At 34.9% G+C, this 57,671-nt stretch carries 44 protein-coding genes (2 of these 44 running past the window's edge); 30 read left to right on the top strand and 14 right to left on the bottom strand.

Features of this window, described 5'->3' with window-relative positions; genetic code table 11:
- The 4 genes from H611_RS0112595 to H611_RS0112580 all read left to right on the top strand — a co-directional run.
- Positions 1-700, top strand: partial view of a 3-hydroxyacyl-CoA dehydrogenase/enoyl-CoA hydratase family protein gene (locus tag H611_RS0112595; RefSeq protein ID WP_027138716.1) — the 3' portion only. The gene continues 1,694 nt to the left of window position 1, outside the view; 700 of the gene's 2,394 nt are visible here — the last part of the coding sequence; its start codon lies beyond the left edge, outside the window; its stop codon occupies positions 698-700.
- A 60-nt stretch (positions 701-760) separates the two neighbouring features.
- Positions 761-1,951 carry an acetyl-CoA C-acyltransferase gene (locus H611_RS0112590; RefSeq protein WP_027138715.1) on the top strand — a complete coding sequence of 397 codons (1,191 nt, stop codon included), beginning with the start codon at positions 761-763 and terminating at the stop codon, positions 1,949-1,951.
- A 24-nt stretch (positions 1,952-1,975) separates the two neighbouring features.
- A complete protein-coding gene (locus H611_RS0112585) occupies positions 1,976-3,787 on the top strand; it encodes an acyl-CoA dehydrogenase family protein (RefSeq protein WP_027138714.1) in 1,812 nt (603 codons plus the stop codon).
- Between the two features lie 205 nt (positions 3,788-3,992).
- Complete coding sequence (locus H611_RS0112580; protein WP_027138713.1) at positions 3,993-5,324, top strand: M28 family peptidase; 1,332 nt, start codon at positions 3,993-3,995, stop codon at positions 5,322-5,324.
- 302 nt (positions 5,325-5,626) lie between these two features.
- On the opposite strand, the gene H611_RS14930 is transcribed toward H611_RS0112580, so the two are convergent.
- Positions 5,627-10,954 carry a fibronectin type III domain-containing protein gene (locus H611_RS14930; RefSeq protein WP_051238803.1) on the bottom strand — a complete coding sequence of 1,776 codons (5,328 nt, stop codon included), beginning with the start codon at positions 10,952-10,954 and terminating at the stop codon, positions 5,627-5,629.
- A 514-nt stretch (positions 10,955-11,468) separates the two neighbouring features.
- Here H611_RS14930 and H611_RS0112565 point away from each other — a divergent pair.
- Both H611_RS0112565 and H611_RS0112560 read left to right on the top strand, forming a co-directional pair.
- Positions 11,469-13,115, top strand: coding sequence for a M1 family metallopeptidase (locus H611_RS0112565; protein ID WP_027138712.1), 1,647 nt, complete (start codon positions 11,469-11,471; stop codon positions 13,113-13,115).
- On the top strand, positions 13,115-13,693 hold the full coding sequence (locus H611_RS0112560; RefSeq protein WP_027138711.1) for a YdeI/OmpD-associated family protein: 579 nt from the start codon (positions 13,115-13,117) through the stop codon (positions 13,691-13,693). The genes H611_RS0112565 and H611_RS0112560 overlap by 1 nt, the downstream gene beginning before the upstream one ends.
- A 4-nt stretch (positions 13,694-13,697) precedes the next feature.
- Here H611_RS0112560 and H611_RS0112555 read toward each other — a convergent pair whose 3' ends face one another.
- The 4 genes from H611_RS0112555 to H611_RS0112540 all read right to left on the bottom strand — a co-directional run bounded on the left by H611_RS0112555 (position 13,698) and on the right by H611_RS0112540 (position 19,903).
- The gene (locus tag H611_RS0112555) at positions 13,698-14,981 is read right to left on the bottom strand and encodes a glycosyltransferase (RefSeq protein WP_051238802.1); all 1,284 of its coding nucleotides are present in this window, start codon (positions 14,979-14,981) and stop codon (positions 13,698-13,700) included.
- 17 nt (positions 14,982-14,998) lie between these two features.
- On the bottom strand, positions 14,999-17,080 hold the full coding sequence (locus tag H611_RS0112550) for an HAD-IIB family hydrolase (RefSeq protein ID WP_027138709.1): 2,082 nt from the start codon (positions 17,078-17,080) through the stop codon (positions 14,999-15,001).
- Positions 17,081-17,306: 226 nt separating this feature from the next.
- Positions 17,307-18,773, bottom strand: coding sequence for a MoxR family ATPase (locus tag H611_RS0112545; RefSeq protein WP_027138708.1), 1,467 nt, complete (start codon positions 18,771-18,773; stop codon positions 17,307-17,309).
- Between the two features lie 2 nt (positions 18,774-18,775).
- Entirely contained in the window at positions 18,776-19,903 is a 1,128-nt protein-coding gene (locus tag H611_RS0112540; protein ID WP_027138707.1) for a vWA domain-containing protein, read from the bottom strand.
- A 261-nt stretch (positions 19,904-20,164) separates the two neighbouring features.
- Here H611_RS0112540 and H611_RS0112535 point away from each other — a divergent pair, with 261 nt between their 5' ends.
- The 5 genes from H611_RS0112535 to H611_RS0112515 all read left to right on the top strand — a co-directional run bounded on the left by H611_RS0112535 (position 20,165) and on the right by H611_RS0112515 (position 26,389).
- Positions 20,165-21,484: a TolC family protein gene (locus H611_RS0112535; protein ID WP_027138706.1), complete on the top strand. Its 1,320-nt coding sequence runs from the start codon at positions 20,165-20,167 to the stop codon at positions 21,482-21,484.
- Positions 21,485-21,537: 53 nt separating this feature from the next.
- Positions 21,538-22,617 (top strand): efflux RND transporter periplasmic adaptor subunit, encoded by a 1,080-nt coding sequence (locus tag H611_RS0112530; protein WP_027138705.1) that lies wholly within the window; start codon positions 21,538-21,540, stop codon positions 22,615-22,617.
- Between the two features lie 70 nt (positions 22,618-22,687).
- Positions 22,688-25,882: an efflux RND transporter permease subunit gene (locus H611_RS0112525; protein WP_027138704.1), complete on the top strand. Its 3,195-nt coding sequence runs from the start codon at positions 22,688-22,690 to the stop codon at positions 25,880-25,882.
- Positions 25,882-26,187, top strand: coding sequence for a hypothetical protein (locus H611_RS0112520; protein ID WP_027138703.1), 306 nt, complete (start codon positions 25,882-25,884; stop codon positions 26,185-26,187). Before H611_RS0112525 ends, H611_RS0112520 begins: the two co-directional genes overlap by 1 nt.
- Before the next feature lie 16 nt (positions 26,188-26,203).
- The gene (locus H611_RS0112515) at positions 26,204-26,389 is read left to right on the top strand and encodes a YgaP family membrane protein (RefSeq protein WP_027138702.1); all 186 of its coding nucleotides are present in this window, start codon (positions 26,204-26,206) and stop codon (positions 26,387-26,389) included.
- A gap of 63 nt (positions 26,390-26,452) precedes the next feature.
- Here H611_RS0112515 and H611_RS0112510 read toward each other — a convergent pair whose 3' ends face one another.
- A complete protein-coding gene (locus H611_RS0112510; RefSeq protein WP_027138701.1) occupies positions 26,453-27,130 on the bottom strand; it encodes a Crp/Fnr family transcriptional regulator in 678 nt (225 codons plus the stop codon).
- A 106-nt stretch (positions 27,131-27,236) separates the two neighbouring features.
- Between H611_RS0112510 and H611_RS0112505 the strand changes: the two genes are divergently transcribed.
- The 11 genes from H611_RS0112505 (at position 27,237) to H611_RS0112455 (ending at position 40,572) form a co-directional block, all read left to right on the top strand.
- Positions 27,237-29,612 carry a heavy metal translocating P-type ATPase gene (locus H611_RS0112505; protein WP_027138700.1) on the top strand — a complete coding sequence of 792 codons (2,376 nt, stop codon included), beginning with the start codon at positions 27,237-27,239 and terminating at the stop codon, positions 29,610-29,612.
- A gap of 66 nt (positions 29,613-29,678) precedes the next feature.
- A complete protein-coding gene (gene ccoS / locus H611_RS0112500) occupies positions 29,679-29,864 on the top strand; it encodes a cbb3-type cytochrome oxidase assembly protein CcoS (protein ID WP_027138699.1) in 186 nt (61 codons plus the stop codon).
- 11 nt (positions 29,865-29,875) lie between these two features.
- Complete coding sequence (gene ccoN, locus H611_RS0112495) at positions 29,876-32,068, top strand: cytochrome-c oxidase, cbb3-type subunit I (RefSeq protein WP_027138698.1); 2,193 nt, start codon at positions 29,876-29,878, stop codon at positions 32,066-32,068.
- A gap of 18 nt (positions 32,069-32,086) precedes the next feature.
- Positions 32,087-32,272, top strand: a complete 186-nt coding sequence (locus H611_RS0112490; protein ID WP_027138697.1) for a cytochrome c oxidase subunit IV — start codon at positions 32,087-32,089, stop codon at positions 32,270-32,272.
- A complete protein-coding gene (locus tag H611_RS0112485) occupies positions 32,269-33,192 on the top strand; it encodes a cbb3-type cytochrome c oxidase N-terminal domain-containing protein (RefSeq protein WP_027138696.1) in 924 nt (307 codons plus the stop codon). The genes H611_RS0112490 and H611_RS0112485 overlap by 4 nt, the downstream gene beginning before the upstream one ends.
- Before the next feature lie 82 nt (positions 33,193-33,274).
- The gene (gene ccoG, locus H611_RS0112480) at positions 33,275-34,699 is read left to right on the top strand and encodes a cytochrome c oxidase accessory protein CcoG (protein ID WP_027138695.1); all 1,425 of its coding nucleotides are present in this window, start codon (positions 33,275-33,277) and stop codon (positions 34,697-34,699) included.
- Positions 34,700-34,805: 106 nt separating this feature from the next.
- A complete protein-coding gene (locus H611_RS0112475) occupies positions 34,806-35,252 on the top strand; it encodes a FixH family protein (protein WP_027138694.1) in 447 nt (148 codons plus the stop codon).
- A 1-nt stretch (position 35,253) separates the two neighbouring features.
- Positions 35,254-35,955: a sulfite exporter TauE/SafE family protein gene (locus H611_RS0112470; RefSeq protein WP_027138693.1), complete on the top strand. Its 702-nt coding sequence runs from the start codon at positions 35,254-35,256 to the stop codon at positions 35,953-35,955.
- Between the two features lie 203 nt (positions 35,956-36,158).
- A complete protein-coding gene (locus tag H611_RS0112465; RefSeq protein WP_027138692.1) occupies positions 36,159-37,829 on the top strand; it encodes a peptidase domain-containing ABC transporter in 1,671 nt (556 codons plus the stop codon).
- Positions 37,822-39,168 (top strand): HlyD family secretion protein, encoded by a 1,347-nt coding sequence (locus tag H611_RS0112460; RefSeq protein ID WP_027138691.1) that lies wholly within the window; start codon positions 37,822-37,824, stop codon positions 39,166-39,168. Before H611_RS0112465 ends, H611_RS0112460 begins: the two co-directional genes overlap by 8 nt.
- 6 nt (positions 39,169-39,174) lie before the next feature.
- Positions 39,175-40,572, top strand: a complete 1,398-nt coding sequence (locus tag H611_RS0112455) for a TolC family protein (RefSeq protein ID WP_027138690.1) — start codon at positions 39,175-39,177, stop codon at positions 40,570-40,572.
- A gap of 69 nt (positions 40,573-40,641) precedes the next feature.
- On the opposite strand, the gene H611_RS0112450 is transcribed toward H611_RS0112455, so the two are convergent.
- Together H611_RS0112450 and hemN are read right to left on the bottom strand one after the other, a co-directional pair.
- Entirely contained in the window at positions 40,642-41,475 is an 834-nt protein-coding gene (locus tag H611_RS0112450; RefSeq protein WP_027138689.1) for a universal stress protein, read from the bottom strand.
- Between the two features lie 18 nt (positions 41,476-41,493).
- Positions 41,494-42,858, bottom strand: a complete 1,365-nt coding sequence (gene hemN, locus H611_RS0112445) for an oxygen-independent coproporphyrinogen III oxidase (RefSeq protein WP_027138688.1) — start codon at positions 42,856-42,858, stop codon at positions 41,494-41,496.
- Positions 42,859-42,981: 123 nt separating this feature from the next.
- On the opposite strand from hemN, the gene H611_RS0112440 reads away from it, so the two are divergent.
- The 3 genes from H611_RS0112440 to H611_RS0112430 all read left to right on the top strand — a co-directional run bounded on the left by H611_RS0112440 (position 42,982) and on the right by H611_RS0112430 (position 45,018).
- Positions 42,982-43,596, top strand: a complete 615-nt coding sequence (locus tag H611_RS0112440) for a YceI family protein (protein WP_035483837.1) — start codon at positions 42,982-42,984, stop codon at positions 43,594-43,596.
- Positions 43,597-43,692: 96 nt separating this feature from the next.
- Positions 43,693-44,223 (top strand): RNA polymerase sigma factor, encoded by a 531-nt coding sequence (locus H611_RS0112435; protein WP_027138686.1) that lies wholly within the window; start codon positions 43,693-43,695, stop codon positions 44,221-44,223.
- Positions 44,224-45,018 carry an anti-sigma factor gene (locus H611_RS0112430; protein WP_027138685.1) on the top strand — a complete coding sequence of 265 codons (795 nt, stop codon included), beginning with the start codon at positions 44,224-44,226 and terminating at the stop codon, positions 45,016-45,018.
- Between the two features lie 85 nt (positions 45,019-45,103).
- Here the strand turns inward: H611_RS0112430 and H611_RS0112425 are convergent, their stop codons facing one another.
- Positions 45,104-46,339 (bottom strand): ABC transporter permease, encoded by a 1,236-nt coding sequence (locus H611_RS0112425; RefSeq protein ID WP_027138684.1) that lies wholly within the window; start codon positions 46,337-46,339, stop codon positions 45,104-45,106.
- An 8-nt stretch (positions 46,340-46,347) separates the two neighbouring features.
- Between H611_RS0112425 and H611_RS0112420 the strand changes: the two genes are divergently transcribed.
- On the top strand, positions 46,348-47,568 hold the full coding sequence (locus tag H611_RS0112420; protein ID WP_027138683.1) for an exo-beta-N-acetylmuramidase NamZ family protein: 1,221 nt from the start codon (positions 46,348-46,350) through the stop codon (positions 47,566-47,568).
- A 5-nt stretch (positions 47,569-47,573) separates the two neighbouring features.
- On the opposite strand, the gene H611_RS0112415 is transcribed toward H611_RS0112420, so the two are convergent.
- Positions 47,574-48,068 (bottom strand): YkgJ family cysteine cluster protein, encoded by a 495-nt coding sequence (locus H611_RS0112415; RefSeq protein WP_027138682.1) that lies wholly within the window; start codon positions 48,066-48,068, stop codon positions 47,574-47,576.
- Positions 48,069-48,094: 26 nt separating this feature from the next.
- Here H611_RS0112415 and H611_RS0112410 point away from each other — a divergent pair, with 26 nt between their 5' ends.
- A complete protein-coding gene (locus H611_RS0112410; RefSeq protein ID WP_027138681.1) occupies positions 48,095-48,790 on the top strand; it encodes a class I SAM-dependent methyltransferase in 696 nt (231 codons plus the stop codon).
- Between the two features lie 62 nt (positions 48,791-48,852).
- Here H611_RS0112410 and H611_RS0112405 read toward each other — a convergent pair whose 3' ends face one another.
- Together H611_RS0112405 and H611_RS0112400 are read right to left on the bottom strand one after the other, a co-directional pair.
- Positions 48,853-50,574 carry a TonB-dependent receptor gene (locus H611_RS0112405; RefSeq protein ID WP_027138680.1) on the bottom strand — a complete coding sequence of 574 codons (1,722 nt, stop codon included), beginning with the start codon at positions 50,572-50,574 and terminating at the stop codon, positions 48,853-48,855.
- Positions 50,575-50,616: 42 nt separating this feature from the next.
- A complete protein-coding gene (locus H611_RS0112400) occupies positions 50,617-53,640 on the bottom strand; it encodes a tetratricopeptide repeat protein (protein WP_027138679.1) in 3,024 nt (1,007 codons plus the stop codon).
- Positions 53,641-53,837: 197 nt separating this feature from the next.
- On the opposite strand from H611_RS0112400, the gene H611_RS0112395 reads away from it, so the two are divergent.
- The 3 genes from H611_RS0112395 to H611_RS14320 are packed head-to-tail and all read left to right on the top strand — an operon-like array spanning position 53,838 to position 56,357.
- A complete protein-coding gene (locus H611_RS0112395) occupies positions 53,838-54,521 on the top strand; it encodes a cell division ATP-binding protein FtsE (RefSeq protein ID WP_027138678.1) in 684 nt (227 codons plus the stop codon).
- A 17-nt stretch (positions 54,522-54,538) separates the two neighbouring features.
- The gene (locus H611_RS0112390) at positions 54,539-55,429 is read left to right on the top strand and encodes a glycosyltransferase family 2 protein (RefSeq protein ID WP_027138677.1); all 891 of its coding nucleotides are present in this window, start codon (positions 54,539-54,541) and stop codon (positions 55,427-55,429) included.
- A gap of 4 nt (positions 55,430-55,433) precedes the next feature.
- Positions 55,434-56,357, top strand: a complete 924-nt coding sequence (locus H611_RS14320; RefSeq protein WP_035483834.1) for a glycosyltransferase family 2 protein — start codon at positions 55,434-55,436, stop codon at positions 56,355-56,357.
- On the opposite strand, the gene H611_RS0112380 is transcribed toward H611_RS14320, so the two are convergent.
- Positions 56,321-57,400 carry a glycosyltransferase gene (locus tag H611_RS0112380; RefSeq protein WP_027138676.1) on the bottom strand — a complete coding sequence of 360 codons (1,080 nt, stop codon included), beginning with the start codon at positions 57,398-57,400 and terminating at the stop codon, positions 56,321-56,323. The two genes, H611_RS14320 and H611_RS0112380, sit on opposite strands and share 37 nt — an antisense overlap.
- Positions 57,401-57,406: 6 nt before the next feature.
- Positions 57,407-57,671, bottom strand: the 3' portion of a protein-coding gene (locus H611_RS0112375; protein WP_027138675.1) for a sulfatase-like hydrolase/transferase. It continues 1,211 nt past the right edge of the window; the window shows 265 of its 1,476 coding nt (coding positions 1,212-1,476); its start codon lies off the right edge, out of view; its stop codon occupies positions 57,407-57,409.

Here is a 57,671-nt window from a genome sequence, read left to right as displayed (position 1 = left end):
AGATACCATGATGCGCATGCGCTATTCGGCCATCCCAACCATTTCCGCACCGCATGGTATGACTTTAGGTGGCGGTTGTGAATTATCTATGCATGTAGATAAAGTTGTAGCTGCAGCCGAAACATATATTGGTTTAGTTGAATTCGGTGTTGGAGTGATTCCAGGTGGCGGGGGTTCTAAAGAAATGGCTCTTCGTGCCTCAGATTCTTTTAGAAAAGGAGATGTTGAACTAAATACGCTTCAAGAATACTTTTTAACCATAGGTATGGCAAAAGTATCCACCTCGGCTTACGAAGCTTTTGATCTTGGTGTACTTCAAAAAGGAAAAGATATTGTTGTAGTTAACAAAGACCGACAATTAGCCATTGCTAAAGAACATGCTAAGCTATTAGCTAAACAAGGGTATACAAAACCTGTTAAACGTAAAGATGTAAAAGTACTAGGCAAACAAGCCTTAGGTATGTTCTTGGTTGGTACCGATGCTATGGAAGCTTCCAACTACATTAGTGAACACGACCATAAAATAGCCAACAAATTAGCTTATGTTATGGCTGGAGGTGACCTTTCTGAACCTACTCTAGTAAGTGAGCAGTACTTATTGGATCTGGAACGCGAGGCTTTTTTAAGTTTATGTACAGAAAGAAAGACTTTAGAACGTATTCAACATATGTTAAAAACAGGAAAGCCACTGCGTAATTAATTCAAGATTTGTTGAGTTAGCGTTATTACCACTAAACTGAAAATTTAAAGACTTTAAAAAATGAAACAAGCATATATAGTTAAAGCATACAGAACGGCAGTCGGCAAAGCTCCTAAAGGCGTCTTTCGTTTTAAACGAGCCGATGAATTAGGTGCTGAAACCATTCAATACATGATGCGAGAACTACCTGATCTGGATGTAAAACAAATAGACGATGTTATTGTCGGCAATGCCATGCCAGAAGGTGCACAGGGACTCAATATGGCACGATTTATCTCTTTAATTGGGTTAAATAGTGTTGATGTTCCAGGTGTAACGGTAAACAGATTTTGCTCTTCTGGAATTGAAACGATTGGTATAGCCACCGCTAAAATACAAACTGGTATGGCCAATTGTATTATTGCAGGTGGCGCTGAAAGTATGAGTTCGGTACCTATGACAGGATTTAAACCTGAACTGAACTATAATACCGTAAAAGCAGGACACGAAGACTATTATTGGGGCATGGGTAATACTGCCGAAGCGGTAGCTAAACAATTTAATGTATCTCGTGAAGACCAAGATGAATTTGCATACCATTCCCACATGAAAGCCTTAAAAGCCCAGGCTGAAAATAGATTTAAAGATCAAATAGCACCTATTGAAGTAGAGCAAACCTATATTGATGAAAATGGCAAAAAAGCCACTAAAACTTATACGGTTACAAAAGATGAAGGCCCAAGAGCTGGCACCAATTTAGAAGCCCTTGCGAAATTAAGACCAGTGTTCGCTCAAGGTGGTAGTGTTACTGCAGGAAATTCATCTCAAATGAGTGATGGCGCCGCATTTGTAATGGTTATGAGTGAGGATATGGTAAAAGAATTAAACCTAGAACCTATTGCCCGATTAGTGAGCTATGCGGCTGCAGGCGTGGAACCCCGAATTATGGGTATTGGTCCTGTAAAGGCCATTCCAAAAGCACTTTCCCTAGCTGGGTTAAAACAAAACGATTTAGAATTAATAGAACTTAATGAAGCCTTTGCTTCACAATCCATTGCCGTAATTAGAGAATTAGGACTAAACCCCGACCTTGTAAATGTAAATGGAGGTGCTATTGCCCTAGGGCACCCATTAGGCTGTACAGGAGCCAAATTATCGGTACAGTTATTCGATGAAATGCGTAAACGAGAAATGAAAAACAAATATGGTGCTGTTACCATGTGCGTTGGCACCGGACAAGGAGCTTGTGGCATTTTCGAATTTTTAAATTAAAAAAGATTTAAACTTATTATTATCATGGAAACAACAGATAAAGACATTATTCGCGGCGGACAATTTTTAGTAAAAGAAACCAGTTGCGAGGACATTTTTACCCCGGAAGATTTTTCGGAAGAACAACTTATGATGAAAGAGGCTGTTACCGAATTTGTCGATCGAGAACTTTGGCCTAACAAACCCCGCTTTGAGGCTAAAGATTATGCCTTTACAGAGGAATGCATGAAAAAAGCAGCCGAAATGGGCTTTTTAAGTGTTTCGGTCCCTGAAGCCTATGGGGGTATGGGTATGGGTTTTGTAGACAGTATGCTAGTATGTGATTTCATATCAGGCGCGACAGGTTCCTTTAGTACGGCCTTTGGAGCTCATACTGGTATAGGCACCTTGCCCATTACTTTATATGGTACGGAAGAACAAAAACAAAAATATGTTCCCAAACTGGCTTCTGGTGAATGGTTTGGTTCCTACTGCCTAACAGAACCAAGCGCCGGTAGTGATGCCAATTCAGGAAAAACCAAGGCTGTTTTATCTGAAGATGGAAAAAACTACCTCATTAATGGTCAAAAAATGTGGATTTCTAATGCGGGATTTTGCAGTTTAATGATTGTTTTTGCCCGTATTGAAGGCGACAAATACATTACTGGTTTTATTGTTGAATACGACCCGGAAAACCCTAATGGGATTACAATGGGCGAAGAAGAGCATAAATTGGGGATCCGAGCCTCATCAACGCGCCAGGTCTTTTTTAACGATACAGTTGTTCCTGTCGAAAATATGCTTTCTACACGTGGCAATGGATTTAAAATAGCAATGAATGCCCTAAACGTAGGACGTATTAAATTGGCTGCAGCGTGTTTAGATGCCCAAAGACGCACCATCACAGAATCAGTAAAATATGCCAATGAACGTGTTCAATTTAAAACCCCTATTTCAAGCTTTGGAGCCATTCGTCAGAAAATTGCCGAGATGGCTACGAATTCATGGGTAGGTGAGAGTGCTTGCTATCGTGCAGCTAAAAATATTGAAGACCGTATTGAACTAAGAAAAAACAACGGTAAAGACACCGAACAAGAAGCCGAACTTAAAGGTGTTGAGGAATATGCCATTGAGTGTTCCATCTTAAAAGTAGCGGTCTCTGAATTCATTCAAAAATGTACCGATGAAGGTATTCAAATTTTTGGAGGTATGGGCTTTTCAGAAGACACCCCTTTAGAATCAGCTTGGCGTGATGCTCGTATTTCAAGAATTTACGAAGGCACTAATGAAATTAACCGTATGCTCTGCATAGGAATGCTTATTAAAAAAGCCATGAAAGGTCATGTCGATGTCTTAACACCTGCTATGGCTGTTAAAGAGGAGCTTATGAGTATTCCTTCATTTGATACACCAGACTATTCAGAATTATTTTCCGAAGAAAAAGGCATTATTAACAACCTTAAAAAGTTGTTTTTAATGGTTGCTGGAGCTACACTTCAAAAATATGGCGAAGCCATAGAACAACAACAACAGTTGATGTTAGCGGCATCCGATATTTTGATACAAATATATTTAGCTGAATCTGCCATTTTAAGAGCTGAAAAATTGGCCAAGAAACAAGGAGAAGATCAGGTTAAAGAACAAATTGCTATGGCAAAACTAAATCTGTTCCACGCCATTGATGTTATTGAAACTGCTGGAAAACATTCCATTATTTCATTCTCTTCTGGCGACGAACAACGCATGATGCTTATGGGATTAAAACGCTATATTAAATATGTGAATATGCCAAATATTATTGAGCTTAGAAACACCATAGCTGATAAGGTTATTAAAGAAAACAAATACTGCTTTTAAAAGCAAACCAGATGACTAATTCAAACAATAAAAGCGTTTCAATACATTATTGAAACGCTTTTATCTTATAAGCTGTTTGGTAATCACTTCTATCTTTATACAGAGTCCTCTGTTCTATTATGGCTAATTAAATTAAATAATGTGAGAAGAAAATGACCAGCTAAAACTCTGTATAATTTAGTATTTTAGTAGAAACTCTTACCCTATGAAACTAGTCTCTACGCTTATTTTATTATTTTTTACGCTTCTAATTTCTGCCCAAACGCATCAAAAAATTTATGATATGATTGATGCAGTGTCTGCCGAACGCATCAAAAACGATATTGAAACTTTAGTCAATTTTGGAACTCGAAACACCTTCAGCGATACCCTTTCAAACACTAGAGGTATTGGTGCGGCACGACGTTGGATAAAATTACAATTTGAAACGATTTCTAACAATTGTAATGATTGCATAGAGGTATTTTATCAAAAAGATTTCGTGACTAAAGAAGGAAATCATCGAGTTCCTCATGATGCCTGGATAGTGAATGTTATAGCCATTCAAAAAGGAACCAAATACCCCAACAGCTATATTATAATAAGTGGTGATATTGATTCTCGTGCTAGTAATACTATGGACTTTAAAACAGACGCCCCCGGTGCCAACGATAATGCTTCGGGTATGGCTGGAACCATTGAAGCTGCCAGAGTTTTATCTAACTATAAATTTGAACACAATATTGTTTATGTTGGACTTTCTGGTGAAGAACAAGGTCTTTTTGGAGGGCAAGGTTTGGCTCATTATGCCAAAAATCACAATTGGACTATCCTAGGTGTTCTTAATAATGATATGATTGGGAACATTCAGGGTGTAGATGGCGTCATTGATAACCGCTCCTTTAGAATTTTCTCGGAACCAGTTCCTGCTAACGAACCTGAAGAAACCAGAAAACTACGAAGGTTTTACGGCGGAGAAGTTGATGGTAATTCTCGTCAATTGGCCAGATATATACATAAAACCACCAACACTTATATGCCGGAAATGAATCCCAAGATGATTTATCGATTAGATCGATTTGGTCGTGGCGGCCATCATCGTCCATTTAACGATTTGGGGTATCCTGCCGTTCGGATTATGGAAACACACGAAAATTACATCCGACAACATCAGGATGTTAGAGAAGAACATGGCGTGAAGTATGGTGATGTTTTAGAACACGTTAATTTTGAATATACAAAAAAACTAACTGCTGTCAATACTATAAGTCTGGTAAGTTTGGCCTCGGCTCCGCCTCCTCCCGAAAATGTAGCTATTGGAGGCATTGTTGAGCCTTCAGTAAAATTACAATGGGACCAAGTTGATGGTGCTAAAGGATATAAAATTTACTGGCGAGATACCACTTCTGCTACCTGGGATTACAGTCGTTACGTTGGCGATGTTTCAAAGTTTACTCTTGAAGGTATTGTAATTGACAATTATTTCTTTGGCGTTTCATCAGTCAGCGAGGATGGTTTTGAGAGCATGGTGGTATTCCCCAACAGCATTATTCGCTAATAACATTACTTTTAATGCACAACATATAACTAATTCAAATTAAAAAACGTTTTATAGTTAAATAAGGGCCTCTTTTCATATTAACCTATCGTTAGAATCGTTTTAACTGATTGGTTAATTAAGACAAAAAAACGCTTAAAATAAATACTGGCTTAAAATAAATACTGAAAGAAAAGCCTTCGGTCTTCTTCCTAGCTTAGCATTTTAAATATCCTTTAAATTTGTAAAACACAAGTAAGAAAAAGCCCCAAAGTAATAGCATACTTTGGGGCTCTTTTAAAAGCAAAACTAATTATATTCTATCAATGACTAACTAAAACCTTTTTTGTTAACCTTACTGAAGTTGTTAAATAATGTATTTCTACAATATATAAACCATTTGGAAATGATGACACATCAATTTCATGAGCATTTCTTTTATTATAAATAGTATTACCATAGACATCAAGAATTCTTACATTGTAATCACTTAAGCTACTTGAAGGCTTTATGTTTAATTCTGTTGAAGCTGGATTTGGATAAACAAAAGAGTCATTCCCAAACGTAGGAGACTCAGGTAACGCATTTATGATAACGGTATAGTCTTCAACTTCTCCAGCATAATTTCCACAAGGATCGACGGCTGAACTCGAATAGATGTTTCTCACTCTAAGTCGAACACTACCTGCATTTGCCCCTGATGGCACTGTGAACGTGGCATCTGCAACTTTAGCCTTATAACCTGAGAAAGTTATCAATTCATTACTTTCAAAAGACTTATTATCATTGTAATCAATCCAGGCCATCGCATTGTCCTGTCCACTTGCCTGTTCCAATTTAATTGACATGGTATATGTGGCTCCTGGTGTTAGATCCGTAGATAGATTGGTAAAGTCTGAATAGGTGCTTGAAGATGATGAATTATCAATGGTATTAATCTGAACCCTATTTATAAAATGGTTTCCTGTACCACTCGTTCCAGATGCCGTACAATAGGTCGCTGGAGGCTGATTAGTAGTTGTAAAGGTTACTGTATTACTAGCAGGGGAAACATTTCCAGCAGCATCTTTAGCCTTAACGGTATAGTTATACTGTGTTGCTGCCATTAATCCTGTTAAGTTCATACTTGTTCCTGCAACAGATCCAACACTTGTAATCCCATCTTCAAATACTTCATAGGTTGTTACCCCTACATTATCGGTAGAAGCTGTCCAAGTTAAGGTAGCCGTTGTATCGGTAATATTTGATGCAGCAAGGTTTGTTGGTGCTGTAGGTGCTTCGGTATCGATAGTTGTAAAGGTTACTGTATTACTAGCAGGGGAAACATTTCCAGCAGCATCTTTAGCCTTAACGGTATAATTATATTGTGTTGCTGTTGTTAACCCCGTTAAGTTCATACTTGTTCCTGTAACAGAACCAACACTTGTAATCCCATCTTCAAATACTTCATAGGATGTAACACCCACGTTATCGGTAGAGGCTGTCCAAGTTAAGGTAGCCGTTGTATCGGTAATGTTTGATGCGACAAGGTTTGTTGGTGCCGTAGGAGCTTGAGTATCGATAGTTGTAAAAGTTACTGTATTACTAGCAGTGGAAACATTTCCAGCAGCATCTTTAGCCTTAACGGTATAGTTATACTGTGTTGCTGTCGTTAACCCTGTTAAGTTCATACTTGTTCCTGCAACAGATCCAACACTTGTAATCCCATCTTCAAATACTTCATAGGATGTCACACCCACGTTATCAGTAGAAGCTGTCCAAGTTAAGGTAGCCGTTGTATCGGTAATATTTGATGCAGCAAGGTTTGTTGGTGCTGTAGGTGCTTCGGTATCGGGTACAGGTGCTGCTGTTATTCTCACCCCATAGTCCTCAACCTCTCCATAATAGTTACCACATGGATCGACAGCCGTTCCATAAATATTCCTAGCCCTAAAACCGACCAAACCAATTTGAGCATTTTGCGGAATAGTAACCTGTGCCGTTGCCGTATTACTAGAAAATGCGGAAAACGTAATAAGTTCGGTAGTGTTATCAAAAATACCATTGGCATCAAAATCAATCCAGGCCATAGCGACATCACTTGCAAAAGCTTGGTTAAGCACCATGGTAACATCATAGGTTTGACCAACCGCTAGATCGGTTATCAGGTTTGTATAATCTGAATACTGTGTTTGTCCAGAAGTATTGTTAATAGTATTTAATTGTACTCTTGTAATATAATCCGATCCTGTTCCGGCAGTTCCCTGTGCAGAACAATATGTTGGTAATGTTTCGGTACCAGTAGTAAAAGTTAATGTATTACTCGCAGGAGACACATTTCCAGCATCATCTTTCGCTTTAACAATATAACTATACTGGGTAGTTGCCACTAAGCCCGTTAAGTTCATACTTGTTCCTGTAACAGTGCCAACACTTGTAATCCCATCTTCAAATACTTCATAGGATGTCACACCTACATTATCGGTAGAAGCTGTCCAGGTTAAGGTAGCAGTTTTATCAGTAATGTTTGATGCTGCAAGATTTGTTGGTGCCGTAGGAGCTTGAGTATCGATAGTTGTAAAGGTTACTGTATTACTAGCGGTAGATATGTTTCCTGCCTCATCTTTAGCCTTAACAGTATAGTTATACTGTGTTGCTACTGTTAATCCCGTTAGGTTCATACTTGTTCCTGTAACAGAGCCAATACTTGTAATCCCATCTTCAAATACTTCATAAGATGTTACCCCTACATTATCGGTAGAGGCTGTCCAAGTTAAGGTAGCCGTTGTATCGGTAATGTTTGATGCGGCAAGGTTTGTTGGCGCTGTAGGAGCTTCGGTGTCTGGCGCTGCTATGATTCGCACTGCATAATCTTCAACCTCTCCATAGTAATTACCACATGGATCGACAGCCGTTCCGTAAATATTCCTAGCTCTAAAACCGGTTACACCAATTTGAGCATTTTGTGGAATAGTAACCTGTGCCGTTGCCGTTTTATTAGTATATGCGGAAAACGTAATAAGTTCAGTAGTATTATCAAAAATACCATTAGCATCAAAATCAATCCAAGCCATAGCCACGTCACCTGTAAAATATGCGGCTAACGAAATAGTAACATTATAGGTTTGGCCAATTTCAAGATCGGTAATCTGATTTCTATAATCTGAATACGTCGATTTCTCGGAAGCATTATCAATAGTATTTAATTGTACTCTTGAAATATAATCCGATCCTGTTCCAGCACTACCTTGCGCAGAACAATAAGTAGGCGTTACATAAGTACCATTTCCACAACCACAATCGTCCAAATACACTTCATTTATGGTCGTTGGATCCCCATCGTCACAAGGCGTTCCAATAAGACTATTATCTAAATTAGGACAAGAGTCCAATAAATCACATATACCATCACCATCTGTGTCCGGAGAACTCGCATTACAAACGCTTACATTAATGTTTGCCTCAAAAATACCCCTACCATGTGTACCAACTCTTACTTTTTGAGCAGTGTAGTTAATCTCAATATCCCTTACATCGGTGTGCGGAAGTTGTCCATACTCCAACCAATCTGTAGCGCTATCATCAGTATAATAAACACCACTAAAAGTTCCTATAAACAACCCTCCAGGAACCGATTCATATGTTTGAATAGCATTAACAGGTACATTAGGAAGTGTCCCTGATATATTAGTCCAATTAGCACCGCCATCAATAGATTTATATACTTTATTACCGGCACTATACCCAGCTAATGTAATATAAATAGTATTTTCATTTGTAGGATCCACTTTTAGATCTGTAATCGAACCTGTAGGTATTGTATGGGTGGTCCAATTGTTGCTAGCTGCATCTTTTTCATAAACAACACCTGCCCTAGCTGCATATATTTTTTGCGGGTTAGACTTGGAAATAGCAATTTCCGTAAGATTAGATCCAGAAATATTATCCCCAATAATCGTCCAGCTATTACCTTTATTTGTACTTTCATACACACTTTTATAGCCTACTACCAAACGATTTGGGTTTGTTTTATCAAGCTCATAAGGTGTTTCCCAAGCACCACTACCACCTTGACCAGCTGGAGATATATTTGTGTTGGATCCTCCACTCCATCTTCTCATATCACCATATTGATATTCCCAATACATGGTGTTTACATCTGTAGGATCAATTTCTGTTACCATACCATCCCCTGTAGTAGCAAAGTATTGCCAGGTTCCTGATGCATTTTTAAAAACCGAACCATTATCTTGCGATCCTCCACTAACAACAATATTATTGGATTGTGCAGTAGCTATATCATAAAACTGAGTAATAACAAGTCCTCCTGAAAGATTTTCAAAATTGTTATTATCAACATTTAACCTATCTATACCCCCATCGTGACAAATATAAACCTTGTTACTTTCTAAGGGGTTTACAACTATAGTTCTAACATCTACATGCATTTCGTATAATCCACCGGCGCCTACCCAGTCAGCAATTTGAGTATGGGTTGAACCTGCATTATCTGATCTCCAAAATTCAAAATTTCCGGTCAGCAGGGTTTCGGTATTATTAGGAGAAAACTTAATACGTCCATTTTCTGGCAAAGCTTTTTCATTATTCACCGCAAAAGTTTCTCCTTGATCATACGATCTATAAAGTACTTTTGCTTTAGACAGAAATACGCGTTGAGGGTCTAAAGGGGTTACCGCTAAAGTAAACTGACCGCTCCCAAAATCCTTTTTAAGTGTCCAGGTTGCACCGGCATCTGTACTTTTATAAAACTGTCCCGCATCTACACATAAATATACGATATTGCTGCTACCAGGAGCAAATGCTATTTTGTGACTTGAGGTCGTTTTATAGGTATTTACCTGACTAACCGTATTGAAACCATCTGTAGTCTTATAAGTTCCCTTTGTTGTAGTAACTAACATAATATCAGGGTTAGCTGGGTCTGCAACAATATCACTTAATTGCTTTTTTTCTGACATATTAAATGTTAATGCTGTTGGAGCCCAAGTTAAACCTCCATCGATCGATTTATAAACTCCTATCCCTGGGTGTCCATACCATACGTGATCACTTACCGATATATATATTGTGTTTGGATTATTAGCATTAACCAAGATACTACTCACCGATAATAACGGAAGATCATCTCCAAGCGGAATATACGTCTGACCACCATCTGTTGTTTTCCAAATTCCACCGTTCGCTGTCCCAACATAGAATGTTAATGCATCGGTTGGATGAAAGCCTATACAGGTCGTCCTACCCGTTCCAATTTGACCTCCCATATAATTGGAATAACTAATATTACTCCATGGTTCCTGTGCATAAGGACTAGATGAGGTAGCACTAAGTTTTGATGTAGAACCCGATTTTGAAAGTGTCTTGTTTTGGTAAAATGCCGAGATGTCAGCGAGATTTCCATCTGGTGTAAGATGTCTGCTCCAAAAATTCTTCCAGCGTTCAAATTTTACAAACTCACCATCCCTATAAGCACCTTCTGTTAATTGCTTTTTAGTTAATCCTGGATGCTTTCTTTTAAAATACAACTCACCTTCTTCTGTAATTGCTTTATACGTTTTACCGCTTCGAATAATACCCTTAAGCCCCTGTTCTGCTTGAGAATGTATTTGAATGGTTAAAAGAAGGCATGCAAATGGAATAAGCCATTTCATTGTTTTTTTAAGCTTGTAATAATGCAAGCAAAGAAACTTTTGTTTCTCCTTGAAATAATTGAAATACATAAATTTAGTTTAATTAGATTTAGTTAGTTAGTTTTCAGTCAGTTGCAATATCAAATTTTTATTAAATAATTTAAGGGGATATATTACGCTAAATAGGCAGACAAATTAATCAGGGTAAGATGCAATAAATTAACAAACAACTCGTTAAGCGTGATTACACCTCTAAAAAACGCCTTTATGACTGTCTGTGTATGAATTAAAAAACATTACAAAAAATAACCTCCTAACATTGATATGATGATATTAAACGTGAATACTTCTATTAACTTTTCTTCATAATAAATAACAATATTGGCAATAGCCTGCTTTATCCTTATAAATGGGGTCATTATTTAATTTTCATAATACGACATTCAAAATAGGGCAAGGCAATTCGTATTTAATTGCGAAATATTAACAAGGCGTTAAGAACCTTTTTCCTTAATTTTAAACAAAATTTTTCACCATGATTAGCCGTTATAGCTTATTCCTATTTTTAACAATAATACTATCCGTATCAGGAAACTCACAAAGTTTATTACAAGAGAAAAATCATTTTACTAGACAAGACACCCTTAGAGGCAGCATTACACCTGAACGTGTCTGGTGGGATTTAACCTATTACCATTTAGATATTAAGGTAGACCCTGCGAACAAATTTATATCAGGAAAAAACACCATACAATATAAGGTTTTAGACAAACACTCTGTTATGCAGATTGATTTACAAGAACCTATGCAAATCACGAAAGTGATTCAAAAAGGAAAACAATTAGCTGTTGTTCGTGAAGGGAATGCCCATTTCGTAACCCTCGAAGACTCACAAAATATAGGTGAAGTAAATAGTATAGATGTCTACTATGAAGGGCACCCAAGAGAAGCGGTTCGTGCCCCTTGGGATGGTGGATTTTCATGGAAGAAAGACTCTAATGGTAACGATTTTATTGCCACTTCCTGCCAAGGTTTAGGAGCCAGTTCTTGGTGGCCGTGTAAAGATCATATGTACGACGAGGTTGACAGCATGCAAATAAGTGTTAATGTACCGAGCAAATTAATGGACATTTCTAACGGGCGTTTAAGAAGTATTGAACAATATGGAGATACCAAAACATATCGCTGGTTTGTGGGAAGCCCTATAAATAATTACGGAGTAAATCTCAATATTGGTGATTATGCCCACTTTTCAGAAGTATACAATGGTGAAGGAGGTAATTTAGATATGGACTATTACGTTTTAAAAGACAATCTTGAAAAAGCAAAAGTTCATTTTAAAGATGCCACAAGAACCATGGAAGCCCTAGAACACTGGTTTGGCCAATATCCATTTTATAAAGATGGCTACAAACTTGTAGAAGTACCTTATCTGGGCATGGAACATCAAAGTTCTGTTACTTATGGAAATGATTACAAACAAGGGTATCTAGGGCGCGATTTGTCGGGTACTGGCTGGGGACTAAAATTCGATTTTATCATTGTGCACGAATCAGGACATGAATGGTTTGCCAATAACATCACCAATAAGGATATTGCCGACATGTGGATTCATGAGAGTTTCACTAACTATTCTGAAAGTTTATTTTTAGATTATTTCTACGGAAAACAGGCTGCTTCGGAATACGTTATTGGATTAAGACAATTAATCTTAAACGATCGTCCAATAATTGGTTATTACGATGTAAATAAAGAAGGTTCTGGAGACATGTATTATAAAGGTTCCAATATGCTACATACCTTAAGACAGCTTATTGAGGATGATGATAAATGGCGCTCAATTTTACGTGGGATGAATAGAACATTCTATCATCAAACAGTAACTACCGAGCAAATAGAAAATTATTTAAGTCAGGAAACCGAGATAGATTTAACCGAATTCTTTAACCAGTACCTGCGTACCACCAAAATCCCAAACCTGGAATATGCTATTAACAATCAGACTGTAAAATACCGATGGACAAACGTTGTTGATAAGTTTGATATGCCTATTAAAGTTACTATTGATTCTAAAGAGCAATGGATTTTCCCGAATACTGATTGGAAAAGTATGGAACTGAATGTGAACCATTCAGATTTCAAAATCGATCCCAATTTTTATGTAGAATCCAGAAAAATATAATGCCTTTGAAATTTCCTGAGCTTTATTTTAAAACGGATTCTGAATGGCGCAACTGGCTTGACAAAAACCATAAATCGGCAGAAGGGGTTTATTTAATATTCTATAAAGTCGAACACGAAAATGAAAGTATGCGCTGGGAAGAAGCTGTAAAAGTTGCGCTTTGTTATGGTTGGATCGATAGTACTGTAAAGAGTTTAGGTAATGGTAAACGGCGCCAATACTTCTCACCAAGAAATCCAAAAAGCGCATGGAGCGCGCTTAACAAAAAGTACATTGAAGTCTTAATTACCGAAAACCTAATACATGAAACTGGTTTAAGAACTATTGAAATCGCCAAAGCAAACGGAAGCTGGGCTGCTTTAGATGATGTTGAAAATGGCATAATCCCTGACGATTTACAAATTGCCTTTGGTAACAATACTGAAGCTTACAACAACTACCTCAACTTTGCGCCTTCATACAGAAAAAGCTATCTATACTGGCTTCATCAGGCCAAACGAGAATCTACAAGACAAAAGCGCATAACTGAGATTATTCAATTATGCGCTAATAATATTAAAACAAAAGGCAATTATTAATACCTTATTGGGTATAAATACTGGATTCCATAGATCGTTGGTTAATCGAGTTATTAAAAATTGTAAGAATGCGTTTCGCTATACCTGTCCACCCAAAATTACGACGTGCAAAACGTGCACCTTCCACAGATAATTCATTACGTAATTTAGGATATAATAAAGGCATCGACATCATAGCACCGAACTCTAATGGACGATGCGGATCGGCAAACAGCGCCTGGTTACCAAAATCAATTAAATCGTACAACCCACCATGAACGGTTACTACACTAGGTGTTCCACAGGCCATGGCCTCAATAGCAACCATACCAAAGGGTTCATATCTTGATGGCATGGCAAAAATATTTGCCGAACGATATACATTAGCCAAATCGGCATCAGCGATGTAATTTTTCCAGGTAATTTTATCTAACACCCCGATTTCACCAGCTAATTTTTTTAAACCTTCAATCCCCTTATTATCCTGCTTCGACTGATCGCCGCCAATAGCGGCTACCAGGCGGGCTTCAGGGCATAATTCAAAAACAGTAGGTAATGCCTGAATTAGTAAATCATAACCTTTGTTATGGGCCATACGGCCTAAAGCCAAAATATCGGTTGGATGAATATCGTATTTGGCACGTATTTTATCGTTTTCCTTACTTGGAACAGGAAAGAACCTATTTTCATCAATTCCCGGAGGTATCATACCACAGTTTCGAGGTAAAACGTCATACTGCTGGGTTAATAAATCTACTTGAGGCAGCGTGGTCGCAATAACATAATTACACATTTGATAAACAAAATACTCTTTACGAATACGCTCCTTAAAACGATACTTTTCTTCCATTTCCTTTTCATCCATATCACTTCCCATGGTGTGCTGTTTCCACCAACCTAAGGAATGTGGCGTATGTACGTGAGAAATTCCTAATTCCTCGGCAATTTTTTGTCCTGCCCAACCAGCATCCCAATAATGGGTGTAAACAATATCATATTTTTTGCGTTCCTTTTTAATAGCTGCCAGACAGTTAGTCACGAACTTTTTCAAATGATCGTGCATATCCTCTTTTCTGATAAACTTTTTACCTCCAAACGGAATACGCCATACACTATAATTTTCGTCTACATGGTCATATTCGGGCTGATCTTCGAACTGTCGAGTTACTAAATCGACTCTTTTCCCTAATCGACTAAAACGTTCTGCTAACTCTAAAACATAAACTACCTGTCCTCCCGTATCGGGTTTTCCTAATTCGGCATTTGCTCCTACATATCCGTGTAAAGAGATCATTAAAATTGACTTCATAATTTTTATATTTTGAGTTATTTATTAATTATTTTTAAATCGTTACAAGCTGAAATATACTGAGCTGCTGACCAGGCCTGATAAGCTTTACCCATAGCTTTTCCGGAAGTTCCGTGTGCCCATTCGGTGAATTCCCATTCTTCATTAAGGCCTTCTTTGTTTATTAAAGCGAGCTTATATAATTCTGAAATTGCCACTTCACGAAGTCCTAATTTATTAATAAACTTCACCCAAAATCCGCCAACAAATGGCCAGATACCACCATTGTGATAATGATTCGGTAAGTTTAACAGATTCACAGTATAATAAGGTCGCCAATCAGGATCGCCCGGAGTAACAACAGGATATACATTACGCACTGGATAGGGATCATTAACCCCTACACCTAACATAAATTTGAAAGTTTGATGCGCCTTTTCAGAGTCGACTGTTCCATGTAAAAAAGCTAATACATTCCCGAAAACATCACAGCGCCAACTAAAATCGAAAGGCGTTGTTTGAGCAATTAAATACGATGTATCTCCCAAGGTAAACTGACGTTCGGCAAAAGAGACCGACTGAAATAATTTTTGTTGCGTGGAAGGCCAGAAATTTTGTAATATTTCCTTTTTAATAACCTGCGACCATCGAATATATTCACCTGCTTCTTCATAATTTCCGAGCATTTCATACATTCTGCCAAAACATACATTGGCACGATACCATAAAATTTCATCGTATAAAATATTATAGCTTCCACCAAACAAATCGGTCCAGTCCCCTGCTTCCGGAATTTCAAGTAAGGCATCATTATTACTATCGTGAGCCCCCAGCCAACGCATGGTTTCTTTTATATCCCCTATATATTTTCGCAGAAACTCCATATCCTTGGTTACATTAACGTACTCATAGAATGCAATAACTACCCAAATTCCACTATCTATAGAGCAAATACCTCCCACTCCGGAATAATCGGCTACATTATCTTTAATGCGCACATTAGATGGTATTTGACCGTTACGCGAAATGTGCTCTATTAGAGTTACTAAGGTCTGGCGTTGACAGGTATGAATTTCTTCGTCATGAATAAGCGATAATGATCCTATCACAGTAATTGCACCATCGCGAGCCCAGACACTATGGTAATTCTCATCTGTACCGTTGGGAACATTATCGGCAATGGAACAAGCGGAAAACCCTGGAGGTGTAATATTCTTTTTTAAAGCAATGATGGCCTTTTCATAACCTTCTCGAATTAGATTAAGCTTTTCATTATCATCCTCATCTGCAATATTGTTAAGTTCCTGTTTAATAAAATAATCATCGGTATGATCTTCTTCCAACAATTTCATCGCCTCTTCTGGAAAAATGTCGTAATAGACAAGTCCTTCAATAACCCCATTACCATGATCACCTTCGGCATGATAAACTTGGCGGTATTTTGTAAACTTATATAATTCTTCATGAGCATTTGCAACAACAATACCTCGAATCCCGTTCATATTAAACATAGCTGAATCGTTACCACTATCGCCTGCTACCAATACGTTTACTGGTTTCAATTCTAACTTCTTAAGCAACCATTGTAAGGCGTTACCCTTATTAGCCCATTTAGGTAGTACATCTAAAAATTTATTACCTGAGTACACGACATTAACCAACATATTAGCATCAGCAAAATCCTGCTCTATGCTAGCAATAAGCTCATCGTTGGCATCGTGAAAAAAGTAACTTCGTTTATATGAATGTTGAAATTTAGCGGGTTGTTCACTTATAGGGTGATTAATATTCTGAACGAGTTCTTCAACTGCTTCAATATCCCAGCCCTCATCAAGAACATCATTAAATTCCTTAACGGTACATTTATTATGAAAATCATAAATAAGCGTTCCAACACCACCTATAATATAATCAGGTTCTGGTAAAACCCCCTTTTTAATAAGTCTAAGAACATCGTCAATTAACCTTCCTGTATTATAGGTAAGTAAAATATCCTGTGGCTTGTACTTATTCCATATTTTGGTAAAGTTACTTTTTAAAGTGTGAAAATCGATTAAGGTATTATCAATGTCAAAAGATAAAATTTTAATAGGAATTTTATCACTAAGGTTTGTTTCCATATAAAGATTTATTCTAAAGCATTTTTTGATAATTTTTAATTAAAAACATCAAAAAACGCATGGTTTTTGCTTAATATACATAAAAAACCACGAAAAACCTCTAAAAATAGCATTTTACAAAACCTAGATCAAAGCTTTTTATTGGAATAAAAAAAATTCATACTCTAAAATAAAGATTTGAAAATTTTATCTATTTAAACCATGAATTTGAAAAATGACAATTTAACTAAATTCCACTAATAAAACTCCCATAGGGATCTTTAAATTGAAGACCTTCTAAAAAGCGATTTTTACTAAGTAGCTTAAATTCTGCCAGTGCCCAGAGGACAAATTCCTTCATGAAATAACTATCTTGCTTTGCTAAGTTGGGCTGATACTTCCCAATTAAATCGTCTAATGGTGAAATAGAATCTAGGATCTCGAGATAAGTCTTCTCTCTTAAATTATCCAACAATTCGAACCCTTCTTTCTGATTAAAAAACCAGGATACAATATCATCATACGGACTATCTTCTTCCTGCTTTTGTAGTTTCTCTATTTTTGGAAAGTAATTAACAAATATGCTTTTTACCGCTTCTCCTATTAAATTATAGGCAACCATAGCGGCCCCTTCCTGTTCACCCTCATAAACTAATTCTACCTTTCCTGTTATTGATGGAATGATACCAATAAAATCAGATAAACGAATGGTCGTATTAGCATCCCCTGCAATAAGAGCTCGGCGCTCGGCAGTGCTCAATAAATTTTCCAAGGCTGTAATACTTAAACGCGCACTTACTCCACTTTTAGCATCAATGTAATCACTCTTGCGTGCTTCGAAGGTAATTTGTTCTAAAAGATTGCGAGCTAAATCAGGAATGGTAACCGAACTTTTCTGATCTTCTAATAATTTGGCCTCCTGAGCTGTAATACGTTTAGACGTCTCCAAATCCATTGGGTAGTGTGTTAATATTTGAGATCCTATACGATCTTTAAGCGGTGTAACAATACTACCTCTGTTAGTATAATCTTCCGGGTTAGCTGTAAAAATAAATTGAATATCTAAAGGTAATCTTAACTTAAAGCCACGTATTTGTATATCGCCTTCCTGTAATATATTAAATAACGCCACCTGAATTCTGGCTTGCAAATCGGGCAGTTCATTAATAACAAAAATACAGCGGTTGGCTCTTGGTATCATACCATAATGAATAACCCGATCGTCAGCATAACTTAATTTTAAATTAGCAGCTTTTATGGGGTCTACATCCCCAATTATATCGGCAACCGTTACATCCGGTGTTGCCAATTTCTCCGCAAATCGTTCACTGCGGTGCAACCATGAAACAGGAGTATTATCACCATGTTCTTTAATTAATTCTTTAGCATATCGGGAAATGGGACAAAAAGGATCGTCATTTATTTCCGATCCTGTGATGTATGGAATATATTCATCTAATAAATTCAGCATTAAACGTGCTAATCGTGTTTTAGCTTGTCCACGCAATCCGAGAAGATTAATATTGTGTCTGGATAATATAGCCCTTTCTAATTCGGGAATTACCGTATTTTCATAACCATGTACCCCTTCAAAAGTAGTTTCCTTATTCTTTATTTTTTGAATCAAATTATCACGAAGCTCATCCTTGATACTTTTACTTTGATAATTAGATTGTTTTAAATCGCCTAAAGTTTTTATCGTTTCAATATTCATAATTATCCTTTGATTCTTTTTTTTCTATTAGTTTCGTAATCTTCAAAAATCATTTCACCTAAACCTTTAATACCTGTATAAAAAGCCTTTCCCTGATTTGCAAATGTAAATTCCCTGACAAATTGCATTAGGTAATTATCGCGCGCAATCATAAACGTTGTAATTGGTATATGCAGACGTCTTGCTTGCTGTGCCATGGCATAGCATTTATTAACAATATACTCATCGAGTCCCATACTATTTTTATAATACTGCCCGTCTGGTAATCTTAAACAACTAGGTTTACCATCGGTAATCATAAATATTTGTTTGTTGGTATGTCGTTTTCTACGCAATAAGTCCATAGCTAATTGCAACCCCGCCACCGTATTGGTATGGTATGGTCCTACCTTTAAATAAGGTAAATCTTTAATTTCTATTGGCCAGGCATCATTTCCAAACACCAAAATATCCAATGTATCTTTTGGATATCGGGTGGTGATTAATTCTGCGAGTGCCATGGCTACTTTTTTAGCTGGCGTGATTCTATCTTCCCCATACAAAATCATGCTATGACTAATATCAATCATAAGCACCGTACTCATCTGCGATTTATGCAGTGTTTCTTCAACAACTAAATCTTCTTCAGATAAGGCAAAATCGTTAATACCATGATTAACCTGTGCATTTTTTAAACTCTCGGTCATTGAGACTTTATCTAGGGCATCACCAAACTGGTAAGCTCGGAAATCGCCGGTATGTTCATCGCCAAGTCCTGGGCTTTTACTTCTATGATTACCTCGCCCGCTTCGCTTGATTTTACCGAATATCTGATCTAAGGCCTGCTGCCTTATGGCACGTTCGGTCTTCGCCGTTATAGCTGTTCCTGAATTACCATCAGGATCAATTTCTTCACGGATATAACCTTTTTTCTTCAAGTCTTCAATAAAATCATCAATAGAATAGTCTGGCGTGGTTAATCTATATTCCTTGTCCAACTCATGCAACCAATCTATTGCCTCATCGAAATCACCTGAAGTATGCGTAATGAGCTCTTTAAAAATTTCGAAAAGCTTATCAAACGGTGATTGATTGGGTGCCTCATAAGTTTTAAATACAAATCCCTGTTTATTAATATCGTCCTGTTTCATAGCCATATAAAAATACAGATTTTTAAATTACTACTTAAATGTTTGATATCTATTTAATTAATGCCTGTATAAATTATTGCTATATCCTTTTTATTACGAGTTCAATCTTCATGTTTCTATAAAATAGAAAAAATTAAAGTCGCACCCATATAAATTCAACACCAATTAATCAGTAACAATTGTTACTCAAGTAGTTATGCAACAAGAGTTACAAATAACACAATTGCTTTCATATAAATTTGCCCCATAAATTAAAAACACATGAAAAAAATTAAAGTTGTATTTAGCATCTTATTTATTCTACTCTTATATAAAGGCAATGCTCAGGAGGAACAATTCATTTCTGAATCGGAAGTTATTAGTATGGTTCTAGAAAATAACCTTTCTCAAAAAATATCGGAACAAGATTTCTTAAAAGCTAAGGCCGATTATCAACAAACCAATGCCATATTTTTACCCAATATTACGGCTTCGTATACAGGAGCTATGACGACAAATCCGTTAATGGCATTCGGATTTAAGTTAAATCAAGGAATTATTCAACAAAGTGATTTTGACCCGAACAAATTAAACAACCCGTCTCAGACTAACAATTTTGCTACAGCTATTTCTTTTGAACAACCACTTATTAATATAGACGGTATATACCAAAGAAAAGCTGCTAAGCATGCCATGGAATCCCAATCCCTGCAGTTACAAAGAAAATCGGAATACCTACATTATGAAGCCAAACGTGCCTATCAGGAACTTCAATTGGCATATTTAGCCGCTAGTGTATTGGAAGAGACACTTAAAGCTGCACAAGAAAATTATAAAGTAGCCAGCGATTTTTTCAAACAAGGCCTCATGCAACAAGCCGATTTATTATTGGTTGAAATTCATTTAACCGAAATAAAAAACGAACTTCTAAAATCGAAGAGCAACGTTAAAAATGCTTCAAATTACATTTCATTCTTAACAAACAACCATGATCAAGTAATTTTTAAGCCGCAAGAAAGTATGATGTTAACATCGAATCATTTATTAGAAGCCGAAAACCTAGTCCTTTCAGAAAACAGAGCCGACATAAAAGCAATGGAAATAGCTTCTGAAGCTGCAAAAGACAACCTACAAGCAGATAGAATGGCTTATTTACCAAGGTTGAACGCTTTTGGTAGTTATGAAATGCATAACGAGAAAATATTTAACTCAGGAACAGACGGTTATTTGTTAGGAGCCCAGCTAAGTTGGAATATTTTTGAAGGCAGCAAACGTATTGGTAAAAAGAACAAAAGCAAAGCCAGTTATGAAGCTTCAAAACTAGCCTATGAAGAATACACATCTCAAAGTCAGATGGAATTAAATCAAGCATCCAGACAATTAAACGATGCCAAAAACAGATTAGAATTAACAGAAATGGCCCTTAAACAATCGGAAGAAGCCTTACGCATAAAAAACAATCGATTTAAGGAAGGTCTTGAAAAAACATCCGATTTGCTCATGGCAGAAACGCAGTTCGCCCAAAAACAACTGGAATACTATCAGACAATTTTCGAATACAATCGTGCACAATCCTATTTAACATATTTAATGACCAACTAACAGTTGGGCAAATTCAACTTACTCAAGTATCAAAAAAATAAAATCCTAATTAAATGAAAAAACATACATACATAATCGCTTTCACCCTGTTCACCTTACTATTTTCTGCTTGTGGAAATAATAACAAACAGGCGGCAACCGATAACACACCTGCCATTAAGGTTCATGTAAATGCAGTAAAAATAAATAACAACACACCATTCTTAACGGTTAGTGGTAAAATTCAAGCCACTGAAAGTGCCGACTTAAGTACTCGATTTATGGGTTATGTAAATAAGATACATGTAGAAATTGGCGATCAGGTAAATCAAGGTCAGTTATTAGTCTCAATTAATAATTCAGACTTAGAGGCCAAACGTGCCCAAGTGAACGCAGGCATATCTGAAGCTACGGTAGCATATAATAATGCTAAACGTGACTTTGAACGCTTTACAAATCTATTTGCTAGTAAAAGTATTTCCCAAAAAGAAATGGATAATGTTGCAGCCAATTATGAAATGGCCAAAGCTCGTCTCGAAGCTGCTAAGGGTATGAAAAATGAAATAAATGCGCAGTTTGAATACGCTAATATCACAGCACCTTTTAGTGGAATTATTACCAATAAATATGTAAAATCTGGTGATATGGCTAATCCAGGCATGCCCCTTATAAGCCTAGAAAACCCTAAGCAATTCGAGATTTTAGCTATGGTACCGGAAAGTGAAATTTCACAAATTAACAAAGGCATTACTGTAAGTGCCCGAGTAAAATCGGTAGAAGAAGAACTTAAAGGAACAGTAGCCGAAATTAGCTCGTCCGCACGTCATACCGGAGGCCAGTATCTAGTAAAAATAACTTTAGAAAAGCCCTCAAAAAATGTGCTTTCCGGCATGTTTGCAACAGTACTATTCCCAGTTGAAAAACAACAGGATTCTAATTTAGTTTTAATCCCTCAAGAGGCTATTGTTAACAACGGACAACTTACCGGAGTTTACACAGTAAGTGCAACTAACACGGCCTTATTACGATGGTTACGATTGGGTAGAACCTATGGCGATCAGGTAGAAGTTCTATCCGGATTAAATTCAGAAGAAAGCTATATAATCTCAGCTGAAGGAAAGCTATATAATGGTGCAAAAATTTCAATTCAATAATTAAACAGAACTTTTAGAATCACAATTAACAAAAAGCAATTAAGGTTCTAATAAAAAAAATATAAATCAAATGAAAGAAGGTTTAGCAGGAAAAATTGCCAAGGTCTTTATAGGATCGAAGCTTACTGTACTCTTAATGATAGTGTTTATGGTTATTGGAGTGTATAGTTCTTTTTTAATCCCAAGGGAAGAAGAGCCACAAATTGATGTGCCTATGGCTGATATATTTGTAGGTTACCCGGGTGCAAGTCCAGCAGAAGTTGAATCAAGGGTCATAGAACCTTTAGAGCAATTAATTTCGAATATCAAAGGGGTAGAATATGTGTATTCTACATCGATGAAAGAACAAGGTATGGTTATCGTTCAGTTCTATGTAGGCGAAGACATCGAACGTTCTTTTGTAAAACTATATAACGAAATTAACAAGCATATGGATAAAATGCCCCAAGGTGTTACCTTTCCATTAGTTAAAACTCGTGCTATCGATGACGTGCCGATTTTAGGCTTAACGCTTTGGAGTGAAAATTACGATGACTATTTGCTAAGTCAAATGGCACAGGAACTTGAAAGCGAAATTAAAAAAGTAAAAGATGTTGCTATTACACATAAAATTGGAGGTAGAGACCGACAGCTAAGAGTTGTTTTAGATAAAGATAAACTTGCTGCCAGTGGCTTGGATTTCTTATCGGTTTCAGAAATGATAAAAGCCAATAATGCCCAGCTAAACTCTGGGAGTTTCGACAAGAATGATACCGAATTCATTGTAAATACGGGTAAATTTCTTGAAACCATTACCGATGTAGAAAATTTAGTCGTTGGAGTCTCTCAAAATCAACCCATATATTTAAAACAGATTGCATCAATTATCGACGGGCCTCAAGTACCGCAAAACTATGTAAGCTTAGGTTTCGGGCAAGGAAGTGAGGAAAACTTAGCATACAAATCGGAATATCCTGCCGTAACGATATCTGTTGCGAAACGCAAAGGTGCAGACGCTATGAAAATTTCTGAGGTTATTATTAATAAAGTCGAGCATTTACGTGGTAGTCTAATTCCAGACGATGTACATGTTGAAATCACCAGAAACTATGGTGAAACGGCCTCACATAAGGTATCTGAATTATTACTACACCTTATAGGTTCTATTATTGCCGTTACCTTAGTAGTAATGCTCGCCATGGGTTGGCGTGGAGGTTTAGTAGTATTTTTATCGGTACCAATTACATTCGCTTTAACGCTACTAAGCTACTACATGCTTGATTATACTTTAAACCGTATCACTCTTTTTGCCTTAGTATTTGTAACCGGAATAGTAGTCGATGATTCCATAATTATTGCTGAAAATATGCACAGGCATTTTAAAATGAAACGCCTGCCGTTTAAACAGGCTGCGCTGTATGCAATTAATGAAGTTGGGAATCCTACGATATTAGCAACATTCACAGTTATTGCATCGGTATTACCCATGGCATTTGTTTCTGGTTTAATGGGGCCTTACATGGCTCCGATGCCAATAGGGGCTTCTATAGCCATGATATTATCATTGTTTGTAGCACTAACAATCACACCTTATCTAGGATATATTTTCCTAAGAGAAAAGAACAAAAAAACGCATGTAGATAAAGAGGAAAAACCATTAGAAACCACGCTTATTTATAGAATCTATAATAAGTTCGAACGCCCATTAATTGAAAATCGTTCAAAACGATGGGCCTTCTTAGGGTTTACATTTGTACTTCTTATGGGATCTATGGTGTTATTCTATACTAAATCGGTAGCTGTAAAAATGCTCCCATTCGATAATAAGAATGAGTTTCAAGTAGTAATCGATATGCCTGAAGGCACAACCTTAGAGCGCACTGCTGTGGTAACAAAAGAAATTGGCCAATACCTATCTACACGTCCTGAAGTAGTAAATTACCAGAATTATATTGGTACTTCAGCCCCAATTACATTTAATGGCCTTGTACGCCATTATGACTTAAGAGGAGGCAGCAACATGGCCGATATTCAGGTAAATCTTTTAGATAAGGGAGACCGAAGTGAGCAAAGTCATGATATAGCAAAGCTATTACGTCCTGAAATCCAAAAAATAGCATCAAAATATAATGCTAATGTTAAAATAGTAGAAGTTCCGCCAGGCCCCCCAGTATTATCAACAATTGTGGCCGAAATTTACGGACCTGATTATAACAAGCAGATTGAAATAGCCAATAACATTCAAAACATCCTAAAAAACACGAATGATGTAGTAGATATCGATTGGATGGTTGAAGACAATCAAGCAGAGTATCAATTTGAAATCAATAAAGAAAAAGCCATGCTTAATGGTGTTGCACCACAGCAAATAGCCTATACTATGAATATGGCTTTAGCAAACAGACCATTAATTAATTTATATGATGAAAATGCGGTAAATCAGGTTGGTGTAATATTATCATTAGAGGAAAAAGAAAAATCGAATGTTTTAGATATTTCACAATTAAAAGTAAAATCTGAACAAGGTTTCTTAATTCCAATAGCCGACATGGTTGATATCAAGAAGACCACAAGTGCTAAAAGTATTTATCGAAAAAACCAAAAACGCGTCGTTTATGTTTTAGCAGATATGGCTGGAAAATTAGAAAGTCCTGCCTATGCTATTCTAGGGATGGAAGAAAAACTCAAAGAAATTCCTTTACCAGCAGGTTACGAAATTAATGAAATGTATTTGGGCCAACCAGATTACGAAGACGATTACACCGTTAAATGGGATGGTGAATGGCAAATAACTTTAGAAGTATTTAGAGACTTAGGGATTGCCTTTTTAGGAGCCATAATTTTAATTTACATTTTAATTGTAGGCTGGTTCCAAAACTTTAAAGCTCCGGTGGTAATGATGGTTGCCATCCCCCTATCATTAATAGGTATTATTCTGGGCCATTGGATAATGGGAGCATTCTTTACAGCAACCTCATTTATAGGAATGATTGCTCTTGCTGGAATTATGGTTCGTAATTCGGTATTACTTATTGATTTTATAAACCTAAGATTGGCTGAAGGAGTTCCATTAAAACAAGCCGCTATTGAAGCCGGTGCTGTACGTACAACACCTATTTTATTAACAGCCGGAACCGTAGTTATTGGGGCCTTCGTGATCTTATTCGACCCTATATTCCAAGGTCTAGCCATTTCACTTATGGGTGGAACCATTGTATCTACAGTATTAACCCTACTCGTAGTACCTCTAGTATATTATATGATTGAACGAAAAAATTATAACTAATGAAATTAATAATAGTAACCGCTGTTGAGGCTTTTGAAGAAGAAGTACTCACATTATTCAAAAAAGCTAATATCGACTCCTTTAGTGGATTTGACATTGAAGGCTATAAAAATATAGCTCCAATTGTAAAAGCATCCAATTGGTTTTCAGGTAAAAGTAAAGGAAATGAATCTATTATGTTTTTTTCGTTTACCGATGCTGAAAAAATAGACCCTTTATTTAATCTTATTACAGAATTTAATAACAACCTAGAAACAGACAATCCTATAAGGGGTATTGTTCTACCTATCGAAAAATTTATTTAAACTTAAATTAAAAATCATGTTAAACACATATTTTAGAGTTATTGTAGGCACATTCATTATATTAAGTGTTGTCTTAACGGTGTACGTGAATACAAACTGGTTATGGTTCACCGTATTTATAGGAGCTAATCTTATTCAGTCTGCCTTTACAAAATGGTGCTTACTAGAAACCATCCTATTAAAATTGGGAGCAAAAAAGTAATCTAAAACAAAAAGGTTCATCTATATAGATGAACCTTTTTTATTTCTTAAATGAAACAAAACCTTATTCAACGCGTTTTAATCCGTCTAAATTTTCAATTTTAATTTGCTTTCCTTTAGTCGAAATCAAGCCTTCTTTTTTAAACTGAGATAACACACGAATAGCAGACTCTGTTGCAGTCCCCACCATATTTGCAAAATCTTCCCGAGAAAGCAATACACTCAGAGTTTTATCCGGATTAACTCCAAAACTATTATGAATATAAACCAACGTTTCAGCCAGACGCTGGCGAACAGATTTCTGGGCCATATTTACAATAATATCATCGGCTTCTCTTAAATCATTGGCCATGCTTTTAAGCACATCAAAAGAAAAATTAGGGTTTTTCTGAAGATCACTTATAATTTCACTTTTCGGAATGAAACACACCTCCATATCATTAAGCGCTACAGCCTGAAGGTTTGAAGCTTCATCGGTAACCAAAGACCGTTGCCCAAGTAAATCGCCTTTAACCACCATTTTCACAATCTGGTCTTTGCCGTTTTCACTTAATTTAGACAATTTGCATATACCATCTTTAACACAGTACACCCCGTTAACCATCTCCCCTTCTTCAAAGATGACTTCTCCTTTTTTTATAACTTTTGAAGTCTTACAACTAGAAATTCGTACTAACTCATCTTTGGTTAAAGACTTTAGCGAATTAAATTGTTTTATTATGCATTGCTCGCACTTTCCCATACCCTATAATTATCATGTAAAATTAAAGAAAACATAACAAATATCATATTTAATTTTTTCATAACTTGTAATCTTTGCAACAGGTATTAAATGAGCAAATTATATAATGAACAAGCAAGAATGTTTTCATTGCGGGTTAGATGCAAGCACTTCAAATATTAAATTAGACGACAAGTCATTTTGTTGTACAGGTTGTAAAACGGTTTATGAAATATTTTCAGAAAACGATTTAACTTGCTACTATGATTTACAGCAAGCACCCGGTTCTACGCCTAAAGATATTGAAGGCAAGTACAACTTTTTAGAAAACCAAAAGATTGTAGATCAGCTTTTAGAATTTAACAACGATAATACACAAATTGTTACCTTATACATACCTCATATCCATTGCAGTTCCTGCATCTGGATTTTAGAGAACCTCAACAAACTTCATCAGGCCGTTTCAGCATCCACAGTAAATTTTGGAAAAAAAACAGTTCGAGTTACCTACAATGCAGAATTATTAAACTTAAAAGAATTAGTGACTTTATTAAGTAGCATTGGCTATGAACCATTCATCAGTTTAGACGATTACAGTGTTGGCAAAAAGCAGGTAAACCGAAGCCTAATCTATAAATTAGGGATTGCAGGTTTTGCCTTTGGAAATGTTATGTTTTTATCTTTTCCTGAATATTTTGAAGTGGGTGAATTTTGGCTAGAACAGTTTAAACCTATGTTTCGATGGCTTATGTTTGCCTTTTCTGTACCTGTAGTATTTTACTCTGCTCAAGATTATTTTATTTCAGCTTACAAAGGATTGCGCTCGAAACTTTTAAATATAGATGTTCCAATAGCCCTGGGTATTGTTGTACTTTTTTTAAGAAGTACTACCGAAATTATTTTAGATACCGGCTCAGGATTCTTCGATAGCCTCACAGGGCTTGTATTCTTCCTATTACTTGGAAAATTTTTTCAGCAAAAAACATATTCTTTTTTATCATTCGAAAGAGATTATAAGTCTTATTTCCCCATAGGCATTACGAAAATAAACAATGACGGATCTGAAGAGTCTGTTCAGGTTTATGATATAAAAAAGGGCGATCGTTTACTCATTAGGAATGAAGAACTAATTCCTGTCGACTGTATTTTAATAAAGGGGCAAGCTCGAATTGATTACAGCTTTGTTACGGGTGAATCTAAAACCGTGTCAAAACAATCGGGAGATAAATTATTTGCTGGTGGAAAACAACTTTTTGGAAGTATTGAAGTAGATGTTTTAAAATCGGTAGAACAAAGTTACCTGACCCAGTTATGGAGTAATGACGTCTTTAAAAAAGATAAATCTTTAGCTTTTACAAACATCACCAATAAAATAAGTAAAAACTTTACTATTGCTATTTTATTTATCGCTCTTATAAGTACCTCCTTCTGGTTAATTTATGATGCTTCCCTTGCATTAAACGTATTTACTTCGGTACTTATTATCGCCTGCCCTTGTGCCATTGCTCTTGCTGCGCCTTTCACTTTTGGCAACATACTGCGTATATTAGGTAAAAAGAAGTTTTACTTAAAAAATGCGAACGTTATAGAACAATTAGCGAAAATAAACACCTTAATTTTCGACAAGACGGGTACCATTACCACTAATCAGGAAACTAAAATTAATTATGAAGGCTTAGAATTAACAAAAGATGAAGAATCCCTCTTAAAAAGCACTTTACGAGGATCGAATCATCCATTAAGTCGTACTTTATATCAAATTTTAGATGAACATGATATTCTTACCCTAGATGCTTATGAAGAATATTTAGGAAAAGGTATTGAAGCTAGTTATAAAAATGAAAACATCAAGATCGGGTCGGCACCATTTGTTGGGCAAACTCAAGAAACAAACACCTTAAATACATCGGTATACGTTAGTACAAATAACACCTATAAAGGTAAATTTACCTTTTACAATGCCTATAGAAAAGGATTAGCTCTACTTTTCAACAAATTAAAAAAAGACTACGATTTGGTAATTCTTTCTGGTGATAATGAAGGCGAAAAAGAAAATCTCACCAAATTATTACCTACAAAAACAAAAATGCTTTTCAACCAAAAACCAGATGATAAACTGGAATATATAAAATTCCATCAAAGTGAAGGTGCACATGTGCTTATGATTGGTGATGGTTTAAACGATGCAGGCGCCTTAGCTCAAAGTGATGTTGGCATTGCAATATCAGAAAATGTCAATGTCTTCTCACCCGCCTGCGATGCCATTCTAGACGCATCAAAATTCAAAGAATTATACAATTATATAAAATTATCGAAGTCAGCCATTAATGTAATTAAGTGGAGTTTTGCACTTTCTTTCATATATAATATTATCGGTTTATACTTTGCAGTTACTGGGCAGCTAACGCCTGTATTTGCAGCCATATTAATGCCTTTAAGTTCTATAAGTATTGTTGTTTTCACAACCCTGATTACCAATTTATTAGGCAATAAATTAGATTAAACATGATAAATATCATATTTTTAAAGAAGACTTGATTTTACTTTTGACCAATAACTTCAATTAGGTATGAGTGTTATTTATATTTTACTAGCTATTAGTATAGTTGTAGCTATTGTCTTTTTTATCGCCTTTATTATGGCTGTGAAAAATGGACAATATGACGATAGTTACACCCCTTCGGTACGCATGCTTTTTGAAGACGAACTCGTTAAAACCAAATCCAATAAATCTATACTAACCAAAAAAGAATAATCAATAGTACTATGGAAATACAACAATTTCAATACGATAACAAAATCGTAAAAAACTTCATTTATGCAACGATGCTATGGGGTGTTGTAGGGATGCTAGTGGGACTTTTACTAGCTTTTATGTTTTTATTCCCTAATCTTACCGATGGGATATCCTGGTTAAGTTTTGGTAGATTGCGCCCGTTACACACCAATGCTGTCATTTTTGCTTTCGTTGGTAATGCGATTTTTGCGGGTGTTTATTATTCAACCCAACGCTTACTTAAAGCCCGTATGTTTAGTGATGCCTTAAGTAAAATAAACTTTTGGGGATGGCAACTTATTATTGTTGCAGCAGCCATAACCCTACCGTTAGGTTACACCTCATCTAAGGAATACGCCGAATTAGAATGGCCGATAGATATTGCCATTGCCTTAGTTTGGGTTGTTTTTGGATGGAATTTAATTGGTACTATTTTAAAAAGAAGGCAACGCCACTTGTACGTAGCTATCTGGTTCTATTTAGCCACATTTGTTACGGTAGCGGTACTTCATATTTTTAACAGTTTAGAATTGCCTGTTAGTGCTTTAAAAAGTTACTCGGTTTATGCCGGCGTTCAAGACGCCTTAGTACAATGGTGGTACGGACATAATGCGGTAGCATTCTTCCTGACTACACCATTCTTAGGACTTATGTATTACTTTGTTCCTAAAGCAGCGAATCGCCCGGTTTATTCGTATAGATTATCCATTGTACATTTCTGGTCATTAATATTTATTTATATCTGGGCAGGACCTCACCACTTATTATACACGGCGTTACCAGAATGGGCTCAAAACTTAGGGGTGGCCTTTTCTGTTATGTTACTAATGCCTTCTTGGGGTGGTATGATAAACGGTTTATTAACCTTACGTGGTGCCTGGGATAAAGTACGAACTGACCCTGTTTTAAAATTTATGGTAGTAGCTATAACAGGTTATGGTATGGCTACCTTTGAAGGGCCTACCCTATCTTTAAAAAATGTAAATGCTATTGCCCACTTTACAGACTGGATTATTGCACACGTACACGTGGGTGCATTAGCGTGGAATGGATTTATGACCTTTGGTATGATTTACTATCTGGTTCCACGATTATTTAAAACTAAATTATTCTCTATTGGATTGGCCAATTTACACTTTTGGATTGGTACTTTAGGTATAATTTTATATGCTCTTCCAATGTATGTCGCTGGATTTACCCAAGCAAGTATGTGGAAACAGTTTAATCCAGATGGCACATTAACTTATGGTAACTTCTTAGAAACTGTTACAGAAATTATTCCAATGTATTGGATGCGGGCTATTGGTGGAACTTTATTCATTACTGGTATGCTTATTATGGTTTATAACATTATAGTAACCATTAAACAAGGTAGCACAGTAGAAGACGAATTAGCAGAAGCTCCTGCTTTAGAACGCGTTACCAACAAACGTACTGCTAATGAAGGATGGCACACCTGGTTAGAACGCAGACCTATTCAATTAACCATATTAGCAACTATTGCTATTCTAATTGGAGGTATCATTCAAATTGTACCAACCATAATGGTGAAATCGAATATCCCGACTATTGCCAGTGTTAAACCTTATACCCCATTAGAGTTAGAAGGACGAGATATCTACATCCGTGAAGGTTGTGTGGGCTGTCATTCACAAATGATACGTCCTTTTAGAAGTGAAGTAGAACGTTATGGAGAGTACTCTAAAGCAGGTGAATATGTTTATGACCATCCATTCCTTTGGGGTAGTAAACGTACAGGACCAGATTTACATCGTGTTGGCGGTAAATATTCAGACAACTGGCACTTTAACCATATGTACGATCCACAAAGTACCTCATCGGGATCTATTATGCCAAGATACCCATGGCTAATTACTGGTAGTAGCAGTACGTTAGATAAATCTCAAACAGAGGCTAAAATGAAAGCTATGGTCTCTCTAGGGGTACCTTATTCTGAGGAGGACATTGCCAATGCACAACAAAGCATGACTGAACAAGGATCTCAAATTCAACAAAACTTATATAGCGACCCCGATTTTGTAGCTTCTTATGAAGCAGACAAAAAATATGCTGCTGAAAATGACCAAGATTTCACAGAAATGAAAGACCGAGAAATTGTTGCTCTTATAGCATACTTACAGCGCTTAGGAACCGACATTAAAGTTGAAACAGTACAGAATTAACCATCAAAACTAATAACCATGTTAAAATTTGTAAAAAACTATATGGATAGCATTTCTGGAATAGAAATATTCCCGATTATATCGCTACTTATCTTTTTCTCATTTTTTGTAATTCTCTTTTGGTGGGTTTTTACTGCTAAAAAAGACTACATCAATAAAGTAAGCAACATGCCATTAGACAACCAAAACGACGACATATCATGAGACAATTAATTCCATCGTGGATACGTGTACCACTTATATTTTTCATCATTTTTGGATTTACAGAATATATTATTGATTCTGGTGATAAACCAGCTTTTGTAGAATACCCTGCAGTCGCATTATTCCTTCTTCTGGTACTTTTAATTTTAATTGCTATTGAAGCCATTATTAGTGCCCTAGAAAATGTAATGCTTCAAAAATTAGATGAAGAAGCCAAAGAACGATTTTTAGCCGAAAAAGCGAGTAGTAAACAATTTACTTGGTTGAAAAAAACATATTTAAAGCTTCTGGGATCTAAACCTATTGAAGAAGAAGATGAAATTATACTAGACCATAATTATGATGGCATAAAAGAATTAGACAACAATTTACCACCTTGGTGGCTATACGGCTTCTATATATCCATTATTTTTGCTGCTATTTATTTATTAAGATTCCATGTATTTAATGGCCCTAGTCAGTTCGATGAGTTAGACACAGAATTAGCCGAAGCAAAAGCAGCTATAGAAGCTTATAAAAAAACAGCAAAAGATTTAGTAGATATTAATACGGTTACCTTACTTACCGATGCATCTGACTTAGAAGCAGGAAAGAATATATACGAGACAAATTGCGTGGCTTGTCATATGGCTGATGGTGGTGGCGGAATTGGCCCCAATTTAACAGATGAATACTGGATTTTAGGTGGAGACATAAAACATGTTTTTAAAACAGTTAGTGAAGGTGGTAGATCTGGAAAAGGCATGATTGCCTGGAAACAGCAATTAAAACCATCTGAAATAGCACAGGTATCGAGTTATGTATTAAGCTTACAAGGTACCACACCAGCAAACCCAAAAGATCCACAAGGAGATTTATGGGTGAGTGAATCGGCAGAAACACAAGAAACAACAGCTGATTCATTAACTGTCTCAGAATAGGGACTATTAATAGCAAGAAACCAAGGTTACCATTATACAAATAAGACATTAAGGTAATCTTGGTTTAACTTTAAAAAAAGCCATGGAAACCCCAGAGAATGAAATATTCAGAGATTCTATTAGCACGGTAACCGAAGAGGGCAAACGTGCATGGGTATATCCAAAAAAACCAAGTGGAAAATTTTATGAATATCGAAAATGGGTTAGCTATTTATTACTAGCATTTTTATTTTTATCACCTTTTATAAAAATAAACGGAAACCAGTTTCTATTGTTCAATATATTAGAACGCCGATTTAATATATTCGGATTCCCCTTCTGGCCACAGGATTTCTATTTGTTTGTAATTTCTATGATTATAGGTGTGGTTTTTATCACCCTGTTCACCGTAGCTTTTGGTCGTATTTTTTGTGGCTGGATATGTCCACAAACCATATTCATGGAAATGGTTTTCCGTCGAATTGAATATTGGATTGAGGGCGATAGAGGTAAACAATTACGCCTTGCAAAACAACCTTGGAATGCTGAAAAAATTAGAAAAAAAGGACTGAAACTATTAATCTTTTTATTCATTTCGTTTTTAATAGCAAATGTATTTCTAGCCTACCTCATAGGAAGTGATCAATTAATTGAATACATAACCGATGGTCCTACAAGCCATATTAGTACCCTCATTTCATTATTAATATTTACAGCAGTCTTTTATTTTGTTTTTGCATGGTTTAGAGAGCAGGTTTGCATCATAGCCTGTCCTTACGGAAGGCTTCAAGGTGCCTTACTAGACAACAAATCTATTGTCGTGGCTTACGACCATAAACGTGGTGAGAGCGAAAATGGCAGAAAGAAATTCAGAAAAAATGAAGATCGTGATGCCCTAGGTTATGGTGACTGTATTGACTGTTTTCAGTGTGTAAATGTATGTCCTACGGGAATCGATATAAGAAACGGTACCCAATTAGAATGTGTGAACTGTACTGCCTGTATTGATGAGTGTGACCACATTATGGAAAGCATTAATAAGCCAAAAGGACTTATTCGTTACGCCAGTGAAGATAACATTGAAAACAAAACGCCTTTTAAACTAACTGCCAGAATGAAAGGCTACATAGCGGTATTAACCATTTTAATTGGTTTATTAACCGGTATGCTGTTTTTAAGAAATGAAGTTGAAGCGACGGTTCTCCGATTACCAGGCCAACTTTACGAACACAAAGACAACAATATTATTAGCAATGTGTTTACCTACAAACTTGTTAATAAAACCAACAAAGATATAAGCGATGTAAGCTTTAAACTGCTTTCGCACAAAGGAGAACTAAAACTGGTTGCTACCAGCGATGATTTTACCGTGCCAAAACAAGGAATGGCTGAAGGCACTTTGTTTATAGAAATTAATAATATGGTATTAACAGGAGATAGAAATAAAATTAAAATAGGGGTATTTAAAGGCGATGAACTTATTGAAACGACCACGGCCAACTTTTTAGGCCCAAGGCGTTTTAGGTAAGTCGCATTAGGGATTGAGGAATTGTTGAAGCTCCTTAAAAAGAGCGACTTCCGAAAGCCCGACCCAAGGTACGAAGGGTAATGCCTAAATAAAAAAACAAATAGTTATGAAAATAAATTGGGGAACAGGAATTGTTTTAGCTTTTATAGGTTTTATTAGCTTTATTATGTATTTCATTATAACCATGAATGTGGACTCTAAGTACAATCACGATTTAGTAACTGAAGATTATTATGGTGAAGAACTACATTTTCAGCAAGATATTGACAAACTTAAAAACGCTCAAAATTTAAGCGAAAATGTAAGTTATGAAAAAACAGATGAAGGCTTACTAATTGCTTTTCCACAAAATATTGACATTACAAAAGTTACCGGACATGTGTTCCTATATAGACCATCTAACAAACAATTAGATTTTGATACTAAAATATCATTATCTAAACCCTATTTGCTCATACCTGACAAACGTTTGGTAGATGGTCGTTGGAACATAAAAATTGATTGGCAATACAATAATGAAGCCTATTTATACAAAGAAACAATAAATTATTAATATGCTAGTTTCAGCATTTATTTTTGGTATTCTGGGGAGTTTCCACTGTGTCGGCATGTGCGGACCTATTGCTTTTATGCTTCCTGTAGACCGAACGAATGCTTATAAAAAACTATCCCAAATTACTATTTATCATTTTGGACGCATTATGGCTTATGCTATAATTGGTCTGGTTTTTGGACTTATTGGTAAAAGTTTAAATTTATTCGGATTTCAACAACAACTCTCTATTATTGTGGGTGTTTTAATGATTGCTCTTGTAATCGTTCCTCAGAATACGCTTAATAATTACAACATATCCAAACCTATTTACAGACTTATTTCGAAAATTAAGTCAGCCCTGGGAACTGCTTTAAAAAAGAAAACTAACGACACCTTTTTAACCATTGGTTTTTTAAATGGCTTTTTACCCTGTGGCCTGGTTTACATGGCCATCTTTGCAGCTATAGCCTCGGGTGCGGCACTAAAAGGCAGCCTTTATATGATTCTTTTTGGTATGGGAACCATTCCTCTAATGACCTCTGCCATTTATTTTAGTCAGTTTTTAAAAAGTTCTATGAAGCAAAAAATACAAAAAGTCATTCCTGTTTTTGTAGTTTTAATTGGAGCTATTTTTATACTTAGGGGTTTAGGCCTTGGAATTCCATACATTTCCCCAACTCCTGTGCATGATGTTATATCCAGTGAAATAAACTGTCACTAATTAGAAATTATTGTTAAAATTCGATAATTTAGCCAATAATTTCGTGACTATTTTATAGTATTACAGTTGATTTTAACGAAAGATTAGTTCTTATTGAAATTTATGTAGGATACTGTAAATAATGCATTTGGCATCTAGATCAGTTTTAGACAAATAATACCTGTCACTACTATTTCAATTTAAGATATCATAATATAACAAATATGACAGAATCAAATATGTCTCCTTGGCAACGTTTTATGGGGATACTCCAACTTGAACGACGCGACCTTATGCAAGTCTTTTATTACGCCATCTTTTCAGGTATTGTTGCCTTATCATTACCTTTAGGTATTCAAGCTATCATTAACTTAATTCAAGGAGCTCAGGTTTCGACCTCATGGATTGTTCTTGTTATTTTAGTTACTGCTGGAACCGCCTTTTCAGGAGGTTTACATTTGATGCAATTACGCATAATTGAAACTATCCAACAACGAATTTTTGTACGTGCTTCGTTTGAATTATCCTTTCGATTTCCTAAAATAAAAATGTCACATTTAAGAGACTATTACCCACCAGAATTAGCAAATCGATTTTTTGACACCTTAATAATTCAAAAAGGTTTGGCTAAAATTCTAATAGATGTACCTACAGCTGTATTACAAATTATATTTGCATTAATACTGCTTTCATTCTACCATCCGTTTTTTATATTTTTCGGGATATTACTTTTAACCCTTATTTTGGTCATATTTAGATTCACAGCAAGACAAGGATTAAAAACCAGCTTAAAAGAATCCAAAGACAAGTACCGTGTTGCACATTGGATTCAGGAAGTAGCAAGGAGCTTAGTAAGTTTTAAACTTTCAGGAAATACCAATTTTGCGGTATCGAAAAACGACCTTTTGGTTGCAGACTATTTAAAATCAAGAGAAGGTCATTTCAAAATTTTAATGCTACAATTCATTCAAATGATAAGCTTTAAAGTTATTGTAACGGCTAGTTTATTACTTATTGGTGGTGGCTTAGTCCTCACGCAGGAAATGAATATTGGACAATTTGTTGCAGCGGAGATTATTATATTACTTATTATAAGTTCGGTTGAAAAACTCATTATAGGCTTAGAATCCTTTTACGATGTACTTACCTCTATTGAGAAAATTGGTCAGATTGTCGATATAGATTTAGAAAATCAAACGGGAGAAAACATCTTAGCAGATACAGAGTTAGACTTAGAACTTCGTAACGTATATTATGACGTACCAGATCGGGATGTACATATTCTAGATGACATTAACTTAAAAATTAACCAACAAAGCCGCGTGCTGTTATTGGGTGAAAGCGGTGCCGGTAAATCTTCATTACTACGACTCATAGCTGGTATTAATGAACCTACTTCTGGTTATATTCACGTTAACAACTTCTCTATTAAAAGTATTAAACCCAACGATTACCGAGCCTTATTAGGCCTATCTTTAACCGAAGAAACTCCTTTTGAAGGCACCATAAAAGACAACCTGACTTTCGGTAACACTAATATTACCGACAAAGAAATATTTCATGTATTAGAAAATGTTGGACTAATTGAATACGTAAAAGATCAGCCAAAAGGATTACATACCATATTATATCCAGACGGTAAACGCATGTCACATACCGTATCGAAAAAAATTGTATTGGCCAGAGCAATTCTAAAAAAACCTAAACTACTAATTTTAGAAGACGCTCTAGATCGTTTTAACCCTAAAGAAACCAATGCTATAATTAATTATTTAGCCGATAAAAAAAGGCCTTGGGGATTAATTGTTGTTAGCGGCAATCCTATTTGGAACTCGAAGTGCAATAAGGTTATCGAGCTAGATAAAGGACGAATTAAAACTAGATACAATGCTTAATATTACACATAACAAACTGAATACTAAGGTTGATATCATGCAATTTAAATCGACCGAAACCATTTTTAACAAAGCCTATTACAAACAATTTAATAGATTTTTACTTGCACTAGGAATTATTTTACTAATAATCCTGTTTTTACCTTGGACTCAAAATATAACTGGGCAAGGACAGGTCACAACTCTTAAACCAAACCACAGACCTCAAACTATACAGTCACCAATTCCGGGACGTATTGAAGCTTGGTATGTACAAGAGGGGGATTATGTAAAAGAAGGTGATACTATTTTAAGAATCTCGGAAGTAAAAAGTGAATATTTCGATGATAAATTAATGGAACGTACCAACGACCAGATTAATTCGAAATCTTCCAGTCTAGATGCCTATAATAATAAAGTAAAAGCCTTAAGTCAACAAATTGTAGCCCTTACTAAAGAGCGTAGTTTAAAAATTGAACAAACAAAAAATAAGCTGCTACAAGCTCGTTTAAAAGTTAAAAGTGACAGTATAGATTTAGAAGCAGCTAAAACAAATATTAGCATTGCTGAACGACAATACAATCGTATTGAAACGCTTCAATCAGAAGGTCTTAAAGCCGTAAAAGATGTAGAAGAAAAACGATTAAAACTTCAGGAAACTCAAGCTAAAATTATTTCACAAGAAAATAAATTTTTAGGAAGTAAAAATGAAGTTTTAAATGCTGAGATAGAACTATCCAGAATTAAAGCATCATATACCGATAAAATATCGAAAGCACAAAGTGATTTATACACTGCAAAGTCAAGTGCCTTTGACACCGAGGCTCAAGTTTCTAAATTAGAAAATTCATACTCTAATTATAAAAAAAGAAATAGTTTACTGTACGTAACGGCACCTCAAAATGGATTTATAAACAAGGCATTAACCGGAGGTATTGGTGTTACCTTTAAAGAAGGTGAGTCCCTTGTAGGTATCATGCCCGAAAATTATCAAATGGCTATTGAAACGTATGTAAAACCTATCGATTTACCACTGCTACACATAGGTGAAAAAGTGCGTGTTCAATTCGATGGATGGCCGGCTATCGTTTTTAGCGGATGGCCCAATGTCTCTTACGGAACGTATGGCGCTAAGATTGTTGCTATAGAAAACTTTATCAGTCCAAATGGTAAATACCGTATTCTACTTGCACCTGACGAAACCGATCATAAATGGCCTCAAGCAGTTCGCATTGGATCAGGGGCTAAAACTATTGCATTGCTAGAAGATGTCCCTATTTGGTTTGAATTATGGAGGCAGATTAACAGCTTCCCTCCTAATTATTATCAACCAATAAGTAACTCAACAACTAAAAAATAATATTAAATGAGAGCTTTCTTTATAGGCATATTATTTTTTACAAGTACGCTTTTATGGGCTCAGGACAGCACATCTGTCATTACCCTTTCGGAATATTTAGGTTATGTAAAATCCTTTCACCCAATAGTAAGGCAGGCTCACTTAGTGGTAAATGAGGGAGAAATAAAACTCATGAAAGCACGAGGAGCCTTCGACCCAAAATTTGAAGTTGATTATGCTAGAAAGAAGTTTAAAGGTACCGAATATTACGATAAGTTAAATGCTGCCTTCAAGATTCCTACTTGGTATGGTATTGAGTTTAAAGGTAATTTTGAAGAAAATACAGGCTATTACCTCGACCCTGAAAACACGGTTCCCGATGATGGTTTATATAGTGTTGGCGTATCAATTTCGCTAGCAAAAGGCTTACTAACTAATAAACGTATGGCCTTATTAAAACAGGCAAAAATGTTTAATAACCAAGCAAAAGCCGACCGCCAATTACTCGTTAACAACATTCTTTTTGATGCTACAAAAACCTATTTTAATTGGCTTAAAACCTATAACGAAAAACGTGTCTATGAAGATTTTTTAGATAATGCTGAAATGCGTTTTAACGGTATTAAAAAGAACTATGAAGTTGGCGAAGCCCCGGCTATAGACACGCTTGAAGCACGCATTGCCCTTAATAACAGGAAATTAAGTTTAGAAAAAGCAAATATAAATTATATAAAAGCGTCTTTAGAATTATCGAATTTCCTGTGGCTTAGCGAAGATACACCGGTAGAAATTCGCGATCATATCATACCAGACATTACTACCAACGATATAATAGACCAAACACTTAATACAAGTGCATTTGATATTGCCAGTTTAGATCTAGATAACCACCCAAAGATGCTATCATTAGATTATAAACTTCAAAGCTTGAATATTGAAAAAAACTTATCGATAAATAACCTCTTACCTACGGTCGATTTACAATATAATTTCTTGTCTCAGACCCCCGAAATTGCCAGATCATTTAGTACGTCAGCATACAAAAGCGGATTAAACGTCAGCATACCTTTATTTCTTAGAAAGGAACGCAGCGACTTAAAATTAGCCAAATTGAAAATACTCGATACTGAGTTTGAAATTCAAAACACACGACTTGCATTAAAAAACAAAATTGATGCGACAAACCAAACGCTTACATCCTATAAAACTCAAAGTGCCTATCTGGAAACCATTGTTGATGATTACCAAACTATGCTAACGGCAGAAGAGCGTAAATTCTATTTAGGAGAAAGTTCTCTTTTCTTAGTGAATTCAAGAGAATCTAAACTTATTGATGCTAAATTAAAGGCTATCTCTTTAGAAACAGATTATTTAAACACAAAGGCTAGCATGTCTAATATTTTAGCTTTAGAAAAATTTGAATAACAAAAAAAGAGAGAGTACTTAAGTGCTCTCTCTTTTTTATAATTACACATACTTTATCATTAATTTTTGTCAGATTTTAAAAGTCATTACTGGAATGGTTGCATGATTTGCAATATCCTCTCCAATGCTACCTTCAAAGAAATGTGCTAAACCTTTTTTACCATGTGTCGGAATGGCAATCATATCGGCACCTTCTTTTAAAGCAAAATTTAAAACACCATCTTCTACCGTATAATCAGACACGTAATTTACATTAGATAGGTTATCCAAATTACCATCTGCTTTGTTTAAGAAATTCACCACACGCTTCTCGATTTCTAACGAGCTTTTAAAACGTTCGTTAGGTAAATTAACATAAACCAATTTCAATTTCCCTCCAATTAAGTTAAACATTTTAGAAGCGTTTATATATGGTTTAATGGCATCTTCTTCAAAATCGCAGGCAAAAACAACATCATTAAAATCAACATCGTTAAGCATATTTTTCACCACTAAAACTGGAATTTCTGAATTACGAACTACACGTTCAGTATTCGAACCAACAAAAAATTCTTTCACTCCACTAGCTCCATGGGACCCCATCACAATTAAATCCGCACGATGCTCTTTGGCCACATCATCAACCTCGCTAAAAACTTTAAAATGTTTTATAATGGGTGTTATCTTAATATCACTTAAATAATCCTTTTTCAGGAAATCTTCAAATTTCTGTTCCGATAACTTAATAAAGAAACTAGCTTTTTCATACTGCAAACCTTCAGAAGCCGTTAGCATTAAATCAGACATTTCAAGCATATGAAGTACTAATACTTCGGCATCATATTTTCTAGCTAAACGAGCTGCCGTTTTTAAAGCAAATTCTGAATGTTCAGAAAAATCAATTGGGACAATAATTTTCTTCATGAGTTTAGTTTTTATAGATTAAACCGTCATAGAAAACAACTGAGTATCTGGCTGCTTTCGTTGCAATAACAAGTCGAAAGCCATACAAATATTCCTAACAAATGGTTGCCCTTTAGCTGTTACTTCAATCGTATTACTTCCTATTTTAAGCAACCCATCTTTTTCCATCTCCTTTAGTCTTACTAAAACATCTGGAAGTTCTTCAAAAAACAAATCATTGTTAGTCCATGTTGTTTTAAATTGGCACATCAAGTTAAGAATATGCTTTCGGATAATCAAATCTTCCTCATTTAAAATATGTCCACGGTATACAGGTAATTTGTTGTTATTTATTAGTGCATAATACGATTCAATACTTTTTTCGTTTTGAGCAAAGCCATACCAGCTATCACTAATTGAAGAAACACCTAAACCAATCATAGCCTGAGTTTTAGATGCCGTATACCCCATAAAATTTCGATGTAATTTACCGGACACCATCGACTTATACAAGCTATCTGTGGGTAAGGCAAAATGATCCATACCAACCTCTATATAACCTACATCCGCCAATAATTTTTTACCCAATTCATATTGTTGGCGTTTCACTTCCGGAGTCGGCAAATCCTCATCGTTGAATCCTCGTTGACCATTACCTTTAATCCATGGCACGTGCGCATAACTATAAAAAGCCAACCGATCGGGTAATAACTCCTTGGTCTTCAAAATAGTTTGTTCAACATGTTCAATGGTTTGAAAAGGGAGACCAAAAATAATATCATGCCCAACCGAAGTATACCCAATTTCTCTTGCTAATTCTGTAGCCCGTTTTACATGCTCAAATGGTTGAATTCTGTGAATTGCCTTCTGAACTGTTTCATTATAATCCTGAACACCATAACTAACCCTTCGAAATCCAACATTAAAAAGCGCTTGTAAATGTTCTTTAGTTGTATTATTCGGGTGACCTTCGAAACTAAACTCATACCCCTCGGCTAATTTGGCATCTTTTAGTATTCCCTGAATTAAACAAGTTAAATTTTCTGGACTAAAAAAAGTTGGAGTCCCACCACCCAAGTGTAACTCTTTAATTATAGGAGTGTCATCAAGCAACTCTAAATACAGCTGCCATTCTTTTAAAACGGCATTTATATAAGGACTCTCTACACTATGCTGTTTAGTAATACGTTTATTACACCCGCAAAATGTGCATAAACTTTCACAATACGGTAAATGAATATATAGACTAATTCCTTCTGCTAAATTACTTTCATTAAATGATTTAACTAAAGATGATTTCCAACCTAATTCAGAAAAAGTCTCTTGATTCCAATACGGGACTGTTGGATAACTCGTATAGCGAGGCCCTGCTATATTATATTTACTAATTAACAAATTTGACATACCTAACATTTATAGTTCAAAAGTATTGTACAGGCAAGAGTAAAAAAATGATATATGTCATGTATAAATTTGTACAGGCTTGAATAAAATTATAACTTTCGGATAAATAAAAAATTCATTAAAATGAAAAAAATATTCACATTATTACTAGTGGTTTTAGTTGCTTTCACTTCATGTAAAGACAAGAAAAAAGAAACTCAAGAAATTAAAGCTGAAACAGCTGAAAAATTTATTGTAAAACCTGAAGGTACATCGGTAAAATGGACCGCATATAAAACAACCGAAAAAGTGCCCGTTGGTGGTGAATTTAAAATCTTAAAGTTCGATAATAAAGAGGGGGCAACGCCTCAAGAAGCTTTAAATGGTCTTACGTTTTCTATTCCTGTAAGCAGCCTTTTCACGAAAGACGCAAGTCGGGATGAAAAACTTAAGTCTTTTTTCTTTGGAGTCATGTTAGACACCGAACTTATTAAAGGTACTATTAAATTTGCCAACAACCAATATATGGCAACACTTACAATGAATGGAGTAACGAACGATTTACCTTTAGAATTCAGTATAGCAGATGAGCGCCGTGTAACACTAACAGGAACCATGCAACTTAAAGATTGGAATGCGCTTGAAGCTGTAGAATCTATAAACAAAGCTTGCTTCGATTTACACAAAGGAGCTGATGGTGTTAGCAAAACCTGGGAAGATGTTGCTATTGAAGTAAATACGTATCTACGTAAAAACTAGAATAATTAAAATTTTTACTACAATAACGAAAAGCTACTTATCACAAGTCGCTTTTCTCTTATTATTTTATTACTTTCGACATTCTAAATCCTTTGAATGCAATTAGAAACTCTCGTAAAACAATTTAAACAAAAGGACGAAAAGGCTTTCGAAACCTTATACGATATGTATCACGAAAGTATGCGAGGTGTTATTTTCAATATTGTTAGAGACGCCGATATTGCTGAAGAAATAATGCAGGATGTATTTATAAAAGCCTGGAATAATGCCTCAAGTTATTCCTCTGAAAAAGGACGTTTTTTTACATGGATATTAAACATAGCCAGAAACGCCGCCATAGATAAAACGCGCTCTAAAGCATTTAAAAATTCCAAACAAAACCTTGATTCAAATTTTTTCGTAGATATCTTAGAGACTAAGGACAGCCTAGATGAAACGACCAATAGTATTGGTATCGCTAAATTTGTAAAACAGCTATCGAAAAAATGTATCGAAATTATTGAATTGCTATATTTTAAAGGTTATACCCAATCTGAAGCTTCTGAAAGTCTTGAAATGCCAATCGGAACAATAAAAACGAGAAATCGTAACTGTATTAAAAATTTAAGAAGTCTGGTATTAGAATAAATGGATATTAAAGCTTACATAGAATCTGGAATTTTAGAGCTATACGTAGCCGGAGCGCTTTCTGAAAAAGAAAATCAGGAAGTATATTCTTTGATGCAACAATATCCAGAAATTGAAAAGGAAGTTATAGAAATTGAAGCAGCCATTGTTAGACTTACGGGAAGTACGATTGAATCAGACTTAGGAATAGAATCTTTTGAAAAAATAAAAAATCAATTAGGCCATAATAAAGTAATTACAATTACTAAATCCAAATACAACTGGATTACCTACACTGGATGGGCTGCTAGCATCGTTTTAGGACTAGGTTTACTATATACGACTAACAAGAATAACCAATTACAATCTGATATTCAGATTAGTAAAACACAACAATCGCTTTTAGAAACTCAAATAGAAAATTCAAAAAGTAATTTAAAAGAGGCAAACACTTTAATTAGTGTATTACGCGATGAAAACATCCTTAAAATACCTTTAGCCGGACAAGGTAATTTTGCCAATACCTTTGCCAAGGTTTATTGGGACAAAAAGGCACAACGCATCTTTTTAGACGCAGAAGGCTTGCCAGAACCACCGCAAGGCAAAGTATACCAAGTATGGTCGCTAACCTTAAACCCACTTACACCTACCAGTTTAGGTACCATCGATAATTTTAATCAAGATAGCAATAAAATATTTGAAATAACAAACCCTAATAACAGTGAAGCCTTTGGTATTACACTCGAGCCAGTTGGAGGTAGTGAAACACCAACTATGAATCAGTTATATACATTAGGAGTTATTAGTGCTTCTTAAATAAAAAGAAATTTAAATTTATTATAACCAAAATTGCTTACTAAGCCCTATTAGGTACAACCTCGAAATAAAATAAAACTGTAAACTATTCGAAACGAATTGCTTTTACCGGAGATATTTTAGTAATAATGTAAGATGGCACTAGAAGCATTAATAAACATAATACCAATGTCCCAACATTAAGTCCAATAACATAACTCAAACTTATAAATACGGGGGCTTCTGTCACATAATACACACTAGGATCTAAAGGGAATAATTTAAAATACTTCTGAGCAAACAAAAGACCTAACCCAATTAAATTACCCCAAAACAAACCTAATAAAATCAAGTAACTGGCATTATACAAAAACAATTTTCTAATACTCCAGTTATTACTCCCTAACGCTTTTAAAATGCCAATCATTTGGGTACGCTCCAAAATTAAAACTAAAAGAGCGGTAATCATATTAATACCGGCCACCAAAATCATAATGCCTATAATGCCGTAAATATTTTTATCGAAAATGCCTATCCATTCAAATATGGACGCATACTTATCAGAAACGGTTTGGGTATTAAATGTGGATGGAGTATTTTGATAAACTTCGATACCCTTCTGTTTTAATTCGCTATAATCATCGATAAAAACCTCAAAATTCCCAATCATCTCAGCATCCCATTTATTAATGCGCTGGATATGACGAATATCTCCTATGAGATACTGAGCATCTAATTCCTGAAATCCTGAATTAAAAACACCTACAATATGATATTTAATTATGTTAGGCAATTTCTCAGCATCATCCTTGGGAAATACCATTTGAAACGTATCACCCACCTTAAATTTTAAACGATTAGCTAAATACTGAGAAATCAGAACATCTTCATTTCGTTCTTTTGTAAAATCCGGTAACTCACCTGCTACCAAAAAGTCTTTAAAATAATCCCAATTGTAATCGGACCCAACACCTTTTAGATAAGCACCTTCAAAATCAGTTTCTGTACGTATTACTCCAAATTTAGAAGCCACACCTTGAACATGTTTAATACCATCTATAGTTTTAAACTCAGGATAAAACTCCTGATTTATTGATATAGGAAAAATACTTTCTTGAGAATTATTGCTGTCATAATTCGTAATACTCACATGTCCATTAAAGGCTACCACTTTATCACGTATTTTTTGCTGCAACCCTATTCCGGTTGCAATCGCAATCATCATAACCACAATACCAATGGCTATAGCTGCAATACCAATTTTTATTATTGGCGCTGAAACACTACTTTTATACGCTTTACTACCAATTATTCGTTTTGCTAAAAAATATTCGTAATTCAAATTATATCATGGGATTTAATGTGTTCAAAAATACAGTTTTATTATTTGTTTTGGTACTAATTTCTTGTGCTTCTAAAGCCAAAAACAACAATATTAACTTGAATAAAAACACTAGCGATACTGAGAACATTATTGTTGGAGCCAATCAAACGGCTGCTTACATGCCTTTACTTAAAGGGAAACGTATTGGTATTGTCGCCAACCAAACCAGTGTAATCTTTAAGAATGACATTGAATACACGCATTTAGTCGATTCGCTTCAGTCTTTACAAATAAACATTAAAGCAGTCTTTGCCCCAGAACATGGCTTTAGAGGAACAGCTGATGCCGGTGAATATGTTAAGGATGGTATTGATAGTAAAACTGGAATTCCAATAGTTTCTTTATATGGCAATAACAAGAAGCCAAAACCCGAGCAACTGCAAAATTTAGATCTTGTAATTTTTGATATTCAAGATGTTGGTGCTCGTTTTTACACCTACATTTCTACTTTGCACTATGTTATGGAAGCATGTGCGGAACAAGGTATTCCTGTATTAATTCTGGACAGACCAAACCCTAACGGGCATTATGTAGATGGTCCCATTCTGGAATTAGAAAACAAAAGTTTTGTAGGCATGCATCCCATCCCAGTTGTACACGGCATGACCATTGGAGAATATGCACAAATGATTAATGGAGAACAATGGCTAGAAAACAATGCTGTCAGCAATATTACAGTTATAAAAATGAAAAATTACCACCATAACCTTCCATATAGTTTACCCATTAAACCAAGTCCTAATTTACCAAACGACCGGGCTATTAATTTATACCCTAGTTTATGCTTTTTCGAGGGCACAAACGTGAGTGCTGGTCGAGGAACCGACAGTCAGTTTCAGATATTTGGGAGTCCTTATTTAGACAAAACAATCTTTAATTTTGAATTTACGCCACAATCAAATGCAGGGGCTAAATACCCAAAACATGAAAATAAAATGTGCTTCGGAAAAAACCTAAAAGAGATAAACTCTTTGAATGAATTAAATCTTAATTGGCTCATTGAAGCTTATAAAAACACAGAAAAACAAGAAGCATTTTTCAATAGTTTTTTCATCAAATTAGCAGGCACTAAAGAATTACAAAATCAAATTGAAAGCGGACTAAGCGAAGCTAAAATTAAATCTTCATGGCAGGAAGGATTGATTAAATTTAAAAAAACACGAGAAAAATATCTCATCTACAACTAAAACAATTAGCCTTTAATACGTTTTTTCATTTCCTCGACAATATTAAATGCTGCCGGACAAATCGCTACATTTTTAATGGTTAGGTTAGATATTTGCTGAAATTTTTTTCGGTCGGTATGTGGAAATTCACGACACGCTTTGGGGCGTACATCATAAATAGAACAATAATTATCGGTACCTAAAAAGGTACACGGCACAGTCTGTAGTACATAATCGTTTTCCTCATCAATTCTTAAATACTGATTAATAAATTGCTGGGGTTTTAAACGAAAAAATTTAGCAATACGTTCAATATCCTTATCCGTAAATAACGGTCCTGTTGTTTTGCAGCAATTTGCGCATTCTAAACAATCTGTACGTTCAAATTCTGCTTCATGCAATTCCTGCATGATATAATCTAAGTCTTTAGGCGGTTTACTTTTTAGCTTTCGAAAGAATTTTTTATTCTCGTTATGCTTATCTTTGGCCCGCTTTGGAAGTTCTTTAATAACGTCTTGCATGGCACAAAAATAACACTTTATTATTGATGAAAGACTTATTCGGAAAAGCTTTGTTAGACTACCAAAAAGGAAATTACACTGAAGACATAATAACTTCTACAAATATTTCTGAAGAAGACGAACTACCTATACCCTATTTGTTTCGCGACTTTAAAAACATGCCAAAACTAGAGCAAAAGGCATTAAAAATGACCAGAGGAAAAACGCTTGATGTTGGTTGTGGTACAGGAAGTCATAGCTTGTACCTTCAAAAAAAAGACATGAACGTTAAAGCCATTGATATCTCTGCCGGGGCCATTGAAGTGGCAAGACTTCGAGGTGTTGTGAATGCCGAAGTTAAAGACATTTTAAATGAAACTGACACATTTGACACGATATTAATACTCATGAATGGCACAGGTATTTTTCAAACCTTAGATCAGGTTTCAAAATACCTTTCACATATAAAAAGTTTACTGTCAGTGGATGGACAAATTTTAATAGATTCTTCTGATATTAAATATATGTACGAAGATGAGGACGGCGGATTTTGGGTGGATACCAATGCTAATTATTATGGTGAATTAGATTACTTTTTAAGCTATAAAGGCGAAGATGAAGTTCCAATGAAATGGCTTTATATGGATTTTAACAGCTTGCTTATTGCCTGTGAAGCAGTAGGTCTAAAATGCGAATTAATTTATGAAGGTGAGCACTTCGATTACCTTGCCAAACTTAGTTAAAATAAAAATTCCCGTTATTACGGGAATTTTTATTTTAAGATCTTCAATTTTACAAATACCTCTTAAAAATCAAATTTATAAGTTGCTCCAGCTAAAAGTTGGAAACTTTGTACTTGAAAATTCTGCCAACGCTGATAGGCATTATTTGCAATATTATTAACTTTTAAAAAGATTGACAACTGATCGTTTACATGGTACCCAGCATGAGCATTTACATCAAAATAACTGTCTAAGGTTACTGTAAATGGTGTGGTCGCGATTAATGGATCGTTATAAAAATACTGATCTTTTCGCTCTCCCACATAAAACACATTCGCTCCGGTAAACCAGTGTTCGTCTATTTGATAATCTAAAAATAAGGAGGCTGTCAAATCCGGTAAATTCCAAGCTTCCGCTTCTCTATTTGTTGAATAACTAAAATACTCACCTTTCACTCCTAGTTTAAAATTTCGGTTAACGGCCACTTGTATTTCTCCTGCAAAGCTAAAGGTATCGACATCATCATATATAATTCCGAATGAATTCCCATAAGAATAATTCTGTGTAGGCTCAGATATAATATCATTATTAATAAATAGTGCTTTATTTCTGTCACTTAAATAATGTCCGCTAATATCATAACTCATCGCATTAGATATCTTACCTTTTAGACCTACAAAAGCATTGTATAACTGATCGGTTGGCATCACATTTAGTGTTGGAGACACAAACGGATTTTCGTTAGCAAAATCGAAATATGTATTCTGAATTAAATCTCCTTTTACACCTCCATAAGCAACCAGAACATCATTAGCTACTCGGTAAGACGCCGAAATGTTTGGATATACATAAAATTTATTTTCTTTAGCTTCAAAATCGTTCATATAGAATAATGATACTCCCAAATTAATAGTAAAATCATCCTGTGTCATTTGATAACTTGGCGACAGACCTATTTGATAGTTTCCGTATTTCAATTCAGAAATATCGTAATAACTTCGATCAAATTTTCCGCCTACATAATCAATCACTACTTCGGTGGCTATTTCTTCATCATTAATCGGCACATCAACCTTTCCTTTTAATAACAATCGATTTTCTGCCGAACTTTGATTATCTCCAAAATGTCTGAATAATATACTTCCTGAATTTATATAGGTATCTTCAAAAGTTATATTTCCACCAACATGGGCATTATAGAAAGCATGACTTGTCTTCATGTTATCTGTTTTCGCCTGATCTATAAAAGACTCAGCAACACCATACCAATTGTAATTCTGATACTGAAATCCGGCATCCGCTTTCCAGCTCATATAACGCAGTTTATTGGAATAATTTAAATTAACCTTTGAATCTAAAAAATTATCGTTGAATTCAACGCCTTCAATACCTCCCTGTGAGGAGTGATGACTTAAATACCCGCCAAAACTTTCGGTTCGACTTATCATTTCATTCAGATAGACTTCACCTAAAATCGAGGTATAACTACCTACTCCTAAAGAAGCGTAATTATCATATAATTTTACTGGCTTAGCTTTTTCAATACCTGCAGCCTTACCTTTTGCAGGAGTAAAAGTTGAGGCTACCGGAAATGAAAATATATTATACTGAATATCCTTCTTAGTTTCTGTAGTTTCATCAGCCAAAGATGGACTTTCCTTAACTTTAAAGGCATCTGAAATGGTTGGCGAATATGGTTTAACCACATTGATAACCCCAGTATTTATAGTATCTTTTGGTCTGTTTTGTGTATAAGTCAAGGTTAAACTCAGGGTGAAAACCGTTAATAAAATCTGCTTTCGCATATGTGTATATTTTCTTTTAATAATGATTAATTTGACTGACTACTAATTTTCTTCCGTTTGAATAGATGCATTCGTTTTAGATTCTTCAGCTTTAATCTTACTTAACTCTTCTTTAGCTTCGGTAATAACATCTTTAAAATCTGAAAAATTCTCAATAACGCTTTCTAAAATATAGGTAGCCTGAAAAGCATCTTGTAAGGCATAAAAGTTCTTAGCCATAAGAACTAAACCTTTAGCACTATAATATTTATACCCTGAAAAATCTTTTGCCAACTTCTGCACTGTTTCATTAGAGGCTTCGTATTCCGCCTCTTTATGTTTAAAGTATGCATTAAAATATAATGCTTCCGCGGCCGTTTCGCCAGTTGCTACAGTTTCAACATCGGCATAGGCTGCCTTTGCTTTAACTTCATCACCTGTTTTCATAGCAGACCTAGCTATAATAATATGAGCATCGCCTTTTATTTTATTATCAATTTTAGGACTTACCAATACTTTTTCGGCATAAACAACAGACTCGCTAAACTGTTCTAATTGATAATATGCTTTCATTAAATTGGATTGTGCGAACACCACATTTTGCGGTGCTTTCGATTCGTTTTCCAATCTAATTAATAGAGGTATTGCCCGCTCCCAGGATTTACTTTCTAAATAAAATTGTGATAATCGGGAAAGCGCTTCTTCGCTAAATTCACTTCTGGAAGCATCTACCACATACTGATAATGTGGCGCTGCATTCTCCGATAGTCCCTTTTTATAATACAACTGAGCCAGATAAAAATGACTTTGCAAAGCGTGTAAGCCCTTAGGGAACTCATTTAAATAGGTATTAAACTGTGTGATAGCCTTATTTGTATTATTATCTAAATATTGCTTTTCCGCGGCTTCATATGTAGCATTATCTAAATCGGCATCGGTAACATCGACATAACTTAAGGTTTTCACCCAGTTAGCATAATCATTAACACGACCTAAATCGATATAAATGAGTCGGGCTGTAGACACAGCCTGTACCGCTTCCGGCGTATTTTCAAAATCGTTTGCTACTTTTTTGAATTTTGTAAGCGCCTGTTCGTTCTGACTTGCATTATAATACACTAAGCCCTGACGTAATAAAGCTTTTGGCACGAATGAACTCATTTTATAATCTGAATTCAATCGATCATAAATACGCATTGCTTTCTCGGTATGATTCATCTTAACGTAGGTATTCCCCAATTCATACATCGCATCATCACGTAATTTAGAATCCTTGTACTTACTAATAAAGCTTTCCAATTCACTTATTTTCTTCGAATCTTCTCCAATATAGCCAGCACTTAAGGCTTTTTGAAAAAAGGCATAATCCGATTCTATAGCATTTAAGTCTATAGCATGATTGTAAGCTTCAATAGCCTTACTATAGTTACTTGACACGAAATAGGCATCCCCCATTCTTAAATAAGCATCATTTTTTCTTACTTCATCGGTTCTATTTGTCACTAAATAAATATCGAAATGCTGCGCAGCCTTTTCATAATTTTTCAATTTAAAATAAGTATAGGCAATATGGTAATCTATATTTTCAAATTCAGGAGTTTGTGTTGCCACTAATTGCTGTTTAAACTGTTTAAACCCTATAAGGGCGTCATCATAATTGGTGAGATTATAATTAGTTTCGGCCTTCCAAAAGGTTGCTCTGGCTGTAAATTTATCATCACGGGGCTCCTTTAAAGATGCATCAAACAAATTATTAGCTTCTAAAAAGTTCGCTTCATTATATAATTCGAGTCCGCGATAGAAAGCCACCTTTTGGTAAGCAACTTTATTTTCAAAACTATTTTTACCCTTTAATATCTCTAAGGCTTCTTTGTAGTTTTTGGAGGTTATATAGGAATCTATTAACAACATTTCTACCTCACTCTTATTTACACTTTTTGGATATTTGTCGAGATAGGCAGCAAGCACTTGCAGAGCTGGTTGATAAGGATTTCCAATCTCGTAACTAATCTTTGCATAGTTTAACCAGGCATCCTCCTGTATTTTTAAATCGAAATCCATTTCTGAAGCATTCCTAAAGGCATTTAAAGCTTCCTGTTTTTTATCTAGCTCAATATAGCTCTCCCCCAAATGGTAATAAGCATTTTGAGCAATGCTATTCTTCCCATCGATAATCTTATTAAATTCTGAAATAGCCCTATAATACTCCTGTTGCTTATAATAAGCATAACCTAACTGATAATAATCGGTATTATTCCATTTCCCTTTTTTGCCTTTATAAGCTTTTAAATATGGAATAGCTTCAGGATATTGCTCTAAATTGAAATAACTTTCACCAATTATTTTGGATAATTCAGAAACTTCGGTCCTATCACCTTCTTTTAAACGCGCTTTGGCTAAGTCAATGGCCTTTTCAAAATTTCCAAGTTTAAAATTTAAATCAGCTTGATAATACGACAGTTTTTCCTTGTAACGTTCCTGATCGCTTACCTGATCGAAATATTGATTCGCTTCATTATAGTCGTCGCCTTCATAAGCCATATATCCGATATAATACTTGGCCTGATATCCATATTCTTTAGAATGTTCAACACGAGACAAATATTTTTTGGCATCCTTGTACTGTTTTACAGTAAAGGCGGCATAACCATTATTAAAATAATACTTAGATTTTTCTTTTCTATCTAAACTGTAAACATCTACCTTATCGTACCACTTTCTGGCATAAGCATACTTTCCATTCGCAAAATAATAATCTGCCACATCTACAAAAGCGGTATTACGCTTAGGACTTGTTGGATAATTCTCTACAAAATCTTCAACCAAATTATCGGCATTTTGCTGATTTAATCGCACAGCACAGTTGGCGATATAATAACTACAGTCTGATTCTAAACTCATATCGTCAGTATCAGATTTTACTTCTGAAAATAAAGATTGTGCTGCCAAATACTGCTGATTATTAAATAAGGTAATGGCCTTTAAGTATTTGACTGAACTATTCGTGTAAATAGCCGATTGCTGGGCCAAAATATGAATATTAAAACTAATAAATGCTAAAAATGCGAAACCGTTTTTTATAGTCATTAAGGATTTGTTTTTAATTTAAACCAAAGATAATTTAATATCAAACTTATAACGCAACAATCATGCTAGAATTATAAACCGACTTATTAAAAGTTTATATTAAGCACACCGTATCATTATTACATATTGGTTTATTCTTTTAATTTTCCATTAAATAATAATACATTTACAACAATTAAAAAATTGAACATAATCTTATGTCTAAGCCTATTTTATTTCTTAAAGACGCTTCTATTTTTCAAGGTGATAATTTAGTATTATCTGATATAAATATTGAAATTAACAAAGGGGAATTTGTGTATTTAATTGGTAAAACTGGTACAGGAAAAAGTAGTTTTATGAAAACCCTATACGGTGATTTACCGCTCACCAAAGGAGAAGGAAATATTGTAGATTATGATTTAAAACAACTAAAAGAGAAAGATATTCCTTTTTTACGTCGAAAATTAGGTGTGGTTTTCCAGGATTTTAAACTATTAACTGACAGAACTATTAACGAAAACCTCCTATTTGTTTTAAAAGCTACCGGTTGGAAAGATAAATCGGAAATGAATACACGCGTAGAAGAAGTTCTTAATAAAGTAGGTATGAAAACTAAAGGTTTTAAATTCCCACATGAACTTTCAGGAGGTGAACAACAGCGCATTGCTATTGCACGTGCCCTTCTAAATAACCCAGAATTAATACTCGCCGATGAACCTACGGGCAATTTAGACCCACAAACAAGCGTTGAAGTCATGGAAGTACTACAAGATATTAATAAAAATGGCAACACTATTTTAATGGCAACGCACGATTATGCTTTACTTTTAAAATACCCAAGTAAAACACTTAAGTGTGATGAAGGTCAAATATTTGAGGTCGTGCAGCGGAAGAATTAAATTATAAACTCTTAAAGGTGCTTTCTATACTAATCCCAACATACAACTACAACATCTCTGCCTTAGTTAAAGAAATACATTCGCAATGTACTAAGCTTAATATTGAATTTGAAATTATCTGTTTTGATGACGGCTCTAATTCTGATGTAAATAAAAAAAATAACGAAATTAATAAATTAGAAAACACCTATTTTAAAGAACTAGATAAAAATATTGGTAGAAGTGCCATCAGAAACATGCTTGCCAAATCTGCAAAACATGAATGGTTATTGTTTTTAGATGCTGATGTTATGCCTAAATCGGCTCAATTTATTCAAAATTACTTTAAAAAAATTAATGCTAGTTATGAAGCTATTTTTGGTGGTTTTGCTTATGAAAAAGAAACACCTGAAAACGATTCTATTTTAAGATGGAAATACGGAAAAAAGTATGAGGAAGTAGATGCCAAAAAAAGAAATTTAAAACCTCACCAATTAATAATTTCGGCTAATTTTTTAATTTCAAAAGAAATATTTATAAAAATTAATTCTCTAATAAATAGAAAAAGCTATGGTTTAGACAATTACTTCGCTTCACTTTTAAAACAATATAACATTAAGGTTTTTCACCTAAATAATGAAGTATACCATCATGGACTAGAAAGTAGTTTAACCTATTTAAATAAGTCTGAAGAATGCATAAACACTTTGCTTTGGGCTTACAATCAAAATAAAATGTCTGTACATGATAATAAATTATTAGGAATGTTTTTAATTTTTAAAAAAGCGAAACTACACTATTTTATGAACTATTTTCACAAAGTTTTTAAAGACCCGATGAAACATAATCTACTTAGTCCAAACCCTAACATTCAACTCTTACAAGTGTATAAACTTTCATACATATGTTATAAAGATTTAGCTTCTTAAAGTTATGACTACAAATCCTTTTTTCTCTGTAGTTATCCCTCTTTACAATAAGGAAAAGTACATTGAAGCTACACTTAAAAGCGTATTAAGACAAACGTTTCAGGATTTTGAGATTATTATTGTTAATGATGGCTCAACAGATGGCAGTTTGAAATCACTTAATTCATTTAATGATAAAAGAATAACAATCCTACAACAGAAAAACACGGGTTTATCCTCAGCCAGAAACGTTGGCATTAAACAAGCAAAAGCACGTTACATTGCTTTTTTAGATGCTGATGATTTATGGGCTTATGATTTTCTTGAAACAATGCAACTACTTATTTGCAAAAACAAAAATTATGGTGTTTTCTCTTGTACTACTAAAATTTTTTTTAACGATAAATCTTTAAACTTAAAACCAAGCCCCTATAAGGAAGGGGCTGTAAACTTAATATCCAATTATTTTAAATTTAAAAAAAACCTGTTTGGTTTTAGCTCTGTGGTTATAAAGAAACAAATATTTGATGAAATTGGTTATTTTAAAACAAATATAAACTTTGGTGAAGAAGAAGATTTTAATATTAGATGCTTTAAAAAAAAGGACTTGGTATTTTATGGCATTCCCAAAGCTTATTATAGAAAAGGCACTAGCGGTCAACTAACTTCTCCTAACAAAAGTAGCAACCGAATTATACCCGATTATGGATTGTATCTAAAGAACAACAAGAACAAAGATTTAGCAAAGTATATAGACTTTGTACACTATAAATTAGTTGTACTGTACAAAATGGAGAAAAACCACAAACTAGTTGTTTTTTATAAAAACAAGATAGACACATCTAATTTATCGTTTCTACAAAAATTTAAATATTATTTGCCTACTAACTTGTTCTATATTTTAAAATCAACTTACATCTCACTTTCAAAAAAGTTTATCCATTTTTGAATTACTTTTTCTTCGGAAAATTTTTCGATTCCTTTGTTTAAATTTTCTTTGATTTCTGCATAGAGTTTTTCATCTAGAAGCAATTTATTTAATGCCAAACTCAATTCGTCTTCATTTTGATCTTCAACCAATAATCCATTAATACCGTGCTCAATAATTTCATTAGGGCCACTTTTGCAATTAAAAGCTATCACAGGCGTTTTTAGGGTCAAAGCTTCAAGTAAAACCATGGGAAAGCCTTCTTCCTTACTTGATAAAACCAATGCTTTGGCTTTGTTTATCAAGGCCATTGGTTTTTTTCTAAAAGCAAATAACTTAATATATGGCTCTAATTTTAATTTAGCTATTAACCGCTGTAAATTCACTTTTTCAGGACCGTCACCCAGCAAAACTAGTTTAACATTTTCTTCAATTAATTTTGAGTTACTATAAGCCTTTATAAGTTTGTCAAACTGTTTTATCTTGTTAAACCTGCCAACTCCAATAATATAATTTCCAAGATTATTACTATCAGTGGCAGAATCAGCCAATAGTCCATCAAACTTCACAAAATTATAAATAGTTGTGCTTTTTATATTGAGCAGTTCTTGCAGTTTATCATTTATTGCATTGCATACAGCAACAAAAAAACTGCTTTTTACATGTGGTAAACGTGATAACCAAGGTAAACTTAAAAACGAAAAATAATATTCTAAATGATAGCTGTGCACACAATAAATAACCTTACTGTGCTGGAAAACAAGTTTAGAAAACAACAATTCTTTGAAAAAATTTGACCGTGTTCGGTGGTCAATTATAAAGTCAAACTGATTATCTTTAAAGTACTTTTTAAACTTAAAGAAAGCGCGCAGCTTTCCATATTTTGTTTTTACTTTTCCAAAATTATAAAGCTGGCCTTCAAATTTATAATCAATTTCATCCCTCATCGACACAACGTGTATTTCGCAACCTCTCTTTTTTAAAGAAATAGACATGTTGGCCGCAACTTTCTCAGCCCCACCAGAACTCAAACTCCCTAAAAGCAAGCATATTTTTTTACTCATATACGCTTAAAAACTATTATCAAAGTCAATTCCATTTACAATAATTCGCTTCCTTTTCTTGAAATTTTTGCTAAAAATACTTCTAGTAAAATCCATGTCTTTATGCTTAACCCCCAATAAATGAGAAACACTTTCATATATATGGTCTGTCATAAAAGCTCTTTTGCGCTGATACTGAAAAGCTTCAGGAAAATCAAAAGTTTTAGATGTCCAAACGAAAAATGGTATTTCGAACATACTCTTCGTTAACCTTTGTTCATTACGTCCAAAA

It is taken from the genome of Gaetbulibacter saemankumensis DSM 17032 (assembly GCF_000425645.1).
GTDB lineage: Bacteria > Bacteroidota > Bacteroidia > Flavobacteriales > Flavobacteriaceae > Gaetbulibacter > Gaetbulibacter saemankumensis.
The sequence above is the reverse complement of the archived record's forward strand: the minus strand, read 5'-3'. Positions and strand labels throughout refer to the sequence as shown.

Coding starts and splice junctions, on each gene's coding strand:
- H611_RS0112590 (WP_027138715.1), top strand. CDS start 761: ATGAAACAAGCATATATAGTTAAAGCATACAGAACGGCAGTCGGCAAA.
- H611_RS0112585 (WP_027138714.1), top strand. CDS start 1,976: ATGGAAACAACAGATAAAGACATTATTCGCGGCGGACAATTTTTAGTA.
- H611_RS0112580 (WP_027138713.1), top strand. CDS start 3,993: ATGAAACTAGTCTCTACGCTTATTTTATTATTTTTTACGCTTCTAATT.
- H611_RS14930 (WP_051238803.1), bottom strand. CDS start 10,954: ATGAAATGGCTTATTCCATTTGCATGCCTTCTTTTAACCATTCAAATA.
- H611_RS0112565 (WP_027138712.1), top strand. CDS start 11,469: ATGATTAGCCGTTATAGCTTATTCCTATTTTTAACAATAATACTATCC.
- H611_RS0112560 (WP_027138711.1), top strand. CDS start 13,115: ATGCCTTTGAAATTTCCTGAGCTTTATTTTAAAACGGATTCTGAATGG.
- H611_RS0112555 (WP_051238802.1), bottom strand. CDS start 14,981: ATGAAGTCAATTTTAATGATCTCTTTACACGGATATGTAGGAGCAAAT.
- H611_RS0112550 (WP_027138709.1), bottom strand. CDS start 17,080: ATGGAAACAAACCTTAGTGATAAAATTCCTATTAAAATTTTATCTTTT.
- H611_RS0112545 (WP_027138708.1), bottom strand. CDS start 18,773: ATGAATATTGAAACGATAAAAACTTTAGGCGATTTAAAACAATCTAAT.
- H611_RS0112540 (WP_027138707.1), bottom strand. CDS start 19,903: ATGAAACAGGACGATATTAATAAACAGGGATTTGTATTTAAAACTTAT.
- H611_RS0112535 (WP_027138706.1), top strand. CDS start 20,165: ATGAAAAAAATTAAAGTTGTATTTAGCATCTTATTTATTCTACTCTTA.
- H611_RS0112530 (WP_027138705.1), top strand. CDS start 21,538: ATGAAAAAACATACATACATAATCGCTTTCACCCTGTTCACCTTACTA.
- H611_RS0112525 (WP_027138704.1), top strand. CDS start 22,688: ATGAAAGAAGGTTTAGCAGGAAAAATTGCCAAGGTCTTTATAGGATCG.
- H611_RS0112520 (WP_027138703.1), top strand. CDS start 25,882: ATGAAATTAATAATAGTAACCGCTGTTGAGGCTTTTGAAGAAGAAGTA.
- H611_RS0112515 (WP_027138702.1), top strand. CDS start 26,204: ATGTTAAACACATATTTTAGAGTTATTGTAGGCACATTCATTATATTA.
- H611_RS0112510 (WP_027138701.1), bottom strand. CDS start 27,130: ATGGGAAAGTGCGAGCAATGCATAATAAAACAATTTAATTCGCTAAAG.
- H611_RS0112505 (WP_027138700.1), top strand. CDS start 27,237: ATGAACAAGCAAGAATGTTTTCATTGCGGGTTAGATGCAAGCACTTCA.
- ccoS (WP_027138699.1), top strand. CDS start 29,679: ATGAGTGTTATTTATATTTTACTAGCTATTAGTATAGTTGTAGCTATT.
- ccoN (WP_027138698.1), top strand. CDS start 29,876: ATGGAAATACAACAATTTCAATACGATAACAAAATCGTAAAAAACTTC.
- H611_RS0112490 (WP_027138697.1), top strand. CDS start 32,087: ATGTTAAAATTTGTAAAAAACTATATGGATAGCATTTCTGGAATAGAA.
- H611_RS0112485 (WP_027138696.1), top strand. CDS start 32,269: ATGAGACAATTAATTCCATCGTGGATACGTGTACCACTTATATTTTTC.
- ccoG (WP_027138695.1), top strand. CDS start 33,275: ATGGAAACCCCAGAGAATGAAATATTCAGAGATTCTATTAGCACGGTA.
- H611_RS0112475 (WP_027138694.1), top strand. CDS start 34,806: ATGAAAATAAATTGGGGAACAGGAATTGTTTTAGCTTTTATAGGTTTT.
- H611_RS0112470 (WP_027138693.1), top strand. CDS start 35,254: ATGCTAGTTTCAGCATTTATTTTTGGTATTCTGGGGAGTTTCCACTGT.
- H611_RS0112465 (WP_027138692.1), top strand. CDS start 36,159: ATGACAGAATCAAATATGTCTCCTTGGCAACGTTTTATGGGGATACTC.
- H611_RS0112460 (WP_027138691.1), top strand. CDS start 37,822: ATGCTTAATATTACACATAACAAACTGAATACTAAGGTTGATATCATG.
- H611_RS0112455 (WP_027138690.1), top strand. CDS start 39,175: ATGAGAGCTTTCTTTATAGGCATATTATTTTTTACAAGTACGCTTTTA.
- H611_RS0112450 (WP_027138689.1), bottom strand. CDS start 41,475: ATGAAGAAAATTATTGTCCCAATTGATTTTTCTGAACATTCAGAATTT.
- hemN (WP_027138688.1), bottom strand. CDS start 42,858: ATGTCAAATTTGTTAATTAGTAAATATAATATAGCAGGGCCTCGCTAT.
- H611_RS0112440 (WP_035483837.1), top strand. CDS start 42,982: ATGAAAAAAATATTCACATTATTACTAGTGGTTTTAGTTGCTTTCACT.
- H611_RS0112435 (WP_027138686.1), top strand. CDS start 43,693: ATGCAATTAGAAACTCTCGTAAAACAATTTAAACAAAAGGACGAAAAG.
- H611_RS0112430 (WP_027138685.1), top strand. CDS start 44,224: ATGGATATTAAAGCTTACATAGAATCTGGAATTTTAGAGCTATACGTA.
- H611_RS0112420 (WP_027138683.1), top strand. CDS start 46,348: ATGGGATTTAATGTGTTCAAAAATACAGTTTTATTATTTGTTTTGGTA.
- H611_RS0112415 (WP_027138682.1), bottom strand. CDS start 48,068: ATGCAAGACGTTATTAAAGAACTTCCAAAGCGGGCCAAAGATAAGCAT.
- H611_RS0112410 (WP_027138681.1), top strand. CDS start 48,095: ATGAAAGACTTATTCGGAAAAGCTTTGTTAGACTACCAAAAAGGAAAT.
- H611_RS0112405 (WP_027138680.1), bottom strand. CDS start 50,574: ATGCGAAAGCAGATTTTATTAACGGTTTTCACCCTGAGTTTAACCTTG.
- H611_RS0112400 (WP_027138679.1), bottom strand. CDS start 53,640: ATGACTATAAAAAACGGTTTCGCATTTTTAGCATTTATTAGTTTTAAT.
- H611_RS0112395 (WP_027138678.1), top strand. CDS start 53,838: ATGTCTAAGCCTATTTTATTTCTTAAAGACGCTTCTATTTTTCAAGGT.
- H611_RS14320 (WP_035483834.1), top strand. CDS start 55,434: ATGACTACAAATCCTTTTTTCTCTGTAGTTATCCCTCTTTACAATAAG.
- H611_RS0112380 (WP_027138676.1), bottom strand. CDS start 57,400: ATGAGTAAAAAAATATGCTTGCTTTTAGGGAGTTTGAGTTCTGGTGGG.